The sequence below is a fragment of the Rubrivirga sp. SAORIC476 genome, from assembly GCF_002283555.1.
Taxonomy (GTDB): domain Bacteria; phylum Bacteroidota; class Rhodothermia; order Rhodothermales; family Rubricoccaceae; genus Rubrivirga.
The window spans coordinates 1,828,759-1,885,568 of the sequence record NZ_MVOI01000003.1 but is presented as its reverse complement, the minus strand read 5'-3'; the positions used below and the strand labels follow the sequence as shown (position 1 = coordinate 1,885,568).

The window sequence follows — 56,810 nt, the reverse complement described above, 5'->3', positions numbered from 1 at the left end:
AGCCTGGGCACGGGCATCGGACGGAGTCATGACAGCGATGGTCAGAGGGGGAAACCTACGACCCGCAAGTCCTCCGCCACGCATCCGGCCCCAGGTATACCCTCTAGGAAACAGTCGCCTACGTGGTCGATTCGCTCCTCCGAACGCCTGAAAACGACCGGATTCAGCGCCTCCCGGTGAACGTCGACGAGCACGTCAAAGCCGAGGGTCAGGCGTGTAGTCGGTCCCGACGCACACGCGCAGCGCACCCGGCACGGCCTCGAAGGTGATGGGCACATTCGTCCTCAACTCGCCGTCGACGTTGAACCACATCCCTGGCTGCGAGGCCACACGGAGCCGCGACACCTGATTGTAGACGATGTCGGGGTCGTCGAGGTAGTCGCCGGCGAGGACGCGGGCGGCGAGGCGCACGAGGTCGGCATCGGCGCGGACGACGACCACGTCCAGGAGGCCGTCTTCCGGGTTGGCGCGTGGCGCGACCGGCTTGCCACCGCCCGCCGTCCGAGCGTTGGCCACGACGACGTTGTAGGCCGAGACCCGCTCGTCCGGGCCGTCGTCCCAGGAGATCCGCGTGTCGAAGTCGGCCAGGTTGGGCAGGGCCCTGGCCGCGCCCACGAGGTAGGCCAGCGGCCCCCAGGTGGCCTTCAGCTCCGACGTCATGACCTCGTCGACGGTCCCCGAGAAGCCGCCCGCGCACACGTTAATGGCGAACTCGGTCTCGTCGTCGTCCCCATCATGCGAGATCCGGATGACGTCGATCAGGCGGCGGTCGGCGTGGCGGAGCGCATCGATCGCGTCGAAGGGATGGAGCCCGATGGGCACCCCGAGCGTTCGCGCGAGGTCGTTGCCGGTACCGAGCGGAAGCAGACCGAGCGCAGGGCGCGTCGCGGCCGTCTCTCCGGCGCGCATCAGCCCGTTCGCCGCGAGGTGGACGGTGCCGTCGCCACCCGCGGCCACCACCAGGTCGATCCCCGCGTGCGAGGCCTCGGTCGCCGCATCCATGAGAGCGGCCGGATCGGCACAGTCGACGAAGTCGACGCCGGGCAGCGTGCGGAGCGACTCGAGGTCGGCCTCGGAGGCACTGCCGGCCGAGGCGTTGTAGAGGACGCGCATGAGAAAGGGGAAGGGCGGTGTGTACGCCCGATCCTCCTCGCGGATGCCTCTCGCCGCAGGAGTCTGGCGCCAACTGGTTTGGAGTCAAATGGTTTGGGGTCCATATTGTCCCCTCACCCTCGGCGTCGCCATGTCCCAGACCGTCACCTGGCTTCTCGGCCTGATCGGGCTCCTCGTCCTGACGTTCCTCTGCGTCTCGCTCCATGCCTCCGACATCGAAGCAGAGATGACCCGGCGCGTCGAGGCGGCCTTCGCCGGGGTGCCGGGCGCCACCGCCGAGGTGTCGGGCCGCGACGTGGTCCTGCGCGGGTCGGTGCCGACGACCGAGGCCGCGGCCGAGGCGGCATGGACCGCCTGGCACGTTCCGGGCGTCCGGCGCGTCCACAACGACCTGAACGTGACGGGAGGTGCGGCAGCCGAGGTGGTCTCGGGCGCGGGCGTCTCGCCGTTCACGCTGTCGCAGGCGGCCGGCGCGCTGGTCCTGCGCGGCGTCGTGCCCAACGGGGCCGTGCGGACGTCGCTGCTGGCGCGGGTGCGGGAGGCCTTCCCGGGCCGCGAGGTCCGGGATGAGCTGACCCTCGATGCAGGCGCTCGCGCCGACTGGGAGGCGTCGCTGCTGGCCCTCCTCGGACGCATCCGGGGCGTCAACCGCCCGGCGCTCTCCATCGAGCCGGGCGACGGCGGAGCCGGGGGCGTCGTCGTCCTCAGCGGCGCGGTGCCGACCGAGGCGGACAAAGCCGAGGTCGAGACCGCCGCGCGGGCGGCCGTGGCCGCGCCCTACACGCTCCGCAGCGACCTCATCGTGGAGGACCCCGCCATCGGCGACCAGCTCGAAGTCTCCGGCTCGACCGACGCCGACGTGGTGGCGGCCGAGGAGGCCTTCCGGGAGGCGCTCTCCATCGGCCAGATCGAGTTCGCCAGCGGCACCAATGACCTCACGCCGCAGTCGCGCGAGATCCTCGACCGCGTCGCCGCCGTCCTGACGCGCTTCCCGACGGTGGGCGCCGACGTGCAGGGCCACACGGACGCGCAGGGTGGGGAGGCTGCCAACCAGGCACTCAGCCAGGAACGCGCCGAGGCGGTCGAGGCCTACCTCCTCGCGCAGGGCGTCGCCGACGACGCCCTCACCGCGACCGGCTTCGGCGAGGGCCAGCCGATCGCCTCCAACGACACTGCCGACGGGCGCGCGCGCAACCGGCGCGTCGTCTTCGCTCTCCGCCGTCTCTAGACCCACCTCACCCCATGGGCTACCTCATCTCCCAGATCTTCCTCTGCCTGCTGGCCGCGTTCCTGCTCGGCCTCCTGCTCGGCTGGCTCCTCTGGAGCCGCCGTCGCGAGACGGAGACCGTCGTCACGGACGACCGCGCCCTCGCGACGGCGCGCACGCGCATCCAGGCCCTCGAAGCTGACCTCGCGGACTGCCGCGCCGCGAGCGCCAGCGCGGCTGCACCGGTCGCCGCCGCCTCAGCCTCGGGTGCCGCGACGGGCCTGTTCGGCGCCCCGGCCGAGAAGCCGATCGACGACCTCAAGCGCATCTCTGGCATCGGGCCGAAGATCGAGCGCCAGTTGGCGGGCATCGGCGTGACCACCTTCCGTCAGATCGCGAACTTCACTTCCGACGATGTGGAACGCGTCAACGACGCCATCCAGGTGTTCCAGGGGCGGATCGAGCGCGAGGACTGGATCGCGCAAGCGCGCGACCTGCACCGCGAGGACTACGGCGACGAGGCGTAGCGGGGCGAGGGACGTCGCCCGATCCCGCGTGCCTCCCGCACCTCATCGTGCGTCGCGGACGCGCTGAGCGAAGGCGAACAGGTCGCGCATCCGATCCGGGTCGAGGCCCATCATCGCTGAGGCGCCTTCGCGGTCGGCCTCGACGGCGGTCCCGAGCGACTGGCGGATGCCGGGGTCGCCGCCAGTGAACATCGCCACCAGCTCGTCCCACCGGTCGATGAGGGCGCGGGCGGTAGGGGCGGCCGGGTTGGTGCCCGCGTCCATCTCCCGGCCGACGGCCTCGAAGAGGCGCGGCCACTCGGCCTCGACGGCGCGGATGGCGTCCTCGCCGAAGGACTCACGGCGGTCGGCGAGCTGCTGGAGTTGCCCGGGCGTGTAGTGGCGGTCGAAGGCAGACATGGCGGTGGTGAGAGTGAGGAAGGTGTCGGGAGGGATGGGCGCTCCAGCGGTGGCGCGCTGCTGGAGAAGGCGCCCGAGGTCGCCGAGGCGGTCCGCGAGCGCGTCGAGGCGGCGAGCCTCGGCGGCCAGCGCCTCCCGCTGGCGAGCCACGAGCGCGACCGGGTCGGCGTCGGGCGCGTCGAGCACCTCGCGGATCGCGTCCAGCCCGAGGCCGAGCGCGCGGAGCGCGGTGACGTGGAACAGCCGCTCGGCGTCGGCCGGGCCATAGCGCCGGTGGCCGGCGCCGGTCCGGCGGGGATGGAGCAGGCCGGCCGCCTCGTAGTGGTGCAGCGCGCGAACGCTGACACCGGCCCGCGCGGCCAGCTCACCGACGCGGAGCCCGAGGGCGTCGCCGGAAGGGAGGGAACGGTGAGTCATCGGACCAGGAGGCGGGATGGCGAAGCGTACGGACCTGACGCGGGGGGAGGAGCAAGCGCCGTCGCGTAGCTTCACCGTCTCTCCGCACACTGATCCCGCCGATGTCCTCGTCCCGCCGTTTCGGCTTCGTCCTCCTGACCGTCATGCTCGCCGCCTCCGCCTCCGCTCAGACGCGCCTCGCCTACGATGGGGGCTGGACGGACACCGCCTCGGGCGACGCCATCGTCTCGTTGCCCGAGGGCTACGACGCGGCCCCGGACCGCGACTGGCCGCTGCTTCTGTTTCTCCACGGCGCGGGCGAACGGGGCGACAGCCTCGCCGTGGTGGGCGTCCACGGACCGCTGAAGGAGCGGGCGGCGGGCCGTGACCTCCCCTTCGTGATCGTAGCTCCCCAGGTCCCGACGGGCAGCCGGTGGACGGTCGGGCGCGTGGCGGCGGCGCTGGACGCGGCCATCGCGCAGTACCGCATCGACGAGAGCCGCGTCTACCTGACGGGCCTGTCGATGGGCGGGTTCGGGACGTGGGAGGCCATCATGCGCATGCCGGAGCGGTTCGCGGCGGCGGTCCCGATCTGCGGCGGTGGGCTTCCACTCGGGATCGAGGCCGCCCGCGACGTGCCCGTGTGGGCGTTCCACGGCGCCATGGACCCCGTCGTCCCGATCGAGATGTCGGTCGGCATGGTGCGCACACTCCGGAACGCGGGCGGCGACGTACGCTTCACCGTCTACCCGGACGCCGGGCACGACTCGTGGTCGGAAGCCTATGCCTCCGATGACCTCTACACGTGGCTCCTGAGCCACCACCTCGACGACTGATCATGCGACACCTTCTGCTCCTCGCCCTCCTCCTCGGCGCCTGCGCCGATGCCCCCGATGAGCCCGCGACGGCCGATCCCAGCGCCCCCTCCCCCCTCGTCACGCCCGAGACGGACCAGCCCTCACCCGAGGTCGCCCCACCAGAGGATCTCGCGGCCGCCCCTCCCCTGCTGAGTCTGGAGGACCTCGGCGGGGACTGGGTCTTCTGCTCCGGAGACGGCGCGCTCGACGAGGCGGCCACCGTGGAAGGCGCGGAGATGCGGACCTACCTCCACGACCGCCCGGCCCTCGTGACCTCCGTCGAGGTCAGCGGAGACACGGTCCTCTTCGATGGCAGAACCTACCGGGCAGCACGGGACGGCGAGGCACTGAGGCTGGAGGACGACCTCGGCACGTCGGTGTACGCGCGATCGGCCGAGGCTTGTCCTTGACCGAGCGATCTCAGGCGCGGCCGGCCTTGGGGAGCATCGTCCCCTTCTCAGAAGACTTCGGCTTCGGGGCAGGCGGCGGCGCCCAGCTGGCGAACGACGGCGGTGGCGCGACGGGCCAGGGGGCAGGCGTGATGCGGGGAGGCGTCATAGCGAGTGGGCGACAGACCAGGGATCCGAATATAATGAGGCATGATTAGATGAGATCAAAAATTTTTAATATCAATCTCGTCCTCGCCCGAAGGGTCTCCGCGAGAGATCGGCGTGTTGGAGGCCAGCTTTAGCGTCTGCCGGTCATCGGTCTGCTCCCGGGTCCCGGTCCACCACGAGATGAGGCAGAGTCGCGAGGTCCCACGGCCAAACCAGGCCCTCCGCATTGCCCTCCACTCTCTCGGCCCCCCAGAGGTGTTCCACGAGCCAGAACGCGGGCTCGTAGCTCATCCCGCCCCCGACCGACGTGATGTAGGTACCGTCCACCACCAGCCGCACGTCATCGCGGACGTCCACCTCGGGGAAGCGCTCGGCCATGGCGGCGCGGTCGGCGGGAAAGGTGGTCGCCACGCGGCCGTCGAGGAGGCCCGTCGCCGCGAGCGGGAAGGCACCGTCGCAGACCGTCAGGACCCATTCGGCGGCCTCGGCAGCATGGGGCACGTAGCTCATGTAGGCGTCGTCGTCCAGGTCGCGGTCGAGGCTGCCGTCGGTGCTGGGGATGACGAGGATGTCGGCCCGTGGGGCCGTCGCGAAGCTGTAGTGAGCGTCCACACGGAGCCCCTCGAACGTGGTCACCGGGCCGCCGTCGGGTGACACCACAACCGGCTCGACGTAGTCCAGCGAATCGCGAAAGACGGTGTGGTGGAGCACGTCGTAGGGGGCCATCAGCTCCGAGTTGAACACGCCGTCGGTGACCACGAACGCCGCGAGGCGGACCGTCCCGCCTGCGGCCTCGACCTCGGCGATCCGCGACTCGACGGCGGCAGCGAGGTCCGCGGCGGGGTGCGGGTCCGAGGCACACCCCACGGACGCGATGAGGCCGAGAACGAGTGCGAAGCGGATCCGAGGGGCGCGCATGAGGGCGTACGTGAGGACCTCAAGCTAGAGCGACTCCAGCCGCTGACTCGGGGAGGAGCAAGTCGCCTATCGGCCCGTCCGGACGGGCACGCCGGGGTGAACGGCCGAACGCTCGTGGGCACGCGCCTCGTCCACGGCCCTGGAGAGCGAGGGCGCCAGGGACCGTGCAAACGTCGCCGTCATGTGGTTGTCGTCGCGCCAGGCGACCAGCGTGTCGCCTCGGAGGGCTGCGCACGTCCCCGTCGGGCAGAGGACACGCGTCAGGTCCACGGTCGAGACGTTCTCGAAGGCCGACGCGGCGTCCACCTGGGCCTGGTACACCGCCTGGCCCTGACCGCCGTCGAGGGCGAACGAGCAGTCCAGGCCTGGCCGCTTCTTCCTGCGAGCGAGACAGGAGGGGACGTCGAACCCGGGATGTGGCGTGTCCCGGACGACCAGCACGGAGCCACTGGCCCTGGAGAGCCGAGAGAACGTGCGTGCGGTCCCGGAAGCCCACTCGGCGGGAGGGATGCCGTCGAACGAGGTCCACGCGGAGCTGACGATGACCATCTCCGGGCTCAGCGCGTCGATCCGGTCCATCGCGTTCGAGCGCCAGGCATCGCACTCGACGAAGTCGCGCCCCAGCTTGGCGTTCCACCTCGTCGCATCGATGGCGGGGCAACTGGACTTCATCACGGTCTCGAGCCGCCATCCGTGTGCTGCGGCCACGCGGTCGGCCGCAGCCAGCCACTGGAAAGCGTGACTGTCTCCGTACAGCACGGCCACCCTGGACGAGGTCGTGTCACCGAGGGCGCAGTTCGTCAGGCCCGTCCCCCGGACGTCGGTGATGCAGTAGGTCCCGAGGTCGATGTCGTCGACGGCCCGAGAGTAGAGGGCCTGATCTGGCGACCGCGCAGCGCGGATGGCCTCCGCTCTCCACCCGAAGGCGAGTGCGACGCCACCCGCGGTGAGCGCGACGAGGAGCATCCCCCCTCGTGCTGGACGCCCAGCGAGCCAGCGGTGGTGCCGGACGGGGTTCTCCACAAAGCGGTACGACCCCTCCGCCAGCACGAGCGAGAACGCCAGGAGCCCGAGCCGGACCGGAAGCGAGAGGTGGCCTCCTACACCCTCCACCCACAGCCCGTCGGCGAAGACCAGCACGGGCCAGTGCCAGAGGTACCAGGAGTACGAGAGCCGCCCGGCCTCCCGGAGGGGGCGCCACTCCAGGAAGCGGCTCAGCGCCGTGGTCGGCTGCCCGACCCCTGCCCGGAGCGCCAGGACCGTCCCGACGACCGGGGCCAGCGCGGCCCAGCCGGGAAACGACGTCCGCGCCGTGTACAGCGTGCTGGCGCCGACGATGGCGACGAGCCCCACCCACCCGAGCACGCGAGTCCCGATCTCCGACTCGGCCCCGTGCACCGCGAGAACCCGGACGCGGGGAAGCAGCGCCCCGAGCCCTCCCACGGCGAACTCCCACGCCCGCGGGGGCGAGGCGAAGAAGGCCCAGTGGGTCCGATACGTCCCCATGAGGACGACCGTGAGCGCGAACGTCGCGACGGCGACGGCGCCCATGGTCCAGGCGAGGCGCCGACGGCTCAGCGCGAGCCGCCCCCTGCGGAGCCACGGGACCCCGACCAGACCGACCAGGACGAGGAGGGGCCAGCCGAGGTAAAACTGCTCCTCGACTGCGAGCGACCAGGTGTGCAGCAGAGGGTTCGTCTCTGCATCGGCCGCCAGGTAGTCGGTCGCGCCCGCCGCGAAGTGCATGTTCGAGACATAAGCCGCTGTCGCGAGCGCCGTCCGCGCGATGCCCTGCTGCTCGAGCGGCGAGTAGAAGACGGACGCGAATACCGTCGTGGCGAGGAGCAGGACCGCGGCCGCGGGGAGAAGGCGCCGGGCACGGCGAGCGTAGAACCGAGCGAGGTCGAGCCGACCGGTCCGCTCGACCTCGGCGACCAGAATTCCGGTGATGAGGTAGCCCGAGAGAGCGAAGAACACGTCGACGCCCACGTAGCCTCCAGAGAAGCCAGGCACTCCAGCGTGGTAGAGCACGACGAGGAGGACGGCGATGCCGCGCACCCCCTCGATGTCAGCTCGAAAGGGGGGCCGCTCGCCAGGCGTCCGGAGGGGCTGGAAAGCGAGGGCAGGGCGATGCGACTCCGCGGTCTCGTTGCTCATCTGTCGGAATCTAGCGGGCAGACACAGGGAGGGGTCTCGCCGCCGAAGCCGAGTCCCCGAGCCTTCGTCTGGCGTTCGTTCCGATGCCAAAGCGTGCGGCAACGGCACTCTGCCCGGCGTCCCGCGTATGTCTGCGACTCTCAGGCCGTCTCTCCTGAGCCGCGTCTCCCTCCCCACGACATGTCCGACTGGTTCACCGCCGACCCCACCGCTCTTCTCGCTGTAGCCCTGTCCGCCGTCGCGGTCTTCGCCATCCTGATCGGGCTCGTCCGGCTGGTCGGGTTGCGCAGCTTCTCGAAGATGACGAGCGTCGACTTCGCGATGACGATCGCCACAGGCTCCATCCTGGCGACGGCGGTGCTCTCCGAGTCCCCTTCCCTGCCGCGAGCGGCGGTCGCGCTGGTGAGCCTGTTCGCGATCCAGGTGGTGGTGTCGTGGCTTCGGAAGCACACCTCGTGGGCCGAGCACGTGTTCGACAACGAACCGGTCGTGCTGATGGCCGGGAATCGGATGCTGACCGACAACCTCCGGAAGACGCGCGTTACCGAGAACGACGTGTGGGCCAAGCTCCGCGAGGCGAACGTGCTGGACCCCTCGGAGGTGCGGGCGGTCGTGCTGGAGACGACCGGTGACATCTCCGTGCTCCACGGGGACGCGGCGGGGACCGCGCTCCACCCGTGTCTGCTGCGCGGCGTCCGGGAATCGGACCGCGTCGAACTCGGCGAGGACGATTACACCGTCTGAGATGGGCGACTTCGACCCGGCCGACTGGCTGTTCACGACCTGGGGCACCGTCGGGGACGTGGTGCTGACGGCGGTCGGCATCTACGTGGCGCTGATCGTCTACACCCGCCTCGCCGGGCTGCGGACGTTCTCGAAGCTGTCAGGCTTCGACTTCGCGATGACGGTCGCGATCGGCTCCATCGTAGCGGGCAGCGTCCTGTTCGACGGGCCCTCGCTGCTCCGCGCCGTCGTGGCGCTGACGGTCATCTTTACGCTCCAGATCGGGCTCGCCGTGCTCCGACAGCGGAGCCGGGCCGTCTCGAACGCCGTCGACAACGAGCCGCTGTTGCTGATGACGAAGGACGGCATGGTGCGTGACAACCTCCGCCGCGCCAGGGTCACCGAGGCCGACGTGTGGGCCAAGCTCCGCGAAGCGAATGTCCTCCGCGCCTCCGAGGTCCGGGCGGTGGTGTTCGAGACCACCGGCGACATCTCCGTTCTGCACGGCCCGCCGGACGGCGAGGCGCTGGAGGCCTGCCTGCTCACCGACGTCCGCGACGCGGACCGTGTGGAGACCGTCGACCGCGACAACGCTGCCCGCTACCTGTGACGCCCTATCCCCGCCAGCCGACGGCGGCGGGTCGGGCGCAGCCGGTGCTGCCCGAGGACCGTCGCAGCGGCGACCACGAAGAAGACCAAGAAGAGCGAGAGCAGGGCGAGGACCATGGAGCCAGGAGGTGTCGTGCCCGAGAGACACGCAACCGGCAGCAGCGTTGCTCCGACACAGAACCGCCCACCTCGGCGGCGTAGCCGAGGCGGGCGGAATCGTCCGGGAGGAGCGCCGGGCCTACGACGCCAGGAAGTCCAGCAGGACGCGGTTCACCTCGTCCTTGTGCGTGTGGTTCAGACCGTGCGGACCGCCCTCGACGGTATGCACCGTGCTGCCTTCTACCAGCTCGCTGCCGGTCTTGGCCGACGTCTCGAACGGGACGATCTGGTCGTCGTCGCCGTGGATGAACAGCGTCGGCACGTCGATCCGCGCGGCATCGGCGCGGAAGTCGGTCAGGCCGAAGGCGTCCACGCAGTCGACGGTCGCCTTGGGCTGCGCCATCGCGGCGATGGACCAGTGGTAGTGGAGCACCTGCTCTGAGATCGTGTCGGAGAGCGTGTCGTAGTTGACGAAGTCCTTCCCGAACGATTGCAGGAAGGCCGGGCGGTCCTCTTTCAGGCCTGCCTTCATGTCGTCGAAGGTGCTCTTCGGGACGCCGTTCGGGTTGTCGTCGGTCTTGAGCATGTACGGGAAGACAGAGCTCATGAACACGAGCTTCTTGACCCGGTCGGTGCCGTACGTGCCGACGTAGCGGCCCAGCTCACCGCCGCCCATCGAGAAGCCGACGAGGTTCACGTCGGTCAGGTCGAGCTCGGTGAGCAGGTCGTTGAGGTCGGCCGCGAACGTGTCGTAGTCGTAGCCGGAGGCGGGGAAGGCCGACGACCCGAAGCCACGCCGGTCGTAGGCGATCACGCGGTAGCCCGCCTCCGTGAGGGGCCAGAGCTGCGGCTCGAACATGCGGTGGCTCAGCGGCCACCCGTGGATCAGGACGACCGTCCCGGCCGAGCCCTCGGGGTTGAGGTCCTGGTAGAACAGCTCGGCGGTCGGCGTCGCGGTGGAGGTCTTGACGTTGGGCATGGAAGAGAGGGAGAGAGAGGAGGTCGCGAAGCCAGGGACGACCGGAAGAAAGGAGACGTGTGATACCGGACCGCGCATAGAGGGTTTGAAGCAGGCCCGGCTTTTCCAGGCTCTTCGTGCGAAATGGGGCGATCCCGGATCGGCAACCGGGACTGGCCCGGCGGCGTCTTGGCAGCCCCCTCCGCCCGCCCGATGCCCCCCTTCCCCGCCCCGTTCTTCCGCTGGCGCCCTCACCCGTGGCACGGCCTCGACGCCGGGCCGGATGCCCCGCGCATCGTGACGGCCTACGTCGAGATCACACCGTTCGACTCGGTCAAGTACGAGCTCGACAAGGTCACCGGCTACACCCGCGTCGACCGACCCCAGCGCAGTTCGGCCTTCCCGCCGACGCTCTACGGCTTCATCCCGCGGACCTACTGCGCCGAGCGCGTCGCGGCGCTCTCCGGCCCCGAAGCCACGCGCGGCGACCACGACCCGCTGGACATCTGCGTCGTCTCCGAGCGCCAGATTGAGCGCGCCGACATCACGCTCGACGCCCGCGTCGTCGGCGGCCTCCAGATGATCGACCACGGCGAGGCGGACGACAAGATCGTGGCCGTGCTCCGCAACGACCTCTTCTGGGGCAAGGTGACCGAGATGAGCGAGCTGCCCGAGAAGCTCGTCGAGCGCCTCACGCACTACTTCTCGACCTACAAGCTGGTCCCCGGCGGCAGCGACTCGACGGCCTCAATCGCGCGCACCTACGGCCGCGCCCATGCCGAGGAGGTCATCGAGGCCGCCCGGGCCGACTACCGCGATGAGTTCGAGGGGCCGGAGTAGGTCCCAGACTTCCCACCTCGGCCGGCTTGCGAGCGTCGTCCGGGAGGAGGTAGCGTGCGGCACGCCGGGCTCTCCGGATCCACGCCCCTCCTCCCTCTCCCCTGCCCTGTGCTCGCCCCCCAGACGGACCTCTTCTCGCTCCCCAGCGGCGTTCACTATCTGAATGCGGCGTACATGACGCCGATGCCGAAGACGGTCGAGGAGGCAGGTATCGCAGGCGTCCGCGCCAAGCGCCTGCCGACCGACATCGCGCCGGCGACGTTCTTCTCGACGGCCGACCGCGTCCGGCAACTGGTGGCGAGGTTGATCGGGGACCCCGACGGTGCCGCGCACGTCGCCCTCATCCCGGCCGTGTCGTACGCCATGGCGACGGTCGCGGCGAACCTGCCGGTCGAGACGGGCCAGACGGTGGTGGTGGTCGCTGAGCAGTTCCCGAGCCACATTTACCCGTGGCGGCGGCTCGCGGATGAGAACGGGGCCACCATCGTCACGGTCCAGGCGCCCGGACCGCTGGGCACGCCGGGGCGCACGGCCGACTGGAACGCGCGCCTGCTCGACGCCATCGGCCCCGAGACCGCCCTTGTCGCCATCCCCAACGTCCACTGGGCCGACGGGACCGTGTTCGACCTCGCCGCCGTCGGCGCGCGGTGCCGCGAGACCGGCGCCGCGTTCGTCGTGGACGGCACCCAGTCGGTGGGCGCACTGCCGATCTCGGTCGCCGAGGCGCGACCGGACGCGCTGGCGATGGCGGGCTACAAGTGGTTGCTGGGTCCGTACGGGATGGGCGCGCTGTGGCTCGGCGAGCGCTTCCGCGACGGGCGTCCGCTCGAAGAGAACTGGATCGCCCGCGCGGGCAGCGACCGCTTCGACGGGCTCACGGACTACGAGGACGCCTACGCCGCCGGCGCCGTCCGCTTCGATGTCGGCGAGCGCTCCAACCCGATCCTGCTGCCGATGCTGGCGGCGGGCATCGAGCAGATCCACGCCTGGGGCGCCGACCGGATCCAGGCGACCTGCCGGGCGCTGGCCACCCGCATCGTCGACGGAGCGCGCGACCTCGGCTACGGCGCCGCCGAGGCGGACGAGCGGGCCGGGCACCTGTTCGGGCTCCGCCCACCGAAAGGTGCCTCGATGGAGGCGATCCGCGAAGCGCTGACGGCGCACCACGTGTCGGTATCCGTCCGTGGCGGCGTCCTACGGGTGTCACCGCACGTATACAACGACGCTGACGACGCGGACGCGCTCTTGGCAGCCCTCGCTGACGCCGCGCCCTAGGGCCTCACTTCCAGCCCTCGTGCATCTGGGCGCCGAGCCCGAAGGTGGGCCCCTGGACGACCGACCGTCGCGGCCACACGAACGCCCCACCCTGGACGCGGATCGGGACGAGGACCCGCGCGGTGTCCCCCAGCGCCACCGACGGCCCGGCCTGCCCTGCGACGTGGACGGCCAGCCCGCGCTCCGTCGCCGCGGTGTTGGGCCGCCGGACCTGAGCGTAGCCCACGTGGAGCGTCGCCCGGCCCTGCACCATCCGGTCCTCCCGGGAGGCGGTCGTCACGAACACCCCGGCTGTCGACAGGTGCGTGATGGCGTGCGACGAATCGCGGCCTGCGGCGAACAGGAACCGCGACCCGGAGCCGACCCCGACGCCGAGCCCGTTCTCGAATGTCTTCCGAACGGACAGGCCCGGCGGGATCCCGAGCAGCGGAAAGCCCGCCGCGGCCGGCCCACCGATCACGAGCATGGCGGGCAGGTCCACCCCGATGGAGGCGTCCACTCCGTGTCCGAGCCCCACCCCGACCCAGGCGCCCACGTCAGGGTTGGGACGGTTCTGCATGTCGAACGCGAGCGTGACGCCCGTCACGACCTCGCCGCCCTTGAGCGCCGGGAGGGTCTCCGGCGGGAGACCGGAGCAGGCTGTCAGACTGGCTGCGGTCACGAGGAGAAGCAGGCGCATGAGCACGGAGAGGGGGCTCCCAAAGCTGCGGCTCTCGAAGCGCACGTCCCTGGTGCAGACGCCCCACCTCTCTCTGGGTCGGGCGGACCCCACACCCGATGTCGCGCGTCGGAGCGGCCTACGTCCCTCCCTCCCTCTCCGCACCTCGATGGCCTCCCTCGCTGGCAAGACGATCTTCCTCACCGGCGGCAGCCGCGGCATCGGCCGGGCCATCGCGCTCCGAGCCGCGCGTGATGGCGCCAACATCGCCATCGCGTCCAAGACGGCCGAGCCGCACCCCAAGCTGCCCGGCACCATCCACACGGTCGCCTCCGAGATCGAGGAGGCGGGCGGCCAGGCGCTGGCCCTTCAGGTCGACGCCCGCGACGAGGACCGCGTCGCTGAGGCCATCGCGGAGACCGCCGAGCGGTTCGGCGGCATCGACATCGTGGTCAACAACGCGAGCGCCATCTTCCTCGCGGGCACCGAGGCGACCCCGATGAAGCGGTTCGACCTCATGCAGAGCGTCAACACGCGCGCCACGTTCTGCGTGACGCAGGCCGCCCTGCCCCACCTCCAGGCGAGCGCGAAGGCCGACCGCGATCCCCACATCCTGGTCCTCAGCCCGCCGCTCAACATGGACCCGAAGTGGTTCGGCCCGCACGTCGCCTACACGATCTCGAAGTACGGCATGTCGATGTGCGTCCTCGGCTGGGGCGAGGAGTTGAAAGAGGACGGCATCGCCGCCAACGCGCTCTGGCCGCGCACCACCATCGCGACCGCTGCCGTCCGCTACGCCCTCGGCGGGCAGGCCATGATCGACATGAGCCGCACGCCCGACATCATGGCCGACGCTGCGCACGCGGTCCTGACCATGCCCTCCTCTCGCACGGGCAACTTCTTCCTCGACGACGAGGTCCTCGCCGAGGCGGGCGTCACCGACCTCTCGGGCTACGCCGTCACGCCCGGCGCGACGGAGTTCATGCCGGACCTGTTTCTGTAGCGGGTTCGGGGTTCAGGGTTCGCAAGGACCCACACCCTGCGAACCCTGACCTTGAACCATGAACCCTGCATTTCAGCCCGTCCGCCTCGAAGCCTCCGCCGAGGACCAGACGCTCACCGTCGGCTGGGCCGATGAGCACGTGTCGACGTACTCCTACGAAGGCCTCCGCCGCGCCTGCCCGTGCGCCGAGTGCCGGGGCGGGCACGCGGGAATGGCCGAGCCAGTCGACCCGATCGTGTTCGAACTGCCCTCGCTGATGACGTACGAGATCGAGGAGCTGCGCCCGGCGGGCCACTACGCGCTCCAGATTACCTGGGGCGACGGTCACAGTTCGGGCCTCTTCCGGTGGGAGACGCTGCGAGGGTATGGGTGAGGCCACACGGCCGGGCAACGCATCCGTCGAGGTGGTGTCTCTGACTTTCCCCCCTCTGCCCCGGACAGGTTCGATGGCCTCGACTCACCGTTCTGTCGCCTGCCTGGCACTCGCCCTGGCCGCAGCGGGATGCACGAGCGACGACCGCCTGGCTGCGGAGAGCGCCGCCTCCTGGCCTGTGACGACGCTGGCGTTCGCAGCGCTACGCCATCATGCAGACACCGGGGACTGGCCATCCTCCGCGCAGGCCCTGGCGGCGTATGACTCGACAGGGTGGGCCGGATACGCCGGCCGAGACATCGGCTTTCGGCCCGACGGGCTGCGAGAGCTCGGAGTCGACGTCATCGACGACAGCACCGCCGAGCTGACGTTCGCATTCGACAGCTTGGACGTGGAGCAAGACACCTATGCCCACTACGTGGACGAGGAGACGGACGGGTACGGAGCCGCCGAGTGGATCGCGTACCGGCCGCTCGTGATCCGCGCCACCGGGACCGTCGTGCTCGTCGGCAACGGTCAAGGAGGCCGGGGATCTATCGAGATCACCGAGGCCGAGGTTCGGCTGCCGGACTCTGGTCGTCTCCTTCACCTTCGGGGCCTCCACCGAGACATCGCCACGTTCGTCTCCAACGGTCGACTGTACCTCCACTGACCGGAGTCGGCGCGGCGAGGCTGCGGAGCGCATGTCCAGAGCGGCCGGAAAGGCGCCCTTGTCCGCCTCGGCCCCGAGGCGGGCCTACCCGAGCAGCAGGGGCAGCGCCACCCCCGCCACCCAGAAGCCGACGAACGTCCCCAGCGCCGTCCCCAGCGAGCCTACCAGCACGGCGGGCAGCACGAGGTCGTCGCGGCCCAGGCTCCGCGCCAGCGCCAGCGCCGACGTCCCCCCGCCGACGTTGGCCTGCGACGTGACCGCCGCGATGGCGAGGTCCACCCTGAACACCCGCGCGACCCCGAACACCACGAGGCCGTGGACGGCGACCGCGATGGATGTGAACGCCAGCAGCGTCATTCCCAGGCTGCCCAACCCCCGCAGCGCCACCACGTCGCAGAACGCGCCGACGACCGCCAGGAACAGGTAGACGCCCACCATCCCCAGCAGCCGCGCGCCCTTGAGCCGGGCCGCGATGGGGAACTGGGCGATCACGAGCGCCACCACCGTCAGGATCAGGATCCCCGGAACGGCCATGCCCGCCGCGGCGAGTGCGCCGGCCGCCCACTCGGAGACCCACAGCGCGCCCAGTCCCAGGCCCAGAATCAGCCCGAGGTCGAGTGGATGGAGCGTCTCCGTGTCGTCCTCGATGCCCAGCAACGGCCCCTCCGCCGCAGCCGGCGCATCGGCAGCGGCGGTGCGCGTGGGCCAGAATGGTATCAGCAGGCGCGGGAGCGCCAGTGTCGCCATGATCCAGACCGTCGTCACGATGTTGTCGACGGCCACGGCCCCCGCGAACAGCGGCCCGTCCTCCATGACGCGGTACCCGATGGCGACGGCGTTGAAGTTGAGGCTCCCGCCCGTGTAGGTCCCCGCGAACATCCCCCCGAGCGCGTTGAACGACGGGCCGATGGTCTCCGGCCCCTTCACCACCCACATCCCCACGAGCACGCCCACGGCCGTCGCCGCCGTCCCGATCAGAAACATCCCGACGACGGCCGGACCGGCCCGCAGCACCGCCCGCAGGTCCACCCCCAGCAGCAGCCAGAAGATGCTCAGCGGCGCCAGGATCGAAAAGATGCCGTCGTAGACCGGCACCGGCGCCTCGGCCGTCGAGCCGGTCGGGATCAGTCCCAGGTTGGCGACCACCGCCGTCAGCAGGATCACCAGCAGCGCTGACCCGATGTGTCGCGCGGGAGTCTTCCGCACCAGCCACTCACTCAGGGCGACGAGTCCACACAGGACGGCGGCGACGAACAGGCTGGCGGACACGAGCGAACCGGGAGACGAATGGCCAAGATCGGTCTTCCGGCCGGCTTGGCGACCTCCATTCTCGGTTCCATGACCGCCGGGAGGTACTCGACCGGTCTCGGGACCTGACAGTCGCCTTCCGGGCGAGTTCGGGGCCTACTCCAAGAACTACGGGCGCACGGACACGACGACGAGCCCCGTCCCGGTCTCATTGTCGGCGCGGAGGTCGACCGCGTTGAGGGCCAGCCCGACCGGCCCGCCCACCGCGTACCACGCGCCCACCAGCGGCGCCGTCAGCCAGCTCGCGTTGAGGGCCTGGATGGGCCACTTCACCAGCAGCCGCCACGCCGCCGAGCCCGCCGGGCCGTACGCGTAGGCCGTCTCGACCACCGTCAGCCCCGCCGTCTCCAGCTTCTCGGTCAGTTCCGCGAGCGGGTACCCATCACGGACGTGCTCGCCGATGAAGCTCTCCTCTCCCTCCGCCGTTACGCCGCTCCCTCCCTGGTCGCTCGGCGTGTTGACGATGAACACGCCGCCCGGCTTGAGCGCCGCCAGCACGTTCCGAAACACCGCCCGATCGTCCTCGATGTGCTCCATCACGTCCACCGAGAGTGCGAGGTCGAACGCGTCGGCATACTCCAGCGGCAGGGTCAGGTCGGCCTTCTCGAACGCGACGCGCCCCGCGTACGGCGTCTGCGCCATGAACGCCTGCGCCCGCTCCAGGTAGTCGTCCTTGATGTCGACGGCGGTGACGGTGACGTTCGGGAACGTGTCCAGCAGCCAGTAAGCGTACTGCCCGAAGCCCGTCCCCGCGTCCAGCACGCGGACGGGGCGGTCGCCCATCGCCGCGATCCGCTGGCGAAGGGCCCGCCGGACGTACCACGAACGCAGGAAGACGGTGTCGAGGAGCCGGTAGAAGGCCTTCGTGCGGGTCGGCGTCTTCCAGAAGAAGGCGCCCAGCCGGTCTTTGACGGGGTCGTAGTCCACGGTCGAATGCGAGGAGTCGGCCAGATTACGCCGCCCGCTGCGGGGCGAGGAATCGGCTTCGGTGAAAGGTCTCTACCTTGATGGGCTTCCCTGGCCCGCTGATGACGTCGTACACCCTCCTTCCCCTCGGCGAGTTGGCGCGTGTGACCGTCGAAGGCCAGTTCGATCTCGCCTCCACACAGGCCCTCGTGCTGGACATCGCACGGGATGCCGGTGCAGCCGGGAAAAACCTTCTCGTCGACATCCGAGGGGTTCGGAGCCGGCTGTCCTTCCCCGACGTCTACCGGGTCGTGCAGGTGGTCCTGGAGCACCCCGAGGCGTACAGTGGTCGCATCGCGCTGCTGGACGACTACAACGCGCAGTTCGAGAAGGCGCAGTTCTTCGAGGCCTCGTCCTCGGTGGCTGGGATTCAGGCCAGGACGTTCCTCGAGGAGTCGGAGGCCATCGCCTGGCTCCACGGACCGGCCTAGAGTCTGGCGAGGTCCTCGACGGCCTCGGCGAGAGCCGTCCACGAGGTCGACTGACGGGCCCGGCGGACGCCCTCCTTCAACTTCTCCCCCAGCCCCTCGTCGACGAACCGGACCAGCGCGGCGGCCAGCGCGGCGGGGTCCTCCGGAGGAACGACGAGCCCGGCCTCGCCGTCGGGCACGATCTCGGCCAGCCCGCCGACGTCGGTCGTGATAACCGGCCGCTCGAAGTGAAACGCGATCTGGGCGACCCCACTCTGTGTGGCCGTCACGTACGGCTGCACGACCGCGTCCGCCGCGGAGACGTACAGCCCAACCTGGTCGTCGGGGATGTAATCCGCATCGAGGCGCACGCCCTCCAGCGCGTCGATCTGCGCGCGGAGCGTGGCTTCGTCGGCGTAGAACTCGCCCGCGACCACCAGCACCGCCTCGGGCACGCGGCGGCGGACACCGGCCCAGGCATCGAGCAGCACGTGCAACCCCTTGTAGCGGCGGATGAAGCCGAAGAACAGGAAGACGGGGACGTCTGCTGGCAGCCCGAGGCGGGCGCGGGCGTCGGCCTTCGGCGTCGGGTCCCCGAACGTGTCGTAGGCCGGGTGTGCCCGCTGGCGGATGGGCGCGGTGATGCCGAGCGTCGCCAGGTCCTCGCGTACCTGGTCGCTCAGCACGATCAGCCCGTCACAGGCCGAGAGCCCGTAGCGGCTCAGCGCGCGGTCGCCCGGACGCCGCTCGTGCGGGATCGCGTTGTGGACGACGGCCACGACCCGGATGCCCCGTTTCCAGAGTCGGCGCGCGATGACACCGAACGCAGGGCCCATAAATGGCATCCAGACCTGGAGCACCGCCACCTCGGCGCCCGCGTCGGCGACGTGTCGAGCGGCGCGAAACCATGAGCGCGGGTCGATGGAGTCGATCAGCCGGGGCGCCACCGGGAGATCCGGAGACGGCGGACCGTCCTCGTACTGCGTTGTGCCGGGAAAGAGCGCCTCCGGGTACTGACGCGAGAAGGTGACCGCCGAGACCTCGTGCCCGCGCGCGGCCAGCGCCCGTGCCACCGACGCCTGGAAGTGGGCGATGCCGCCGCGGTACGGCCACGCCGGACCGATCAGAGCGATCCGCGCCACGCGCTACGCCCGCACCCCGGCGGGCTCCGGGGCCGCCTCGGCCGGGAGGATCTCGCCCGTCACGTCGTAGCGGTCCGCCCGCTCCATCTCGGGCCGCACGATCATCTCGCCGAGCAGTCCGGCGAGGAAGGACTGGGCTCCCAGCAGGATCAGCATGACGCCCAGCAGGAGCAGCGGGCGCCCGCCGATGCCCGCGCCGAAGACCAGCTTCTCGACGGTCAGGTACACCAGCACGAGGAAGCCGAGCAGAAAGCCCAACGTGCCCAGTCCCCCGAAAAACACCATCGGCCGGCGCGCGAACCGCGTCAGGAAGACGACCGTGATCAGGTCGAGGAAGCCGCGCAGGTAGCGCTCCAGGCCGAACTTCGTCGTCCCGTGGATGCGCTCGCGGTGGTTGACGACCTGCTCTTCGATGGCCGTGAACCCCTCCCACTTCGCCAGCAGTGGGATGTAGCGGTGCAGCTCACCGTACACACGGACGCTCTCGATCACCTCGCGTCGGTACGCCTTGATGCCTGAGTTGAAGTCGTGCAGCGGGATCCCCGACAGCCAGCGCGTGACCTTGTTGAAGAACTTGGACGGGATGCGCTTCTCCCAGGGATCGTGCCGCTTCCGCTTCCACCCGCTCACGAGGTCCGCCCCGGCGTCGAGGCGGGCGACCATCTCGGGAAGCTCGGCCGGGTCGTCCTGGAGGTCGGCGTCGAGGGTGGCGACGCAGCGGCCGTTGGCCCGACGGAAGCCCGCTGCCAGCGCGGCGCTCTTGCCGTAGTTGCGCCGGAAGCGGACGCCCGCGAAGCGCCGGTCGGCGCTGTGGAGGTCCTGAATCGTCGCCCACGACCCGTCGTCCGAGCCGTCGTCAACGAGCCAGACCTCGAAGGAGAGGCCCGCGCCGTCGAGCGCCGCCCGGATCTGGTCGGCCAGCTCGGGCAGGCTCTCGGCCTCGTTGTAGGCCGGAACGACGATGGACAGGTCGGGGCGCATGGCGAGAGGGATACGAGGCGCGGGATGCGGGACGGGGACGGAGCACTCGGCCCACCCCTCCGTCCCTCTCCATCCCAGATCCCTCTAGGTATCGATGGTCGCGTACTTGGCGTTGCGCTCGATGAACTTGCGCCGAGGCTCGACGGCGTCGCCCATGAGCGTCGAGAACGTCTTGTCGGCCGCCGCGGCATCGTCGATGGTGACGAGCTGCAGCATGCGGAACTCGGGGTCCATGGTGGTGCTCCACAACTGCTCGGGGTTCATCTCGCCGAGCCCCTTGTAGCGCTGCACGCCGACGCCCGCGGCGCCGCCCATGTCCGCGATGGCCTCCTGCAGTTGCTGGTCGGTCCAGGCGTAGACCTCCTTCTTGCCCTTCTTGGCGCGGTAGAGGGGCGGCAGCGCGATGTAGATGTAGCCCGCCTCGAGCAACGGCCGGAGGTAGCGGTAGATGAACGTGAGCAGGAGCGTCCGGATGTGGGCTCCGTCCACGTCGGCGTCCGTCATGAGGACGATCTTGTGGTAGCGGAGCTTCTCGTCGGAGAACTCGTCGGCCCCGGCGGCGATCTGGACACCCAGCGCGGTGACCATGTTCTTGATCTCCTCGTTGTCGAGGATCTTGTCGAGGCGGGCCTTCTCGACGTTCAGGATCTTGCCGCGCAGCGGCAGGATGGCCTGGAAGTGGCGGTCGCGCGCCTGCTTCGCCGAGCCGCCGGCGGAGTCTCCCTCCACCAGGTAGAGCTCCGACTCGCTCGGGTCCTTCGACGCGCAGTCGGCCAGCTTGCCGGGCAGGCCGCCGCCGCCGAACGCCGACTTGCGCTGGACGAGCTCGCGCGCACGGCGCGCCGCCGTCCGCGCCTGCGCGCTCAGGATCACCTTCTGCACGATCGTCTTGGCCTCGCGGGGGTGGTCCTCCAGCCACTCGCCGAGCTTCTGAGCGACGAGGCTCTCGACGGCGCCCTGGACCTCGCCGTTGCCCAGCTTGGTCTTGGTCTGGCCCTCGAACTGCGGCTCCTGGACCTTGACGCTCAGGACGGCTGTGAGGCCTTCCCGGAAGTCGTCGCCGGAGAGGTTGACCTTGGCCTTCTTGAGGAGCTCGTTCTTGTCGGCGTAGCTCTTGAGCGTCCGCGTCAGCGCGCGGCGGAAGCCGGACACGTGCGTGCCGCCCTCGTGCGTGTTGATGTTGTTGACGAACGACAGGACGTTCTCCTGGTAGCCCGTGTTGTAACGCATCGCCAGCTCCACGGGCACGTCGGCGTCCTCGTCCTCGATGTGAATCTCGCCGTCGAAGAGCGACTCGCGCGCCTCGTCGAGATAGGCCACGAACTCGGCCAGGCCGCCCTCCGAGTGGTACGTCTCGGCGCCCAGCGCCTCGTCGTCCTCGCGCTCGTCGGTGAGTGTGATCGTGATGCCCTTGTTGAGGTACGCCAGTTCACGCATGCGTGAGGCCAGCGTGTCGAAGCGGTAGACGCGGTCGAAGAAGATGCTCGCGTCCGGCTTGAAGCGGACCGTCGTTCCGGTCTCCTCGCCCTCGGTCATGTCGCGGACGCGGGTCAGCTCCTCGACCGTGTCGCCCTTCTCGAAGGCCATCTTGAAGACGCCCCCGTCGCGGCGCACCTGGACGTCGAGGCGGTCCGAGAGCGCGTTGACGCAACTCACGCCGACGCCGTGGAGGCCGCCCGACACCTTGTAGGTGTCCTTGTCGAACTTGCCGCCTGCGTGCAGGACCGTCATCACCACCTCGACGGCGGGCTTGCCCTCGGTGGGGTGCATGGCCACGGGGATGCCACGACCGTCGTCCGACACCGAGATCGAGTTGTCCTTGTGGATGACGACCTCGATGTGGTCGCAGTAGCCCGCGAGCGCCTCATCGATCGAGTTGTCCACGACCTCGTACACGAGGTGGTGCAGCCCGCGAACACCGACATCGCCGATGTACATGGCCGGGCGTTTGCGGACGGCCTCCAGCCCTTCGAGCACCTGGATGTTGCCCGCGCCGTAGTCGCCTCGCGCGGGCGCGCCGTCTCCGGCGGACGGCGGAACGGCGAGGGCGTTGGCGGGCGGCGTCGGCGTCTGGCCGTCGGGCGTGGCAGCGTTCTCGTACGGGCGGTCGGTAGCGGACATCGAGCGGGGGAGTCAGGGAGTGGCCGAGGGCCAGATCTATCGCAGCGTCAATCAGCCGAAAATACGGCCGGACGGGCCTCGCAGCCGTGATTTCTCGACTCACGACCGGCCCCACTCAACGCCTCGTCTCCGTGGATATTGACCCACTCGCACCCTGTTCACACCGTCGGGTCAGGCCGCCTCGGCGAGCGCGTCGCGCAGGTCACTCGCACGCGCCACGAAGTCAGCCAGCGCCCGCGCGTACGTGTCGGAGACCGCTCGCTGACGGGCCTCGGAGGCGAGCCGCCGGGTCGTCTCCACCACCTCCTCGTCGACGCCCGGGTACAGGCTGAGCAACTTCTGGTGGATCACGCTCAACGTCCGCCCGAGGTCGTCCAGCAGCGTGCGGTCCTCGAAGGCCTGCGCCAGCGCGGCCGCCTCGCTCTCGGGCGAGCGCACCACCACGCGCAGCCGCAGGCGGACCACCAGCGCACCGAGGTCGGCACGGAGCGCGTCCAGATCGGTGCGGACCGTCCCCTCCGGCTCCTGCGCGGAGGCGTCGCGCCCGGCCCGACGGTCGCCGATCTGGCGGGCCATCTGCAACGCCGACCGCGCCGCGGCCACCAGGGCGACGGCGTGAAAGGCGACAGCGGGGTGCGAGTGATCTCTCATCGGAGGCGGGGCCGGGCACAGGCCCGATGGACCCGTGCTCCGACGGTTACACGTTCAGGTAGCGGAGGAAGGCGGCAGCGCGCTCTTCCAGATCGTCCTCGGCCTCATCGAAGACGGCCGTGACGCGGTAATCGTGGTGGGCCATCACGTGGCGGACGCGCGCCGTGTCGGACACGTTCAGCTTGAGCGTCACCTGGACACGCCCCGCGCCGGGGTCGTCCTCCGTCGACACGGACAGGATGCGGACGCCGTTCTGTTCGATGATCTGGGCCACCTGACCGAGCGAGAAGTTGTCCCGTGCGGCGTCCAGCACCACGATCGCGCCCGGCTCCTCGGTGGCCAGCATGTGGGCGAGTTGCGCGAATACGTCCTGGCGGACGACGAGACCTTCGTAGACGCCCTCCTCGTCCACCACCGGGAGCATGCTCAGGCCGTGCTGGCGGAGCAGGTGGGCCGCGTCGAAGACGTGGGTATCCGGCCGGATGGCGACGGGCTCGCCCGCGACGAGCGCGCCGATCGGTGCCTCAGGGTCCGGGTAGGCGCGGAGAGCCGCCTCGGTCACCACCGAGTCGAGTCGGTCGGTCGGGTCGAGCACCGGCAGGTGCGCGAGATGGGCGGTCGCGAGCTCGACGAGCGCTTCGCCGACGGTGTCCGTCGTGGCGAGCGGGTCGAGCGGGCTGAGGAGGGAAGCAACGGTCATGGAACCGGTGGAGGGGGGACGACCGGGGCGGCAAGCTAGCATGCCCCGGTGTCCAATAGACGGGCAAGAGGCGTACCACACCCCGCGAGCCACCGTCGGTACGCGACCACTCGCCCCCCTCAGGGAGCCATTCAGGTAGATCCCGAACGGTGCGGCCGCCTGACAGCACCTCGCGAGGTCAGGCGTCGGGCTCGTCGGACAGCGTGGCGGGGTCAGCGGCGCCGTCGCCTGCCGTGGTGTCGGAGGGAGTGGTCCAGCGCAGGCTGCCGTAGCCCGCGAGCATCCGGTCGAGGTCCGGCGCATTCTTGGTCGACGCCCGGAAGTGCAGCCGGACGACGGCCACGGGCGGGGCGGTGGCATCGTAGGCGTCCTCGGCGAAGCCGAAGGTCTCCTCCAGCACCTCGGCGACGCTGTGGACGTGCGAGCGTGCCTTGGGCTTCGAGACCGGCAGCAGCGCCACCCGGTCCACGTAGTCGGCTTCGACGAGCGCGAGCGTGCGGGTGCGGAGCTCGTCCAGCCCGATGCCACGCCGGGCCGACACGAAGACGGCGTTGCCGAAGGCCGACTGGAGCTGATCGAGCAGCCCCGCGTCCTCCAGGGCGTCCACCTTGTTGAACACCATCAGCGTCGGCTTGTCCTGCGCCTCCAACTCGGCCAGCGTCTCGTTGACCACGCGGATGTGGTCCTCGGCGTTGGGGTGCGTGACGTCGACCACGTGCAGCAGGACGTCCGCCTCCCGCACCTCGTCGAGGGTGCTCTTGAAGCTTTCCACGAGGGCGTGGGGAAGCTTGCGGATGAAGCCGACCGTGTCGGCCAGAAGCACCGGCTTGTTGGTATCGAGGAGGATCTGGCGCGTCGTCGCGTCGAGGGTGGCGAAGAGGCGGTCCTCAGCGAAGACCCCAGCGTCGGCCAGGGCGTTCATGAGCGTGCTCTTGCCCGCGTTGGTGTAGCCGACGAGCGCGACGCGCGTCTGGTCGAGGCGTCCCTTGCGCTGGGTGGTCCGCTGGCGGTCGATCTTCTCCAGCTGGTCCTTCAGCACCGCGATGCGGTTGCCGATGAGGCGACGGTCGGTCTCGATCTGCGTCTCACCCGGCCCGCGCATCCCGATGCCGCCCTTCTGGCGCTCCAGGTGCGTCCACGCCCGCGTCAGTCGCGAGCGGAGGTACTGGAGCTGCGCCAGTTCGACCTGCGTCTTGGCCTGCGCCGAGCGCGCCCGGCTGGCGAAGATGTCCAGGATGAGCCCGGAGCGATCGACCAGCTTGACGTTGTTGTCCTCCGACTTGAGCGCCTTCTCCAGGTTGCGGACCTGCACCGGCGATAGGTCGTCGTCGAACACGACGAGGTCGGCCTTGTGCTTCTCGACGAGCTGGCGGAGTTCGTCGACCTTGCCCTTGCCGATGAACGTGGCCCCATGGACGCGCGGCAGGTTCTGAGTCAGCCGAGCGATGGTGTCCGCGCCAGCGGTATCGGTCAGGAGTTCGAGCTCGTCGAGGCCATCGCGGAGTTCGGCCGGAGTCGTAGCGGGCGTCTGCACGCCGACGAGGACGGCAGTCTCACGGGAGCGGGAAGTCGGTTGCGTCAAAAGGCGAGGTGTGGAGTCGACAGGATGAACGCACAGACGGAGCGAACGGTGCGGAGGGCCCGTGAAAGCTAGACCGGATCTCGCGGGCCATCGGTCCTCGCGGCCCGACGCTCCCCCCTGGGCTCGCCTGTCCTGTGAATCGTGCAATCACGGGAGGTGGTCCTCGAAGTGGACTCCCGATTCTGAGGCCGTCGGCACCGCTCCCCCGTTTCGCCGCAGGCCCACCGCCAGGGGCTTCGCGCGCACCCTTCCCCAGAAGCGACCGGGAGCCCGCCGACCCTTTCCGCGCCGGGACGACACGCCCCGCCCCGCCTACGTGGTGGCGGGCCTCCCGTCCCACCATCCGTCCCGGTCAATCTGTGGTGGGATGACCGGGCCGACTGGTGAGGGAGCCTCCGCGCTCCCTCGCCACCGTGGGTTCAGGCTGCGACCTCGGGGCGCCGCCGCGTCGTGACGAGCGTCTCGGCGATGAGGCACGCCAGCGCGAGCGCCAGGAAGTAGGTCCAGAGCGGCGTCCCCGCCCGCTCGCCGTCCGAGGCGAGCCCGGCTGCTCCTTCCACGAGGCGGACCGGGCGCCCGGTCGCTGCCTCCAGCCTCCTCACGGCCTCCGCCGGAGCGAGCGCCGCCGGGTCCGACTCGCGCGCGTCTTCGTTGACGGCGACCACGCGCAGCGTGCGGTCGCTCTGCACCACGCGGTACAGACCCGCCCGCGCGACCGCGTCGCCCACGTCCAGCACGACAGCACCCGGCACCGTCCGCTGGAGCGGGGTCAGCGTCACTCCATCGGGGCCGACGAGGCGAAGGGCGGTGCCCGGACCGACGCCCTCCACGCGGATCGTGCCTCCTTCGCGCGCGGTCAACTCGCCCGTGTCAGCGATCGACGACCCGGCAGCAAGGTAGGCCGCAGCGCGGTACAACAGGGGGACGAAGAGCCCCCGCTGGGGCAGGTCGCTCCAGCCGAGGTCGGGCGCGACACCGAACAGCAGCACGCTCCCCTCCCCTCGCCGGACCTCCTGGAGCAGCGGCGCCCCCGTCTGCGTGGCGATGAGCGTCGTCTCGTCGGCCCCGCCGGAACGGTAGCGCGCGACTTTTCGGAGGTCGACTGCTTCGGGCGTCGGTCGGGCCGCGTCGAAAACGCCCGCGAAGAGGGGGTGGTCGAGGTCGAGGTCGGTGGTCGTGCCGAGTACGTCGCCGCCGCTCTCCCCCACCGCGCCGTCGATCCGACCGGCGCCGAGGGCTGCCAGCATGGGATTGAGGGCATCTACGTCGTCGCCGGGGAACGCGAGCACGCCGCCGCCCGCGCCGACGAACGCCGCCAGCCGCCCTGGGTCGCCCACCGAGGCGGGGCCGACGAGCACGACGGCGTCATACTGGTCGAGGTCCGCGCCGGGCAGGGCGCCCTCGGCGATTTCGTTGAGCGCCACGCCCCCCGACTCGGCAGCGACGCCGAGCGCGAGCGCCACGAGATCGGCCCGCTGGCCGTCGCCGCGGACGAGCAGCACGCGCGGCGGCGGCGGCACCCGGAGCGCGAAGAAGCGGGCGTCGTCCCAGGCCGCGGCGTCCGCCTCGATACGGACTTCGCCGCCCAGCCACCCACGCGCGGGAGGCGTGACCGTGAATGGCACGCGGACCGGCTCTCCCGGAACCACGTCCACGGCCGTCTCGGCGACGCGCTGGCCGTCCAGGAGAAGCGCCGCGCCAACCGTCCCGGGCCGCCCCCCGTAGCGCACGACGGTCGCCTCGATCTGCACCGGCCGCCCCGGCTCGACGATCCGGCTTACGACCCGCACGTCCGTCACCGCCGTGTTGACCTGCGCCCTCGCGCCCAACGGCAGCAGCGTCAGGTCGATGCCTTCGGGCAGGGTGGCGCTCGCGGAGTCACTGAACGTAGCCGCCTGGAGGTCGCTCACGATCACGATTTCGCGCCTCAGGTGCTGCGCGCCCTCCAGCACGCTTCCCGCCCGTGCGATCGCCGCCGTGAGCGCCTCGGCCCCCGCCAGTGCGGGCGTGGATTCGATGGCATCGAGGACCGGCCCGGCGGTCGTGTAGGGCACGATGCGCGCCTCCACGGGCCGCGCGACGGGGAGCAGCGTTCGTTCGTCGCCCGCCCCCGTCGCCTCGATGACGGCGACACCGAGGCCGCGCGCCTGGTCGATCAGCGCGCCCTGCGCGTCCCGGAGCGTCATCGACCGGCTGTTGTCGAGCACCAGCACGAGGCTCCGCGCCGTCCCCTCCTCGAACACGCCCGCGTCGGCGGTCCGCGTCGGGCGCGCGAAGGCGAGCACGAGGAAGAGCACCGCCAGCGTCCGCAGTGCTAGCAGGAGCCACTGGCGAATGCGCATTCGCCGCATCGCCGTCGCCTCGATTTGGCGGACGAAGCGCAGCGTCGAGAAGTCGACCCGCTGCGGCCGACGGAAGTTGAACAGGTGCACGACGATCGGGATCGCCGCCGCCGCGAGGCCGACCAGGAGGAGCGGATTCAGAAAGCCCATGGCCGACGAACGTAGCCACACCCGTGAGTCGCGCGCCGTCCCCGACCCTGATCAGTCCGCTTCGGTACCGCGGCCGACCACCTCGCCCTCCGGAAACACGACCCGGGTGCGCGGCAGTGCCTCCGGGTGCGTCTCGCGGAGCCACTTCAGCAGACCCTCCCGGACCTCGCACCGCAGCTCCCACGCGTGGTCCGCGTTGGCCGCCGTCATCAGCGCCCGCATCTCGACGCCGCGCTCGCCGAGGTCGGTCACGTGGAGCCGCCACGTCTCGCCGTCGAAGTGCTCGGACGCCTCCACCAGCCGCCCCACCTCCGCTCGGACGGCGTCCACCGGCACGCTGTAGTCCGTCCGCAGGTAGACCGTCCCGATCACCTGCGACGCCGACCGCGTCCAGTTCTGGAACGGTGTCTCGATGAAGTACGAGATCGGCAGGACCAGCCGCCGGAGATCCCAGATCCGGACCACCACGTACGTCAGCGTGATCTCCTCCACGCGCGCCCACTCGCCCTCGACCACCACCACGTCGTCCACGCGGATGGGCTGCGTGATGGCGATCTGGATGCCCGCGAACAGGTTGCCGAGCACCCGCTGCGCTGCCAGGCCGAGCACGATGCCCGCGATTCCCGCCGACGCCAGCAGGCCCGTCCCCACCCGGCGCACCGACTCGAAGTGGAGCAGGATCACCGCCACGGCCACGACGACGACCAGCACATTCAGCAGTCGCTGAAACAGCCCGATCTGGGTCAGAATGCGGCGCTCGGAGAGGTTGTCGGCCTTGTTCGTGTCCAGCCGCTCCCCGAGCGACTGGCGGACGGCACTCATCGCGCGGATCACCAGCCGCGCCGCCGCGATCACCAGCCCGATCGAGACCGCCGTCGCTAGCGGACCGGCCACCCCACCCGCCTCGGCGGGCAAATGGCCGAGGCTGGCGCGCAGAGCGAGCAGGACCAGCACCCACCGCGCGGAGCGCTCCGTGTGGACCACCAGCAGCCCACGCAAGGGCAGCCGCTCCGGTGCCGTCCGACGGATCCGATGGAGCACACCGTACACCGACGCGTGGACCAGCAGCGCCCCGCCGAGCGCGACGGCCAGTATCACCCCGAAGCCCGGCCAGGGGTCGAGATCGGTGAACAGAGGGGTCTGGAGAGCGAGCGTCATCCGGGTCCAACGCTCGCGCTTCCAGCCCGTTGCGCCGACGCCCCACGGCAGCCCTTCCAGTCACACAGACTCCACCCACGAGAGCGCCCCCGCCAGCCGTAGCCAGCGGGGGCGCCGAGTCGCCGGGCCGAGCCGCGTCTAGCGGACGACCGTGACCTGGCGGGTCTCCACATCGCCACCGCTCATCAAGCGGAGGACGTAGACGCCCGACGCCAGACCGCTCACGTCGAGGTCGACGGTCTGCGGGGCAGTCGCGCTCACCGGGCCCTCGAAGGCCGTCAGCACGCGCTGGCCGAGCACGTTGAAGAGCGCCAGTTCCACCGGGGCAGCCTCGGCTACGGAGAACGTGACTCGCGTACGGCCGGCCGAGGGGTTCGGCTGCGGGGTCCCGAGGGCGAAGGCCCCTGCCTGCGGCTCCTCACCCGTCGAGGTCGAGGTACCGCCGCCTTCGGTCTCGTACGCGCCGCGGTCGTCGGGCGACATCGAACGCGTCATGCCACGCTGGTCGACATCGAACGCCGAGTCGCCCGAGTCGATGGCGGGGCTTCCCTCCATCAGCGCGTGCGTCGGGGTGAAGCCACCGTTCGCTGCGAGCGGCGCCAGCATCGGGTTCTGCCCGTCGGTGTCGGTGTCGTCACCGTTGACGGTGCAGCCGGTTACGTCCCCGATCAGGTTATACCCGTCCGAGTCGAACGTTCCGGAGCAGTCCGGGCCCATCCCGCCGGCCGAGTTGTCTGCGACGATGGTGTTCTGGACCGTGAACATGTCGGTGCTCGCCGAGAACAGGCCGCCGCCATCGTTGTCGGCGCTGTTGAGGGCGACCGTGACGCTGGACAGCGCGATGGAGGCCCCTCCGTTGTCGTAGATGCCCCCACCGTCCGTATCGGACGTGTTGCCCGTGACGGTCGAGTTGCCCATCGTCAGCGAGCCCGCGGCGTTGATCCACAGGCCACCGCCTTCGACCGCGCCGTTGTTGGCGAACGTGCTCATCGACACGTCCACCGCTCCGGCACCGCCAGCGTGGAGGCCGCCCCCGTTGCCCGGTGCGCCCTCGTCGATGACGTTGTTCGCGACGTACACCTGGCGGAGCGAGACGGTCGTCTCGTCATCCGTGCTTCCGTCGTCGAACAGTTCGATGCCCGCGCCGGCGCGGTTGGCCGTGTTGCCGGTGACCTCGGAGAACGCGAGCGTCGCCGAGGCACCGTCGGCGACGAGGACGCCACCGCCTGAGCCCGCCGTGCCGTTGGCCGTGTTGCCGTTGATGAGCGTGTACCGGACCGACGCTATGCCGCCAGTCTCCACGTAGAGACCGCCGCCACCGATGCCCGCCTCGTCACCTGAGGCCTCGTTGCCAGAGAGGACCGTGAAGAACGACCGGTCGCCGTCCTCTGCGTCGTCGTCGTCGTCGTTGTCCCCATCGGCGCCGCCGTTGATCGTCAGCGTCCCGTTCGTCCACAGGCCACCGCCTTCGACGGCCATGTTGTCGGCGATGATGCCACGCGTGATGGTCACGTCGCCGCCTCCGCTGTGGAGGCCGCCGCCGTTCCCGGGCGCGCCGTCCTGGATCCAGTTCTTGTCGAGGCGAACGTCGGTCAGCGAGACCGTACCGCCCGCGTCTTCGATGCCACCACCGGCCCGGTTGGCTCGGTTGCGGCGGATCGAGGTGCCCTGGGCGAGCAGGTCACCAGCCGAGAAGATGCCGCCGCCCGAGCCGGACGTACCGTTGGCGACGTTGCTCTCGATGAGGGCCTCGAACACCTGGATCACGCCCGACGGCGTGGCATAGAGGCCGCCGCCGCCCTGGTCTGCGTCGTTGCCCCGCGCCACGTTGCGCGTGATCGCAGCCGGCGTGACCGTCGGAATCACGATGTCCATGTCCATCGGGTCGGGGATGCCAGCTTCGTCGCCGGTGATCACCAGCGCGCCGCTGGTCCAGAAGGCGCCGCCTTCGATCGCTACGTTCCGGTGGTACTGTCCGCCGGCCACCACGACGGTCCCGCCGCCGCTGTGGACGGCGCCGCCGTTGCCGGGGTTGGCCGCAGCCACGACCCGGTTCTCCTCGAACGTCGACATGACGATGACGACCGTGCCGCCGTCGTCTTCAAGCCCGCCGCCGGCGCGGCGAGCGACGTTCTCGGAAACCGTGCTCGTCATGACCCAGGTCGCGCCGCCGCTCCCGTTGAGAATGGCGCCTCCCGACCCCGAGGTCCCGATCGCGTGGTTGTCGATCGCGGTGATGTTCTGGAGGATGAGCAGGCCGCCGTCGTTGAAGAGGGCACCCCCACCCTGAATCCGGTCCGCGGAGCCGTCGCCCACGGCGATGTTGCCGGTGAACATGGTGTTCGAGACACGCATCGTCTCGCCGCTATTCCAGAAGCCGCCGCCTTCGCGAGCCACGTTCTCCGAGACCATGCCGCCGGTGATGTCGGCCGAACCGTCGGCCGAGAGATGGACCGCCCCGCCGTTGCCCGGGTTCATGCCCGCGTTGTTGGCCGAGAAGTCGACGCCGGCCATCGTCAGGGCCCCGTCGCGGTTCTCGATGCCGCCGCCAGCCCGCTGGGCGCGGTTCGCTGTGAACGTCACATTGACGAGCATGGCGTCGGCGCCGTTGAGGAAGATGGCACCGCCCGAGCCCGAGGTGCCGATGGCACGGTTGTTCGAAAACGTCGCGTCCTCGAGCCGGTCGATCGGGCCGAGCGCGTAGATGGCGCCGCCGCCGTCGGTCGCCGCGTCGCCCGCTGCCCAGTTGTCGTCGAAGGAGACGTCGGAGGCCGAGAACCGAGCGCCCTCGCGCACCAGGACCGCCCCGCCTCGGTCAACGCGACCGCCGCGCGTCAGGGTCATGTTGGACAGAGTGAGGTCGCCGCTGGTGCTCACGTCGAAGATGCGGTACCGGTTGTCTCCATCGAGTGTGATCGTCCCGAGCAACAGGGCGCCGTCGATCGAGATCTGCGACGTGACGACGAAGCCGTCCTGGTTCAGCGTCACGTTCGGCAGCAGCACGCCTCCTCCGAACACGATGGTGTCGGCGCCGTCGCCAGCGGTGCAACCGTCCACGACCGCGTCGGTGTTTGCAGCGGCGATCGCCTCGCGCAGCGAGCAGTCACCGTCGGTGTTCTGCTCGTCGTTGTTGGTGTCGACGGTGATCGTGGCCGCCTGTGCCGCCACCGACCAGCCAACGGAAAGAAGCAGAGTGAGGAGAAGCGTGGCGCGCTGAAGTGCGCCGCCCACGCGAGGTGTAGAGAAGGTCATGGAGAGAGGGTGGTGGGAATGCGAACGATGAAGAGAGATCAGTCGAGGCCAGTGTCCTGACCCAATGAGATGGAGGGGTGCTTCCTTTCTCGCCTCCTTTCCGTTCCACTCTCGTACACATATGAGAGTCTGTCTGACTTCCGCGGTGGGACAACCCAGGACACGTCGCCCGTGGGATCCCCCACGGCTGACACCACGGTTTCACAGGTCGCGGGCATCTTCGGTGGCTGGGCAGCGTTGGCGCCTCTCCAGCGTTTGCACCGACGCTCCGACCCCACCTCCTCCCGATGGCGAAGACGACTCAGGCCCCTACGAGCACGGCCCCGAAGACCAAGACCTCGCGCAAGACGAAGGTCGCCGCCGACACCAAGAACCGATTCGTCGGGCGGGATCTCGTGGTGAAGGGCGCGCGGCAGCACAACCTGAAAGGCATCGACGTCACGATTCCGAAGCGGCAGTTGGTGGTCGTGACCGGACCGTCGGGCTCCGGCAAGTCGTCGCTGGTGTTCGACACGATCTACGCCGAGGGCCAGCGGCGGTACGTCGAGAGCCTGAGCGCCTATGCGCGCCAGTTCCTCGACCGGATGGACAAGCCCGATGTGGACCTGATCACGGGCCTCGCGCCCGCGATCGCTATCGAGCAGCAGACCGGCACCAAGAACCCGCGCTCGACGGTCGCCACGCAGACGGAGGTCTATGACTACCTGCGCCTGCTCATGGCGCGCGTCGGGACCACGATCTCGCCGGTGTCGGGCGAGGTCGTGACGCGCGACTCGCCCCGCTCGGCTGCCGAGGCGGTGCAGGCGGCGCTGCCTGCCAAGACGCGGTTCTACCTCTGCTTCCCCTTCCCGGCGCACAAGGGAGTCAAGAAGACCCAGGAGCTCGACGCGCTCCGCGCCCGCGGCTTCTTCCGCCTCGTCGCCTTGCCGACCGACAAGCAGGCTGCGAAGGGCGCGCAGGCGGAGGTGATCGACCTGAGCGAGATCGCCTCGGACGCCGTGCGGACGCCCGTCGCGCGATTGTACGTCCTGGTCGACCGGCTGGCTACGGACCCCGACAAGGACGCCACCACCAATCGCATCGCAGACTCCGTCGAGCAGGCGTTCGCCGAAGGCGAGGAGCGGGCGGTGGTCATCACGGCCCCGAAGGAAGGCCCGTTCGAGGTGATCCCGTTCTCCGCGCTCTTCGAGCGCGACGGGATGACGTTCGAGGAGCCGACGCCTCAGCTGTTCTCCTTCAACAGCCCCCTCGGCGCCTGCCCGGCCTGCCAGGGCTTCGGACGCGTCCCCGGCGTCGACCCGGACCTCGTCATCCCGAACCCGGAGTTGTCGCTCCGCCAGGGCGCGCTCGCTCCGTTCCGCACAGAGCAGTGGTCCAGTCACCAGCGCGCGCTTGTCCGCATCGCGGGCCAGGAGGGGATCGACCTAGACGTTCCCTACACCCTGCTGCCCAAGGCCCAGAAAGACCTCGTGTGGGCAGGCAAGGGCGAGTACGCCGGGGTGAATGGCTTCTTTGCCTACCTCCAGAAGAAGCAGTACAAGATGCACTATCGCATCTACGCGGCGCGCTTCCGCGGCTATACGCGGTGCCCGGCGTGCGACGGGTTCCGGCTTCGTCCGCAGGCGCTCCATGTCAAGCTGAAGGGCCCCGCCCTGGGCGCCTCGGCGGACGACGCGACCGAGTGGTTCCACATCGGCGAGCTGTCTGAACTGACGACCGCCGACGCCAAGGCCTTCTTCGATGCCGTCGAGTTGTCGGAGCACGACCAAGAGGTCGCCGGACGCCTGCTGACGGAGGTCCGCAAGCGCCTCACGACGCTGGTCGACGTCGGGCTGGACTACCTGACGCTGGACCGCCTCGCGATGACGCTCTCCGGGGGCGAGACCCAGCGGATCAACCTCGCGACCAGCCTCGGATCGAGCCTCGTCGGCAGCCTCTACGTGCTGGATGAGCCGACGATCGGCCTCCACCCACGCGACAACGACCGGTTGATCACGATCCTGGAAGGCCTCCGCGACATCGGCAACACGGTCCTCGTGGTGGAGCACGACGAGCAGATGATGCGCCGGGCAGACCAGATCATCGACATCGGGCCGGGCTCGGGCGCGCTCGGCGGCGAGGTCATGTTTCAGGGATCGTTCGACGCTGCCCTCGACGACCCCAACAGCCTCACTGGCGCCTACCTCTCGCGTCGCAAAACGATTCCTGTCCCTGAGTCCCGCCGCGAGATCGACCCCGAGCGCATGATCACGGTCAAGGGCGCGCGGCAGCACAACCTGAAGCGACTGGACGTGTCCTTCCCGCTCGACGTCATCACCGTCGTCACCGGCGTCTCCGGATCCGGCAAGTCGACCCTGGTCCACTCGACGCTCTACGCCGCGCTCCAGCGGATCAAGGGCAACAGTTTCGAGGGCAAGGTCGGCGCGCACGACGAGATCACAGGTGCGCAACTCGTCGAGACCGTCGAGATGGTCGACCAGTCACCCATCGGAAAGAGCCCGCGTTCCAACCCGGTGACCTACATCAAGGCGTTCGACGCGATCCGTGAGTTGCTCGCCAGCACGCACCAGGCGAAGGTCCGCGGGTACCGTGCGGGGACGTTCTCGTTCAACGTGCCCGGTGGGCGCTGCGAGACGTGCCAGGGCGAAGGCGTCGTGCAGGTCGAGATGCAGTTCCTGGCCGACCTCTACCTGGAATGCGAGGCGTGCCACGGCGCTCGCTTCAAGCAGGACGTGCTGGAGATCCGGTTCAAGGGGAAGAACATCGCTGAGATCCTCGACCTGACGGTCGACGAGGCGGTCGCCTTCTTCAAGGGTCAGAAGCGGGTCGAGAAGAAGCTAAAGACCCTTCAGGAGGTCGGCCTCGGGTACCTCACGCTCGGCCAGCCGTCCAACACGCTCTCTGGCGGCGAAGCCCAGCGCGTCAAGCTGGCGGCGCACCTCAGCAAAACCCACCAGGGCCACACGCTCTATCTGTTCGACGAGCCCACGACCGGCCTCCACTTCGATGACATCCGGAAGCTCCTCGCGGCTTTCAACGCGCTCGTCGAGGCGGGCCATACCGTCGTCCTGATCGAGCACAACCTCGACGTGATCAAGGCCGCCGACTGGCTCATCGACATCGGCCCGGAGGGAGGCCGCCGGGGCGGCTTCGTGGTCGCCGAAGGCACCCCAGAGCAGGTCGCGCTGGTGGAGGCCAGCCACACGGCACCGTTCCTGCGCGAGGCTCTCGCCTAGTGCGCGGGAGCGCGAGTGTGGGTATCTCCTACACCCCACGGCCCTCGGATCACGTGTCCCCTCTGCGCATCGCCCTCTTTACGGGAAACTACAACCATGTCGAGGATGGCGTGTCGAGGACGCTCGGCCGCCTCGTCGGCTACCTGACGGGTCAGGGGCATGAGGTTCTCGTCCTTGGACCGACCATCGACGACCCTCTCGATCAGCCGGGCACCTTCCTGGCTGTGCCCTCCGTCGCCCTTCCTGGACGACCCGAGTACCGGATGAGTACGCGCTTTCCGGCCGACGCGCAGCGGGCGGTCGAGCGATTCGCTCCCCATGTCGTCCACATTGCGACACCAGACATTCTAGGTCACCGGGCGTTGAAATGGGCAGAAACACTCGATATACCGATCGTCACGACCTACCACACGCACTTCGCGTCCTACCTGGACTTTTACCACCTCGGGTGGTCGGAGGGCCTCCTCTGGTCCCGGTTGCGAGGGTTCTACAACCGATGCGAGGAGGTGTATGCCCCGACTCCAGCGATGCGTGATGCCTTGATCGCTCACGGCATCAGGTCCACGATCCGTCTCTGGCCGCGGGGCATCGAGTTGGACCGCTTCCGCCCCGAGGCGCGGTCGGACGTGTGGCGACAGGGGCAGGGCTTCTCAGAGGAAGAAGTGATCGTGTCGTTCGTGAGCCGGCTGGTGAAGGAGAAGGGCCTCGATGTGTTCGCGGAGACGGTCCGGTCTCTTCAGGCAGAGGGACACCCTGTGCGCGCCCTGGTCGTCGGAGAGGGACCAGAGCAAGAGAGTCTTCGTGCGGCTCTGCCCGACGCCGTCTTCGCAGGGCACTTGTCGGGAGACGATCTCACGACAGCGTATGCGTCGTCTGATGTGTTTCTCTTCCCGAGCGAGACCGAGACGTTCGGCAACGTCACCCTGGAGGCGATGGCCTCTGGCCTCGGCGTCGTTGCGGCCGATGCAGCTGGGACGGCCAGCCTCATTGATGACGGACGGACCGGCCTCCTCTGCCCGCCGCGTGACCGCGCCGCTTTCCTCGACGCGACGCGACGCCTCGTGACGGACGCGTCGCTCCGACATCGCCTCGGTGCGGAGGCTCGGATCGCTGCCTCGGCCTACGACTGGTCCGAGGTTCTCGAGCGCATGGTGACCTACTACCGCGGAGTCATCTCTGGTTAGCGGAAGACGTACTTCTTCGGCGGGGCGGCGGGGATTTCCGGTTCGACATCCGGTCAAGAGGCCCATCTGGAGCTTAACCAGGGCGTAATCGGACGATTATATAAAGCCCAGTCTCTTGTGCGCCAACAACTTACCCTCCCCACGGCCGGAATCTCCCCGCCGCGAAGCTCTGGGCTACGCGATGACGACGAACGTTTTGGCTACTTGGAGCACCGTTAGCTCCTGTCGGTCGGCTGCGCGCGCTCAGAGGTCGGGCGGAGCTTGAACGAAGGACGCCGGATCGCCTCGGGGTCGCCGAGGTCGTACTGCCGACGGCGCTTGCGTGTGCGGTCGAGCCAGTGGTTGTCTTCGAGAACCTGGAGCAGAGCCGGGTAGAAGACGAGCGTCGCAGCCAGCGTCCCACCGATGCCGACGACCGCCAGGACTCCGATGGACCGGAGGCCGGGGTGAGACGACAGAAGCAGTCCGCCGAACCCGACGAGGTTGGTGAGCGCGCCCATCGTGACGTGCTCGCCAGTCGACCGGAGGACGCGACGAACCGAGCCTCTTCCCTCTTCTCGGTAGCGGTGCGTCAGGTGGACCCCACCGTCGTTGCCGATCCCGAGCACGGTCGGAAGCACGACGAGGTTGTAGAACGTCAACTGGACCCCGAAGAGCTCCATCATCCCCAGCATCCACGACAGCCCGATCATGAGCGGCATGACCGCCACGAACGTCCACTTCAACGAGCGGAACGAGACGTAGACCAGGAGGAAGACGAGTAGGAAGGTGACACCGACCATGAGCGGGCTCTCCTCCTGCATCAGCCTGAGCATGTCGGCTGCGACGAGCTGGGTGGATGCTGCGTAGTACTCCCCGCCCTCTGGCGTCGAGACCTGGCCGATCAGTTCGGCGAACCGGATCGAGCGTCGGCCATCCGCCATGTTGCCACGCGGGAAGACGATCACGAAGTTGCCGATCTCCCCGCTTCGCGTCGTGAACGGCCGAGTCAGAAATGCCGGGACGCTATCGAGAGGAATGGGCTCAGTCGCCGAGGCCGCCCTCCGGAGGCGGTCGATCTGACCTGTCGTGTCGGCCAGGAGGAACGGGTCGTTGAGCACCTCGCGAATGTCGGCGAGGCGGATCAGCTTGGCAGCGATCCCAGCGCTGTCGGTTGGGAAGCGCTCCTGCAGGCTCTCGACAGCGAGGATGAGCGAGTCTTGCTCCGAGAGGGACTTGACAGCCTCGGTGACCTCCTGAACTGCTTGTGGAGTGTCGAGGAGGAGATACGCAGGGTTGCGCCGCTCGCTCTGACCGAATACCGGCTCCAGGGCCTCGGCGCGTCGGTAGTACTCGTCGTACTCGGGCTCCAGATTCGAGAAGTTGTACTCGAACGAGACCTTCGGGATGGCGATCACGCACGCGACCGTAACCGCCAGGCAGACCACCACGATGGTTCGCGCGAATGGAAAGCGTGGGTCGGTGTCGACCGTGACCGCCTCTCCGCGGAGCTGGAGATCGAGTGCGCCGGTGCGCTCCGCGATGGCCAGGAGCGCGGGCAGGACGGTGAGCATCGAGACGACGGCGAAGAGGATGCCGAGGCCACCGATCAACCCGAACTCGCTGAAGCCGCGGAAGTCGGCCAGCTGCAGCACGAAGAGCGCGCTGGCGGTCGTGAGCGCCGAGACAGCGATGCCCTGGCCGGTGCTCACGAACGTCTCCTCGACAGCCGCGCCCACGCCACGCCCGAGGCCGCGCTCCTCTGCGTAGCGTGCGTAGAAGTGAATCCCATAGTCGATCCCGAGCCCGAAGAGCACGAGCCCGAGCGTCGAGGTCATCAAGTTGAGCGTCCCAAACGCCACCCCTGCGACTCCGCCTGCCCACGACAGACTGATGAGCAATGGAACCGTCAGGAGAAGCGCCGTGACCGGCGTCCGCAACAACTCGCTCCCGACGACACGCCAGACCAACCGCCCGCCGGTCTTGGCCTGGATCGACTTGTAGAGGAAGTACAGCACCACTGCCAGGATCACCGACAGCACACCGGCGCCGAAGGAGTTGCGCACATCGTTGGTGATCGAGCGCACCTCGATGGTCTGACGGAGCAGGCGCCCCGCCGCTGTCACCTCCATGTTCGGATCGTACGACTGCGGGTCGAGTCTCGCGATCGTGCTGTCGAGGTCGGCGTACAGACGCTCGACGAAGGCGAGATCGGTCTGAGATCCGGTCGGGTAGAACTTGACGACGAGCGTCGTGGAGTCAGGGCTGAGGAAGTACTCTGTCAGCGCCAGTTGCGCGAGGTCGGCCCGGAGTTGGTCTCCCTCCCGCTGGCGTTGCGCACGCGCGCTGTCCTGTGCCGCTCCGAAAAGATCCATCCGTAGTGGATCTGTCGCCGACCGGACCTGCTGTGCCTGCTCCCTGAGGAAGCGCTCCAGACGGTCCAGCTCCTCGAAGGTGGCGAAGTAGAGCGCGTTCTCGGACACGAACCGAACATCGCGGCGGAAGTCGACGCGCGTGAAGTACGGATCCCCTCCTGCCGGCTGCGTCATCGCCATCGCAGCGGGCACCAGAGCTTCTGCGAACGCGAGGTTTTTCTCGAACGACGGGCTGTAGATCGCGACGTCCACCGTCGTCTCGGCACCGACGTTCTCCTGCAGCCGGGTGATCGCTTGAACGCTCGTGTACTCGGGCGGCAGGAGCGTGATGATGTTCGAGTCGATCCGGAGATCCATCGCTCGCCAGACCCCCAGCACCGACAGCGCGAGCGCGAGCGCGACCACCAGCAACGGGTGCGCCACGATCCAGCGAGGAATGAACCGGAGACGGTCGAATACCACGGGCGGTCAGAGAGGACGAGCGGAGACTAGGTCAGAAACCAGGGCAGCCCTCTGGTTTCACGTGAAACGTCAGACCGGAATCCCAACAGCGTGGAGTGACCAGCCGATGATCGCTGCGGCGAGAATCAACCACACCACGTTTACCCCTCGCCAGAGCACGAGCACCACAGCACCCACCGCGATCCCCCATGCTGCGGGAGTGGTCAATGCACCCAGAGCAAGCCGAACTGTGACGACGGCCATGAGAGCGACCGATGCTGCATTGACGGCATCGAGCAGGGCTGCCGTGAACGGGTGTTCGCGGAGCTTGGGGACGAGCGGGTGCAAGAGACCCGTAAACACAAACGCCGGAAGGAAGATGGCGGCTGTCGCCACCACAGCACCGGGCACACCCTGGACGAGGTAGCCAACGGCTGTCGAGGTGGTGAGTACCGGGCCTGGCGTGAGCTGCCCGATCGCGATGGCGTCGAGCAACTGGGTCTGCGTGAGCCACCCGAACCGGCCCACCACGTCCGCCTCGAGGTAGGCAACGAGGACGTAGCCACTTCCATAGAGGACAGCGCCGACCTTGAGGAAAAAGAGCCCGAGGGTTCCGAGGGAGGGTGCCGCAGCGGCCGCCCCCTGGAAGAGCACGCCCAGGAGCGGGACCGCACTCACGGACGCCAACGAGGATGGAGGCGCGGTGGGTCGACGCACCATGTAGAGAACCACTCCACCCACCAGTCCTCCCCCGAGGAGGGCCGGGATCTCGCGCACGCCGAGCATGAGCAGAGCCGTGATACCGAGCGCTACCAGCCCCGTCGGCACCGAAGCAATGGCTTTTTTGCCGAGGCGCCAGAGGGCACCCAGAATCACAGCCAGCACGGCGGCCGGGATGGCAGCGAGCACGGGCGCCACATCTGGAATCTCAGCGCTGCGGACATAGAGCCACGCCAGCGCGAGCGTCATCCCCGAAGCGGGCAGAATGAAGGACGCGCCGGCCACGAAGAGACCGAGCCACCCGGCCCGCGAGAAGCCGACGTGCATCGTCATCTCTGTCGAGTTCGGCCCTGGAATCAGATTGGTCGCACCGACGAGATCGAGAAACGACTGCGGGGACATCCACTGCCGCTTCTGGACCACCTCGTCTTCCATCATCGCGATGTGTGCGGCAGGGCCACCGAAGCCCACGACGCCCAGTGTGAAGAAGAGCCGGGCGAGTTCAGCCAACCGGGCACCCAGCGACGAAGACGGAGGCGCGTGCATCTGCAATGGAGCGAGAGCGTAGGTCCCCCTACCCCGCTCCCCATCGCCCCGGTTTCCATGCTCGACGACGGCCCGATCCTCCTCTTTGACGGCGTCTGCACCCTTTGCGATCGGTCCGTCCAGTTCATCCTCGACCACGACTCAGCAGAAGCCTTCCGGTTTGCGTCGCTTCAGTCCAACGTAGGAAGGCGGTTGCTGGAGTCCCACAGTCTCGATCCTGACCGACTCGACTCGGTCGTCCTGGTGAACGGTGCGGACGTGTACGAGCGGTCTGAGGCGGCGTGGCGTATCGCTGCGCGGTTGGACGCGCCCTGGCGATGGGCCGCTGTCGGACGCTGGATCCCCAGGGTCATCCGCGACTGGCTCTACGATGGCGTCGCGGAGAACCGCTACCAGTGGTTTGGGACCCGCGAGGCGTGTCGCATGCCTCGTCCGGGGGAACGGGACCGGTTCTTGGATGCGGATGAACTGGCATCCACCGGCCCTGCGTCGTAGCCTCACGACCCTCTCCCCTCCCCACTGATGGCCCATACCTACGATTCCCTCTCCGTCGGCGACAGCTTCTCCTGGTCGCGTCAGATCACGATGGACGATGTCCGCGCGTTCGCCGATGTTACCGGAGACGACAACCCGATCCACATCGACGAGGCTGCGGGTGCGGCGAGCCGGTTCGGCAAGCCGGTCGTCCACGGGGTCTACCTGCTCGGGATCGCGTCGAAGGTGCTCGGCCGGGACTTCCCCGGTCCAGGCTCCATCGCCGTCTCGCTATCGGCCAAGTTCCTGCGCCCGGTGCCGGTCGGCGAGGAGGTAACCATAGAGGTGAAGGTGGCGGAGAAGATCGAGCGTCACGGTCACGTCAAGGTCCGGATGTACGCCTACTGCAACGGCAAGATGTCGCTCGGGGGTGAGGCTGTCGTCATCCCCCCTCCCGCCGACGAGCAGGACTGACGCAAGAAGGGCCTGGATCGAAGTGATCCAGGCCCTCTGTAGTAGGCTCCGAGGCGGACGGGGTCAGCCGGGCAGCTTCACCGTCGTGCCCGCCGGAATGCGGGTCGTGAGGTCCAGCTGGTTCATGATGGCGATGGACTGCGTCGTCTCGCCGCCCGGAATCGTCCGGCCCTGGAGCAAGGCCTGGAGGGTCGTCGCGCTGTTAACCGTCGTCACTTCCAGTCGCGACGGTTGCCGGTTGAGGTAGCGGCTGTCGGTGAGCCGGTCGAAGCTCCCCGCCGTCGAACGGAAGACGCTCGCGTACTGGCCGAAGGAGCCCGCGGCCGTGAGGCCGAGAATCTGATAGACCTGACCGCCGTACTCGATGAAGGTCGCTGAGAAGCCCGCGGCACCGCTCTGCTGCTGAGCCGTCCCCTCCACTCGGTACGCCGGGTAGCCGTTCACCGAGACCGCACCACTAGAGGAGGCCTGGACGCCCTGCTGCTGGGCGAGGGCGCGACCTGCGGAGGACGCGGAGGTACCCTGCGCGAGCGTCAACTGGATCACAGCCGCTCCGTTGGGCTCACCCATCAAGAAAGCCGACGGCGAGTTCTGCGTCTGCCATCCGTTCGGGTAGGACAGCACGAAGCGGAGCTCCGGGTGGTAGAACCGGTTGCCCTCGGTGAAGCCCTGCCGGGGATCCTCACCGAGCACGATGCCCTGAATCTGAGCGAGGAACGGAGCCGCGTTCACCTCGGTCCCCTGCGGGTCGTACTGAGCCGCGAGCTGCGGAATCGTCTGGGCTCGCTCGCCCGGATCCGGGTGGGTGGAGAGGAAGCTGGGCACGCTCTGCCCCGACTGCTGGCTGAGCCGCTGGAGGGAGACGAAGAAGCGGGCGGCCTCGGACGCATCGTAGTCAGCAAACTCAGCGTAGGCGACGCCCGCCTGATCGGCCTCCCGCTCGGCATCACGGCCGTAGCTAAGCTGGAGAAGCTGGAGGCCGGTCCCACCGTAGTTCAGAATGCCCTCGGCCACCCGGCCGCCGCCGACGACGCCTCCCAGGACAGCAGCCCCGAGAAGACCGAACTGACTGAGCTGGGCTCGGGCAGCCTGCTCAGAGGAGTGCCGGCCGAGCACGTGGCCGATCTCGTGCCCGAGGACCACGGCCAACTGAGCTTCATTCTCCAGGTAAGCGAGGAGCCCCCGAGTCACGTACACGTATCCGCCAGGCAGCGCGAACGCGTTCACCACGGGGGAGTCCAGCACTCGGAAGTAGAACGGCGTGTTCTTGATCTCCTGAGGCGTGTTCGGATCATTGTAGGCACTCGTGCTCAGCACATCCTGCGCGACGCGCTCGACGTAGGCCGTCAAGGATGGATCATCGTAGAGGCCGAACTGAGCCTGGATCTGCTGATCCGCCTCGGTACCCAGTTGGACCTCTTGAGCCCAGGTATAGGCACCGCGCTGCTGCTCGCCGGTGACGTAGTTGACGTTCGTGGTGCCGCACGCCGACAGCATGGCGACCAGCACGAGAGAGAGGGCCGGCCGGAAGGCCAGACGTAAGGGGTTCATCATGAGAGAGGAGCGGTGGGAAGGGGATGCAAAGCTGCGACGACGCCACGTTCCACGTGAAACGCAGCATGCTCGTCGGCCTCGAACGGCACGACACCGTCGAAGGGTTCTGACCGCGCAGCCGTGACGAAGGACTGACCGAGCGTACCCGATACGAGAAGGTCGAGAACGACGCGAGACCGATCGGGATCGAGAGGCCCGAACACGTCGTCGAGCAGAAGAAGGGGCGGCTCGTCGGTGCGCTCCCGGACGTAGAGTGCTTGGGCGACCCGGACGGCCAGGGCGAAGGTCCGATGCTGTCCTTGAGACGCATACGGCCGCAGGTCGAAGCCGTCGATCTGAAACGCGACTTCGTCGAGGTGGGGGCCCACGAGTGTCCGGCCGAGATCGACGCTGCGTCGCCGAGTGCGAGCGAGCGAGCGCCGCATCGCATCAGTGTCATCCGCATCATCAGACCCGCTCGACGGTTGGTACGCCAACGAGGGCACGCCGCCGGGCGAGCCGAGGAGATCGTAGGCGTCCACGAGCAACTCCGCAAACCGATTGAGGAACGAGCGCCGGCGGGCAACGATGCGCCCCCCGAGGGTGGCCAGTTCCTCATCCCACGCGTCCATGGTCCCGGGAGCCTGGGGACGGCCGCGGCGGACCTGCTGCAGGAGCGCGTTCTTCTGCTTGAGCGCCCGTCGGTACTTGAGTACGTCGTCCAGGTAGACCGGGAAGACCTGGCTCAACGTGGCGTCCAGCAGGCGCCGACGCTCGACGGGCCCGCCCGCGGTCAACTCATGATCGGAGGGAGACAGGATGACGACCGGAACGCGTCCGACCAAATCCGCCAGGCGATCCAGAGCAGCACCGTTCGCAAAGGCTCGCTTCCCCTCCCCCGGAACGAACGCGAGGCGGAGCCGGACATCGGGACGATCTTCCCCATCGAACACACCCTCGACGGTGAAGTGAGGAGCACCGCGCTGTAACAGGGTCGCATCCGAGGCGCCGAGAAAGCTCTTCCCCAGACAGAGAGTGCCGAGCGCCTCCAGGACGTTCGTCTTCCCCGCTCCATTCGCCCCGACGAGAAGGTTCACGCGGGGCGCGAAGTCGAGCATCGTCGCGGTGTGCGCGCGGAAGGAGGACAACGAGAGACGACGAAGGCGCACGGACAATCAGGGGCGGCGGAGTCATACCGGTCGCCGTCTGCGATGTTCGCTAATCTCATGTCCCGCACACTGCACACCAGATGGGTTCAGCTTCTCGCATCAGTCTTGTACTTGGACTCCTGGGTGTCCTGGTAGTGACAGCGGACGCTTGGGGGGGGCCACAGGATGAACGGGAGTGCGAAGAACGCCGAGCTTCTCTCTACGAGGACCTCGTCGAGCGACGCAACGACGGGCCCGAGGCACGGCGCGTCCTGATGGACCGCCTCCAGGTGCTGAAGAACCAGTACGGCGAAACGGCTCCGATCTGCCTGGGCAGATTGCAGGAGCACACTGCGTTCCTGTACGTCATGGACGAGCGCTACGCCGAGATGGAGGCATGGATCGCCCGGTACCTGGAGGGGGCGGGCTCCCACACGAGCATCCGATCCAAGATCATGTTGCACAATCATCGGGGGTACGCGCTCCGGCAACTCGGAAGGAGTCTGGAAGGGGCACAGGCGACGTTCCGAGCGGCCAGTTTCGCCGACCAGGCCGAGGCCGTCCACGGCGCCCGCGCGCTGATCACTGCTGGCTACATCGCGCGGTATCTCGGCGAGGAGGGCCCTGCGACCGAGTACTTCGAGTCGGCGCTCCGCCTCATCGCGGACAGTCTGGAGAGCGACCCCGCCTTGTTAGACCAGCAAGGGTCAGCACTGACCAGCCTGTCCATCTTGACCGATCAGCAGATCCAGCGCGCGGGCTCCGATGCCGAGCGCGACTCCCTGATCGACCTGCTGGACCGGCGGACCTCCGCCGCACTGGCGGTGCTGTCTTCGGACGGCCAGCCTGCTGGTCACCGGGCGCACGTCGCCAACCTGAGTGCACTCGTGGCAGCCTGGCGTGGCGACATGGACCTGGCACGAGCCCGCATGCGGTCGTCCCGAAGGCTCGCCGAACGAGCAGGCATCCTGATGCCGCTGGCCCTGTGGAACACCTACATCACCGAGGGGCGGATCGCAGAACTCTCGGGCGATCTGCAGGGCGCCCGCGCGGCGTTCGAACGCGCCCGCCAGGAAGCGATCCGCACAGAGGAGACGCCGAACGAGGCCGATGCCCTGGAATACCTCGGCCGCCTCGACGAGCGGCAGGGCGACTGGGAGGCCGCCGCACTGGCGTACCAGGCAGCCATCGACCGCCGGGAAATCGTGCGCGACCGCCTCGGCCTCGGCGACTGGAGCGCCTCGGCATTCGCTCTGATGCAGACGCCGTACCGCGGTCTCGCTCGGGTGCGGCTTGCCCAGGGTGACGCCGTCGGCGCCTTCCAGGTGCTGGACCGCACCCGAGCGAGATACCTGCAGGATCTCCGGCGCCACCACAGCATCCGCGTTTCGCTCAAGGACGAGTCACGACAGGCCGTCGACAGCGTCGCCAGCTTGCTATCGGCAGCGCGCCTCGACGTGCTCAGCGCCGAGTCCGCTGCCGAGCGAGCGGCTCTGCAGGAGGAGGTGTCCGTGCTCCAGCAACGCATCGCACACCTCACGTCGACCGATGCGTCCCCGGCGGCGAACGAGGCAGTGGACATCGCAGCGCTGCAGCGCATCCTCGCCGATGAGGACCGCACACTGATCTCCTACATGATCGGCGCCGACGAAGGCGTCGCGTTCATCGTTCGGGCAGACACCCTCGTCGCTGTCCCGCTCCCTGCGACGACCCGGCGCGTGCGAGAGCACTTGCGGGCCATCGGGTCTCCCTGGAACGGACGCGCCCCGGACCTGGCGTTCTCCCTCCCCCCCCTCCACGCCCTCTACCGGGATCTGGTGGAGCCCATCCGCATGTGGGTGTCCACGTCGCAGGTCACGATCATCCCGGACGAAGTCCTCACGACCGCCCCGTTTGCCATCTTCCTGACCGCTCCCGGGGAGGACTATGAAAACGCTCCTTACCTGCTGCGTGACTGGGCGATCACGACAGATCTGGCCGCTGCGCTCGTGACATCACCGGCCGACAAGGAGGATCGTGAGATCGACATCCTGGCGATGGGCAGAAGCGTGTTCGGCTCAGAGCGTTCCACGTGGAACGACCCCGGGCTCGCTGACCTTCCCAACGTCCACGAAGAGGTCCGCCGAGTAGGGAGCCACGGACAGACGCGTGTACTGCGAGATGAGCAGGCGACCGAGGTGCAGTTCCAACGGGACGCGGGCCAAGCGCGGATCATCCACCTCGCGTCTCACGCTCAGGCCCGACCAGAACTCCCGCTCTACTCTCGGATCGTGCTCCACGAGGGAGAAGGAGAAGATGGCATCCTCCACCTCTACGAAATCCTGAACACACCACTCCAGGCCGATCTGGTGGTGCTCAGTGGATGCTCGACGGCCGATGGAGGCAGGCAGGATGGTGAGGGACTGGTTGGCCTCCAGTATGGCATGCGCGCAGCAGGATCCGATGCGACGGTCGCGACACTCTGGCCCGTCGCCGACCGAGCGACCGCGAGCCTCATGGAGTCCTTCTACGAGGGACTGGAGTCTGGCCTCGGGAAAGACGAGGCGCTGCAGCAGGCACAACTCACCTACTTGGAGGATCACGAGGGACTGGCCGCCAGCCCGTTCTACTGGGCGGCTCCGGTGCTGTCGGGAAACCCATCGCCGGTCCCGCTCCGCTCGCGGATTCCATGGACATGGCTGGCACTGGGGGCCGTCGGAGTCGCAGGCGGGCTAGCTTGGCGCTTTCGACCGCACCCCGCCAATGCCTGACCGCCCTGCCCTCTTCGACGAACTCCAGACCCTGACGACGGAGACGCGAAACCCACGAACCCTGACCATCGACACGGCGCCGCTGCCAGAGGTCGTCCAGATGCTGCACGAGGAGGACCAGCGCGCCGTAGACGCGGTGACGCCGGAGCTCCCCTACGTCGTGCAGGCCGTCGAGATCATCGAGCACGCGTTCCGAAACGGAGGCCGGTTGTTCTACGCCGGAGCCGGAACGAGCGGCCGCCTCGGTGTGCTGGATGCCGCGGAGTGCCCGCCGACCTTCGGCACGCCGCCGGAACAGGTCCAGGGACTGATCGCCGGTGGACAGGCCGCGATGTTCGTCGCACAGGAAGGCGCCGAGGACCACGAGTCAAACGGCGCGGAGGACATCGACGCCGCGGGCGTCACCGAGCGCGACGTGGTCTGTGGCATCGCCGCGAGCCGCCGGACGCCTTACGTGGTCGGTGCGGTGGCGCGGGCCCGGGAGCTTGGAGCCAAGACGCTGTTCGTGACCTGCAACCCCCGCAGCCGCTTCGACCTCGACGTGGACGTGGCCATCTGCGCCGACGTCGGACCGGAACCGATCATGGGATCGACGCGCATGAAGAGTGGCACAGCGACCAAGCTCATCCTCAACATGCTCTCGACCGCCACCATGGTCCGCCTCGGGAAGGTGTACGAGAACATGATGGTCGACCTCCAGATGACCAATCTCAAGCTGGTCGAGCGGTCGAAGAAAATCGTCATGACGGCCACGGGCGTCGACTACGACACCGCGGCCGAGGTGCTCGACGCAGCCGACGGGCACGTCAAGACCGCTCTCGTCATGGTCCTGGCCGACGTGGACGCCGAGGCGGCCCGGGCTCGGATCGAGGAGGCCGACGGCTTCGTCCGACACGCTATCGCAGGCACCAGGCCAGGGGCGGCGTCGGGGTGACAGACCGAGGGCAGTGGGCGGAGGGAAGTTGATGCCATCCGGCCCACACCGACGGGAAGAACCGGAGATGCCATGGAGTCCGCCCACACAGGGAACTGGCCTCCGCGCCGACGCTTCCCAAGCTGGACATGTGGACTCTGTCTCTCCTGCTCGCCCTCACCTGTTCCGCGGACACGACGGACCGCAGGACGGACGATCTGTATGCTGCCATCACGCAGTACGTCCGGCCAATCGGGCTCGACTGGAGCCGGCGGACGACGCGCATCGCGTGGATCGATATCACCCGCGATGGGCGTGAGGACGCGCTCGTCTACCTGAGTGGCGCCGACTGGTGCGGCTCGGGCGGGTGCACGCTTCTCGTATTCGAGCAGATGGACCCGCGCGATGCCGAGGAGTTCGGACGCTTCCGCCCTTCCGCTGAGATCAGCATGGTCAGCGGACCGATCCGCGTGGTCCGGAGCCGGGGATACTGGAGCGACCTCATCGTCCGCAGCCCCCGAGGGTGGTCCCGACTCCGGTTCGACGGGGAATCCTACCCGATGAGCCCTGCCGACGGCGAGCCAGTGCGGGGGCAGGTTCCGCGTGGCCGCGTCGTCTTCGGTAGCCGCTGACGCAAGACGTTTTCGTTCTTCTCCTGCCCGTCTCCGCTGAGGAGCCGGGCTCGCCGTGTGCTCTGCCCGTGACGCTCTCTGACCTCCGCACTACCCTCGCCGCTCTCCCCTTCTTCGCGCAGGTACGCGAGGAAACCAAAGGGCTCGCGCCCAGCCAATCGCTCCGCATTAAGGGCACGGCAGGCTCGCTTCCCGCCTTCGTACTGGCCGATGTGCTGGAGCAGACCGGCGGCCCGATCGTCGCCCTCCTGGCAGAGAGCGAAAGCGCGGACTACCTCCGCTCGGACTTGGAGCAGGTGCTCGGCTCCGACGACCGCATCCTGTTTCTGCCGCCCACCGGCCACGACCCGTATGACCCCGAGCAGCTTTCGGACACGCTCCCCCTCGTCCAGCGAGCCGACGCGCTCGGCCGCTTGCGCGACGGGTTCGACGGCCTGCTGGTCACCAGCGTCGAAGCGATCTCGGAGTTGGTGCCGCTCCCGGAGACCGTGAGCGACGAGACGCTTACGGTGCGGATCGGGGAAGAAGTTGCCCCCGAAGACCTGATGGACCGGCTCACTGGACAGAGCTTCGAGTTGGTCGAGTTCGTCAGCGAGCCCGGCGAGCTCGCGCTGCGTGGCGGCATCCTGGACGTGTACCCGTTCGCCGGAGGCTACCCCATCCGCCTCGAGTTCTTCGGCGACGAGGTCGACCAGATCCGTGAGTTCGACCCGCAGACACAGCGCTCGGTGAGCCGCCTCGAGACAGCCCGCCTGGTTCCAAACCTGGGCGCCGAGCGCTACACCGAGGGCGGGCACGTGACGGCGCTCGACTACCTCCCCACCTCCACCCCACTCGCGCTCTTCGACAGCCAGCGGCTGGTCGAGTCGGCACAGGAGCGGTTCGAGACAGCCTCTGCTGCGTACGTCCAGCGCGTGGCCGAGGCGGACGCGGAGGACGACCCGCCACACGCACCGGAGGAACGCTACCTCACCGGCGACACGCTGTCGGCGCTCATCGACGCGCGCCCGACCCTCCTCTTCGGCACCTTCTCGGGCGAAGGCGACCTCACCGCTGAGCTCAAGGCCACGCCACAGCCCTCGTACAATGGCGACCTGAAGCGCCTCCGCGCGGACCTCGGGAGCCGCATGAGCACGCAGTTCGTGGTCCTGTGCGACAGTGGCTCGCAGAAGAATCGGCTGTGGGAGTTGCTCGGAGGCGACCTCGAGACCGGCAAGCCCCCTCCGGCCGATCTCATCGTCGAGAGCCTCCATGAGGGGTTCGAGATCCCAGAGGCATCCCTCGCCGTCTACACCGACCACCAGCTGTTCGACCGCTATCACCGGCCGACGGCACGCAAGCGCAAGAAGGCCCGCGGTGGTCTGTCGCTCCGTGAGGTCAAGTCGCTCCGCCCCGGCGACTTCGTCGTCCATGTGGACTATGGCATCGGCAAGTTCGCTGGCCTCCAGACGATCACCGTCCGCGAGCAGACGCAGGAGGCGGTGCGGCTCATCTTCCAGGGCAACGACGAGCTGTTCGTCAACGTCACGGCGCTGCACAAGCTGCACAAGTACACCGGCAAGGAGGGCCACCAGCCCAAGCTGACCAAGCTGGGGACCGGTGCGTGGGACCGCCTCAAGGCGCGGACCAAGAAACGAGTCAAGGACATCGCTCGCGACCTGATCCAGATCTACGCCAAGCGCCGCGCCTCGCAGGGCTACGCCTTCAAGGCCGACACCATCTGGCAACGCGAGTTGGAGGCCAGCTTCGCCTTCGAGGAGACGCCCGACCAGGCGACCGCAATCGACGCCATCAAGGAGGACATGCAGCAGGCGATCCCGATGGACCGGCTCGTCTGTGGGGATGTCGGCTTCGGCAAGACCGAGGTGGCCATCCGGGCTGCGTTCAAGGCCATCCAGGACGGAAAGCAGGTGGCCGTGGTGGTCCCCACCACGGTGCTCGCGCGACAGCACACCGAGACGTTCATCAAGCGGATGGGCCGCTTCCCCATTCACATCGCTCAGCTTTCGCGCTTCGTCGACAAGGCGGCGCAGAAGGAGGTGATCGCCGGCCTCGCCGATGGCACAGTGGACGTGGTCATCGGAACCCAGCGCGTGCTCTCGAAGGATGTCGCCTTCAAGGACCTTGGCCTCCTCATCGTCGATGAGGAGCAACGCTTCGGCGTCGGCGCCAAGGAGAAGCTCCGCAAGCTGCGGCCCAACGTCGACACCCTCACGCTCACCGCGACGCCCATCCCGCGGACGCTCCAGTTCTCGCTCCTCGGCGCTCGAGACCTGTCCCTCATCCAGACCCCGCCCGCCAACCGGCAGCCGGTCATCACCGAGATCCACACCTTCGACCGCGACCTCATCCGAGACGCCATCCTCTACGAGGTCCACCGCGGCGGGCAGGTGTTCTTCATCCACAACCGCGTCCAGACGATCGACGAGATGGCCGCTATGGTCCGCGCCCTCGCGCCCGACGTGCGCATCCGGGCTGCCCACGGGCAAATGCCACCGGCGACGCTGGAGAAGACCATGATGGACTTCATGGACCACAAGTTCGATGTCCTGGTGAGCACCACCATCGTGGAGTCCGGCTTGGACGTCTCCAACGCCAACACCATCATCGTCAACCACGCCGAGCGGCACGGACTGGCCGATCTGCACCAGCTCCGCGGACGCGTCGGACGAAACGACCAGAAAGCGTTCTGCTACCTCCTCGTCCCGAGTGTCCACTCGTTGACGAAAGAAGCCCGGCAGCGCCTCCAGGCGGTCGAGGAGTTCTCCGACCTGGGGTCGGGCTTCAACCTCTCGATGCGCGACCTCGACATCCGCGGCGCCGGCAACATGCTCGGTGCCGAGCAATCCGGCTTCATCGAGGACGTGGGCTTCGAGACCTACCACAAGATCCTCGACGAAGCCGTCCAGGAGCTTCGCCACGAGGAGTTCGCCGACGTCTTCGCCGACCAGGACACTGCCCCTCCCCCACCCGAGCCGACCGTGGACGTGGAGGACGACGTGTTCATCCCGACGACCTACGTCTCCAACCCCGTCGAGCGCCTCAACCTCTATCGGCGCCTTTCAGATCTCGACACCACGGAAGAGATCGATGCCTTCCGCGCCGAGCTGACCGACCGGTTCGGTCCCGCGCCGCATGAGATCGATACGCTGCTCCGGCTCGCTGCGATGCGTCCGCAGGCGATGCGTCTCCGCCTCCCTCGCGTCGTGTGGATGAATCAGCGGCTCTTCCTGACCATTCCCGAACCCGCCGACGACCCCTACTTCCACACGCGCATCTTCCACGCGCTGCTGGAGGCTCTCAACACGTCCGGCACGCGCTACGTGATGAAGGAGAGTCGCAGCGGCAAGCTGCGCGCCATCCTCCAAGACATCCCGTCCCTCGAAGCCGCCCAGGCTCACCTCGGCACGCTGGTAGAGACGACCGAGGCGCTCATCGATTCTGAAGCGACAGAGGCGTAGGGACAGCGCCTCTGGCGAGCGTCACAGACGATGGGTCCGCTTCGACCGGATCCATGCGTCCAGGGAGAGCTTCCCAGCGCCGGACACCGCCAGCGCGACCGCGCCCACCAGGAACAGGAAGGCCTTCTCCCCTTCCCCGAGGTCACCGCCGTGGCGGACGAAGAAGGCGACGGCCATCGTCACCGACACGAACACCGCCGCTGGTCGCGTCGCCAGCCCGACCGCGAGCAACAGCCCCCCGAGGAACTCGCTCAGTGCTGCCGCCCACGCGAACAGAACCGGCAGCGGGAAGCCCATCGCCGCCGTGCCCTCGATGAACCCGTCGGACGGTGGCAGCTTGCCCAGTCCATGGGCGAGCGCCAGCGTCAGCCCGATGCCGAGCCGGAGGACGAGGAGGCCCAGATCAGTGGGCCGAGACGTGTCGCCGGAGCCGAACAGGAGAGAATGCAGCATGAGTCAGAAGCGGGAGAGGCACACTCTACGACCACGACCGAGACAGGATCGCAGGCTGCGTCATCTCAAGTCCGCCCTGACCCTACCCGATGGCCTCGCTGGTGAGAGTCGCGGCCATAAGGAGTCCTGAGGTGGACTCCCCGGACAGAACTCTGGCCCATCGCGCATGACCTGGACCCACGGAATGTGTAGACCATTTCAGAGCGCACTCACGCGAGTTCGCTCAGACTCACGACGCCGCGCCGCTCAGATTGCGGATACTGCGCTCAGCCCTTCCGCCCCCCCATGGCCGACCTCACCTCCAAGCAGCGCGCCCACCTCCGCGGCCTCGCCCACGCCCTCAAGCCCCTCGCCCACATCGGCAAGGAAGGCGTTACCGACGCCGCCGTCCGGGCCCTCCAGCAGACGTTCGACACCCACGAACTGGTCAAGGTGCGTGTGTTGGAGGCCGCGCCCGAGAGCGCGAAGGACACCGCCCACGCGCTGGCAGGCCGGGTCCAGAACGCCACCGTCGTCCAGGTCGTGGGACGAAACGCGACCCTCTACCGCGCCGACCCGGAGGACCCGACCATCCGGCTCCCGTAGTCCCGCCGAGACTACACCGAGGCCGCCCGAGTCACCGCCTCCACGACGCGCGTATGCACGTCGGGGTGAAACGGGCTCGGCACCAGTTCGTCGGCCGGGGCGAGGGCGCTGATGGCCTCCGCCGCCGCGATCTTCATGCGGCTCGTGATGGCCGGAGCGCCCACGTCGAGCGCGGCCTTGAACAGACCCGGGAACGCGAGCGCGTTGTTGACGCTGCGACCGTCGGCGGAGAACGCCGCGCCCGCGGCCAGCGCCGCCTCGGGCGTGATCTCAGGGTTGGGGTTCGAAAGCGCGAGCACGATCTGACCCGGGCGGATCAGTGCAGGCGTGATGAGCCCCACCACGCCAGTGGTCGCAATCAGCACGTCGGCCTCGGCCGCGGCGTCTTCGAGCGAGGCGGTCCGCCCCCCGCGCGCTTCGAGACGCTGCCGCGCGTCCTCCCCCGGATCCACGCCGATGACGCGGAAGCCCGCTTCCAGAAGCAGCGTCGCGATGGCGAGTCCGGCGGCTCCGAGGCCCACCTGGGCACACGTCAGGTCTCGGTCTCCCTCGCGGCCCGTGTGGCGGAGCGCGCTCAGTACGGCCGCCAGGAGGACAGTAGCCGTGCCGTGCTGGTCGTCGTGCATGACCGGCTGAGGCAACCGCCGGATCAACTCCTCCTCGATCCAGAAACAGTCCGGCGTCTGGATGTCCTCCAGATGGATCCCCCCGAAGCTCGGCGCCACGCGTACCACCGTTTCGACGAACGCCTCCGGGTCCTCCTCGTCGATCACGATGGGCACGGCGCTCAGCCCTACGAACCGATCGTAGAGCACCGCCTTGCCCTCCATCACCGGCAGGCTCGCCAGCGCACCGATGTTGCCCAGCCCGAGCACCCGCGTGCCGTTGGTAAAGATGCCCACCGTGTGACCCACCGCCGTGAACTCCCGCGCTCGACCGGGGTCGGCCTCAATGGCACGGCAGACGCGCGCGACGCCTGGCGTGTAGATGTACCGCAGGTCCTCGAGCCGCTCCACCTCGGTGGTGCTCACCACCCGGATCTTGCCCCCCACGTGGCGCTCGAAGACCAGATCCTTGACGTCCAGGACCTCCGTGTCGGTTTGCTCCCGGATCGCAGCCAGCACCTCAGCCAGGTGCGACTCGTCGAACACCGACAGCGTCACGTCCCGCAGGAAGTGGTCTCGCCCGATGTACCGCGTCTCGATGTCGCCCACGAGCGCACCGAGGTCGCCGACGAGACCGAGCAGACGACCGATCATCCCCGGCCGCTGGGGGTTGCGGACCGTCAGGACAACGTCGTACTCCGGGAGTGCGGAGCGGAGCGGCGGGTGAGAGTCAGGCATGCAGGCAAGCTATCCCGCCCCCACCTGGGCGGACAGGGATCGATCCGTCTTCACCGGACACGCCCCGTCGACTACTCAGATGCGACTCACGAGGTCATACGTGCCCCTTCCAACGCGCTCGATGCGGCCCCGCTTTACCATCTTGCTCAGCACACGCCCCGCGTAGTCCTTCGTCGTACCCGCCAACTCAGCGAGGCGGTCGCGGTGGACGGCGCCCGGCGTGCGCGCGAGGTGAAACAAGAGAGTCTGGGCGACGGAGGACGGCGTGAAGGACATGTCGAAGAGAGAACAGGGGAGCGGAACGGGCCGCCCCGACCGGGCTGCACTGCGTGATCCGCTAGTGGGTTGTACCGGCGACGTCCGTCAGCGTTTCGGATGCCGTCTCCCCCGGTGTCTCAGTGATCGGTGCGAGGCTCCTCCAGCACGATGCCTAGCGGAATCTCTGCCCTCACAGCGTCGCGCGCCGAGGACTTCAGCCGCTCGTACAGGATGCCGTAGTCGCGAAGGGAGATCTCGTCCCACTCCGCCAGGTACGCTGCCTTGAGAGTGTCGAGGTGCTGGATGTAGATCTCGTAGGGCAGGCCACGCTCCGTTCCGAATCTCACAGACCCACTCGGCTGCCGTCGAATGTGGGACCGGACCGAGCGTGAGACGGACGAGGAATCGGACACGACGCCGTCGAGTCGCATCGTCCCATCTGCGGAAACGCGAACGTCGAGTGTGGCGCCGGTCGGTCCCTGCTCGTCAGGCGTCCGGTGCCGGAGTTCGTTCGCCGCCTGGGCCTGGGCCTCCAAGACGGCGAGCAAGACGCCGAGCACCCCCACGAGGCGCCAGGAGAGATCGCCCAGCAGGCGACCGCGCGTCCTCACGATGTCCTCGGTGGTCTCCAGATCCACGGGACGCATCACACGTTGAAGCGGAACAGCATCACGTCCCCATCGGCGACCACGTACTCCTTGCCCTCGCTGCGCATCGCGCCCGCCTCGCGGGCTGCCGTCTCGCTGCCGAGGCGGTCGTAGTCGGCGAACTTGATGGTCTCGGCGCGGATGAAACCCTTCTCGAAGTCGGTGTGGATGACGCCCGCCGCCTGCGGCGCCTTCGTGCCCCGAGAGATCTGCCACGCCCGCGACTCCTTGGGCCCGGCCGTGAAGTAGGTGATCAGGCCGAGCAGCGCGTAGGCCGCCTGCGCCAACCGATCGAGGCCGGACTCCGTGACGCCCGCCGACTCCAGGAAGTCGGCCCGGTCCTCGTCGTCGAGTTCCACCAGTTGAGCCTCGAACTCGGCCGAGATGAGCACCACGCCCGCGCCCTCTGCCTCGGCGCGCTCGCGGACCTTCTCGACGTACGCGTTGCCGTCCGGCAGATCCCCCTCACCGACGTTAGCGACGTACAGCACCGGCTTGGCGGAGAGCAGGAACTGCTCGCGGAGGAGGACGGCCTCCTGGTCCGACACCTCCAACGTGCGGGCCGGAAGCCCATCGCCAAGGTGCTCTTCCAGACGTGCGAGGAAGTCGGCCTCGGCCTTGGCCCCCTTGTCGCCCGTCTTGACCGACTTGGCGACGCGCAGGAGGCGCTTGCTGACCGTGTCGAGATCCTTCAGCAGCAGTTCGGTCTCGATGGTCTCGATGTCCCGGAGCGGGTCCACCGAGCCCTCCACGTGCACCACGTTCGGGTCCTCGAAACACCGGACGACATGGGCGATCGCGTCTGTCTCTCGGATGTTGGCCAAAAACTGGTTGCCCAGCCCTTCCCCCTTCGAGGCGCCCGCCACCAGGCCCGCGATGTCGACGAACTCGATCACAGCGGGCAGCGTCTGCGCCGACCCGGCCAGCTCTGCTAGGCGGTCCAGCCGGGCGTCCGGCACCGGCACCACCCCGACGTTCGGCTCGATGGTGCAGAACGGATAGTTGGCTGCCTCGGCGCCCGCCTCGGAGAGCGCGTTGAAGAGGGTACTCTTGCCCACATTGGGGAGCCCGACGATGCCGACGCGGAGAGCCATGGGGTCTCGGATTGGATGAGCCGCGAGTCTACCGAACCGCGCTCCGGGGCGGGCGGAGTGGGGGCGAAGAACGATTTGGAGGACACGTCAGCGCAGCCCCACACGGCGGTGCGCGCCGGTAGCTTCCCGGCATGCGCCGTCTCCTCTCCCTGCTCGCCCTCCTGCTGGCGTTGCCCGCGCTCGGGCAGGCGGGGCCCGACCCGCTCGGCAGCCGACCGCGCGTCTACGTGGGCGGTGGGTTCGGACCAGGAATCGGGGTGGTGGCGGAGGGCACCACGCCCGCGTTCACCGTCTTCACCCGCGAAGTCGCGCTCTATGCCGACTACGTGCCGCGGGTGACCGGCGGCAGCGGGCGCCTGCTCACGGCCGTCGGCGTCGGCGGCGCCGTTCGCGTCTTCCGAGTCATTGACGTGGTTCAGAACCGCGACCCGGGCTCAGTAGACCTGGACCTTGGCGTCCGCATCGGACCATCGTTCTACA

General features: G+C 68.7%; 50 protein-coding genes (2 of these 50 only partly in view). 22 read left to right on the top strand and 28 right to left on the bottom strand.

Annotated elements, in window-relative coordinates; translation table 11 throughout:
* Both B1759_RS09700 and B1759_RS09695 read right to left on the bottom strand, forming a co-directional pair.
* A protein-coding gene (locus B1759_RS09700) for a 2TM domain-containing protein (protein WP_158225197.1) crosses the window boundary here: on the bottom strand, positions 1–30 show its 5' end (the start). Its footprint begins 495 nt before the window's first position; the window shows 30 of its 525 coding nt (coding positions 1–30); the start codon lies at positions 28–30; its stop codon lies beyond the left edge, outside the window.
* A 165-nt stretch (positions 31–195) separates the two neighbouring features.
* Positions 196–1,113 carry a diacylglycerol kinase family protein gene (locus tag B1759_RS09695; protein ID WP_095514803.1) on the bottom strand — a complete coding sequence of 306 codons (918 nt, stop codon included), beginning with the start codon at positions 1,111–1,113 and terminating at the stop codon, positions 196–198.
* Positions 1,114–1,243: 130 nt separating this feature from the next.
* Between B1759_RS09695 and B1759_RS09690 the strand changes: the two genes are divergently transcribed.
* A complete protein-coding gene (locus B1759_RS09690; RefSeq protein ID WP_158225196.1) occupies positions 1,244–2,341 on the top strand; it encodes an OmpA family protein in 1,098 nt (365 codons plus the stop codon).
* 14 nt (positions 2,342–2,355) lie between these two features.
* A complete protein-coding gene (locus B1759_RS09685; RefSeq protein ID WP_095514801.1) occupies positions 2,356–2,847 on the top strand; it encodes a hypothetical protein in 492 nt (163 codons plus the stop codon).
* Between the two features lie 42 nt (positions 2,848–2,889).
* Here the strand turns inward: B1759_RS09685 and B1759_RS09680 are convergent, their stop codons facing one another.
* Positions 2,890–3,663, bottom strand: a complete 774-nt coding sequence (locus B1759_RS09680; protein ID WP_095514800.1) for a MerR family transcriptional regulator — start codon at positions 3,661–3,663, stop codon at positions 2,890–2,892.
* Positions 3,664–3,764: 101 nt separating this feature from the next.
* On the opposite strand from B1759_RS09680, the gene B1759_RS09675 reads away from it, so the two are divergent.
* Positions 3,765–4,478 (top strand): prolyl oligopeptidase family serine peptidase, encoded by a 714-nt coding sequence (locus tag B1759_RS09675; protein ID WP_198948809.1) that lies wholly within the window; start codon positions 3,765–3,767, stop codon positions 4,476–4,478.
* A 2-nt stretch (positions 4,479–4,480) separates the two neighbouring features.
* Entirely contained in the window at positions 4,481–4,909 is a 429-nt protein-coding gene (locus tag B1759_RS09670; protein WP_095514799.1) for a hypothetical protein, read from the top strand.
* Positions 4,910–5,200: 291 nt separating this feature from the next.
* Here B1759_RS09670 and B1759_RS09665 read toward each other — a convergent pair whose 3' ends face one another.
* Positions 5,201–5,974 carry a DJ-1/PfpI family protein gene (locus B1759_RS09665; RefSeq protein ID WP_095514798.1) on the bottom strand — a complete coding sequence of 258 codons (774 nt, stop codon included), beginning with the start codon at positions 5,972–5,974 and terminating at the stop codon, positions 5,201–5,203.
* 66 nt (positions 5,975–6,040) lie between these two features.
* A complete protein-coding gene (locus tag B1759_RS09660; RefSeq protein WP_095514797.1) occupies positions 6,041–8,131 on the bottom strand; it encodes an acyltransferase family protein in 2,091 nt (696 codons plus the stop codon).
* Between the two features lie 180 nt (positions 8,132–8,311).
* Here B1759_RS09660 and B1759_RS09655 point away from each other — a divergent pair, with 180 nt between their 5' ends.
* Together B1759_RS09655 and B1759_RS09650 are read left to right on the top strand one after the other, a co-directional pair.
* Positions 8,312–8,875, top strand: coding sequence for a DUF421 domain-containing protein (locus tag B1759_RS09655; protein ID WP_095514796.1), 564 nt, complete (start codon positions 8,312–8,314; stop codon positions 8,873–8,875).
* Position 8,876: 1 nt separating this feature from the next.
* Positions 8,877–9,464: a DUF421 domain-containing protein gene (locus B1759_RS09650; protein ID WP_095514795.1), complete on the top strand. Its 588-nt coding sequence runs from the start codon at positions 8,877–8,879 to the stop codon at positions 9,462–9,464.
* Here the strand turns inward: B1759_RS09650 and B1759_RS20355 are convergent.
* Both B1759_RS20355 and B1759_RS09645 read right to left on the bottom strand, forming a co-directional pair.
* On the bottom strand, positions 9,455–9,580 hold the full coding sequence (locus B1759_RS20355) for a hypothetical protein (RefSeq protein ID WP_255380492.1): 126 nt from the start codon (positions 9,578–9,580) through the stop codon (positions 9,455–9,457). The two genes, B1759_RS09650 and B1759_RS20355, sit on opposite strands and share 10 nt — an antisense overlap.
* A 121-nt stretch (positions 9,581–9,701) precedes the next feature.
* Positions 9,702–10,541 (bottom strand): alpha/beta fold hydrolase, encoded by an 840-nt coding sequence (locus B1759_RS09645; RefSeq protein WP_095514794.1) that lies wholly within the window; start codon positions 10,539–10,541, stop codon positions 9,702–9,704.
* Between the two features lie 192 nt (positions 10,542–10,733).
* On the opposite strand from B1759_RS09645, the gene B1759_RS09640 reads away from it, so the two are divergent.
* A complete protein-coding gene (locus tag B1759_RS09640) occupies positions 10,734–11,360 on the top strand; it encodes an inorganic pyrophosphatase (RefSeq protein WP_095515100.1) in 627 nt (208 codons plus the stop codon).
* Positions 11,361–11,468: 108 nt separating this feature from the next.
* Positions 11,469–12,635, top strand: a complete 1,167-nt coding sequence (locus B1759_RS09635; RefSeq protein ID WP_198948808.1) for an aminotransferase class V-fold PLP-dependent enzyme — start codon at positions 11,469–11,471, stop codon at positions 12,633–12,635.
* A gap of 4 nt (positions 12,636–12,639) precedes the next feature.
* Here B1759_RS09635 and B1759_RS09630 read toward each other — a convergent pair whose 3' ends face one another.
* On the bottom strand, positions 12,640–13,314 hold the full coding sequence (locus B1759_RS09630) for a hypothetical protein (RefSeq protein WP_095514793.1): 675 nt from the start codon (positions 13,312–13,314) through the stop codon (positions 12,640–12,642).
* Between the two features lie 148 nt (positions 13,315–13,462).
* On the opposite strand from B1759_RS09630, the gene B1759_RS09625 reads away from it, so the two are divergent.
* The 3 genes from B1759_RS09625 (at position 13,463) to B1759_RS09615 (ending at position 15,321) form a co-directional block, all read left to right on the top strand.
* Positions 13,463–14,296: an NAD(P)-dependent oxidoreductase gene (locus tag B1759_RS09625; protein WP_095514792.1), complete on the top strand. Its 834-nt coding sequence runs from the start codon at positions 13,463–13,465 to the stop codon at positions 14,294–14,296.
* Between the two features lie 58 nt (positions 14,297–14,354).
* A complete protein-coding gene (locus B1759_RS09620) occupies positions 14,355–14,669 on the top strand; it encodes a DUF971 domain-containing protein (RefSeq protein WP_095514791.1) in 315 nt (104 codons plus the stop codon).
* Between the two features lie 73 nt (positions 14,670–14,742).
* On the top strand, positions 14,743–15,321 hold the full coding sequence (locus tag B1759_RS09615) for a hypothetical protein (RefSeq protein ID WP_095514790.1): 579 nt from the start codon (positions 14,743–14,745) through the stop codon (positions 15,319–15,321).
* Between the two features lie 84 nt (positions 15,322–15,405).
* Here the strand turns inward: B1759_RS09615 and B1759_RS09610 are convergent, their stop codons facing one another.
* Both B1759_RS09610 and B1759_RS09605 read right to left on the bottom strand, forming a co-directional pair.
* The gene (locus B1759_RS09610; RefSeq protein WP_095514789.1) at positions 15,406–16,590 is read right to left on the bottom strand and encodes a DUF819 domain-containing protein; all 1,185 of its coding nucleotides are present in this window, start codon (positions 16,588–16,590) and stop codon (positions 15,406–15,408) included.
* Between the two features lie 147 nt (positions 16,591–16,737).
* Positions 16,738–17,556, bottom strand: coding sequence for a bifunctional 2-polyprenyl-6-hydroxyphenol methylase/3-demethylubiquinol 3-O-methyltransferase UbiG (locus B1759_RS09605; protein WP_095514788.1), 819 nt, complete (start codon positions 17,554–17,556; stop codon positions 16,738–16,740).
* A 101-nt stretch (positions 17,557–17,657) separates the two neighbouring features.
* Here B1759_RS09605 and B1759_RS09600 point away from each other — a divergent pair, with 101 nt between their 5' ends.
* Positions 17,658–18,026, top strand: coding sequence for a hypothetical protein (locus B1759_RS09600; protein WP_143537331.1), 369 nt, complete (start codon positions 17,658–17,660; stop codon positions 18,024–18,026).
* On the opposite strand, the gene B1759_RS09595 is transcribed toward B1759_RS09600, so the two are convergent.
* From B1759_RS09595 to B1759_RS09555, 9 genes are all read right to left on the bottom strand, one after another.
* Positions 18,023–19,147, bottom strand: a complete 1,125-nt coding sequence (locus B1759_RS09595; protein WP_095514786.1) for a glycosyltransferase — start codon at positions 19,145–19,147, stop codon at positions 18,023–18,025. The genes B1759_RS09600 and B1759_RS09595 overlap by 4 nt on opposite strands.
* Positions 19,148–19,150: 3 nt before the next feature.
* Positions 19,151–20,128, bottom strand: a complete 978-nt coding sequence (locus B1759_RS09590; RefSeq protein ID WP_095514785.1) for a glycosyltransferase family 2 protein — start codon at positions 20,126–20,128, stop codon at positions 19,151–19,153.
* A gap of 84 nt (positions 20,129–20,212) precedes the next feature.
* The gene (gyrB, locus tag B1759_RS09585) at positions 20,213–22,249 is read right to left on the bottom strand and encodes a DNA topoisomerase (ATP-hydrolyzing) subunit B (protein WP_095514784.1); all 2,037 of its coding nucleotides are present in this window, start codon (positions 22,247–22,249) and stop codon (positions 20,213–20,215) included.
* Positions 22,250–22,420: 171 nt separating this feature from the next.
* Complete coding sequence (locus B1759_RS09580; RefSeq protein ID WP_095514783.1) at positions 22,421–22,900, bottom strand: hypothetical protein; 480 nt, start codon at positions 22,898–22,900, stop codon at positions 22,421–22,423.
* A 46-nt stretch (positions 22,901–22,946) separates the two neighbouring features.
* Positions 22,947–23,600, bottom strand: a complete 654-nt coding sequence (locus tag B1759_RS19260) for a CBS domain-containing protein (protein WP_143537330.1) — start codon at positions 23,598–23,600, stop codon at positions 22,947–22,949.
* Positions 23,601–23,778: 178 nt separating this feature from the next.
* Positions 23,779–25,182 carry a GTPase HflX gene (gene hflX / locus B1759_RS09570; RefSeq protein WP_095514781.1) on the bottom strand — a complete coding sequence of 468 codons (1,404 nt, stop codon included), beginning with the start codon at positions 25,180–25,182 and terminating at the stop codon, positions 23,779–23,781.
* Between the two features lie 419 nt (positions 25,183–25,601).
* A complete protein-coding gene (locus B1759_RS09565) occupies positions 25,602–27,674 on the bottom strand; it encodes a BatA and WFA domain-containing protein (protein WP_095514780.1) in 2,073 nt (690 codons plus the stop codon).
* A gap of 51 nt (positions 27,675–27,725) precedes the next feature.
* Positions 27,726–28,832, bottom strand: coding sequence for a mechanosensitive ion channel family protein (locus tag B1759_RS09560; RefSeq protein ID WP_095514779.1), 1,107 nt, complete (start codon positions 28,830–28,832; stop codon positions 27,726–27,728).
* A gap of 138 nt (positions 28,833–28,970) precedes the next feature.
* Positions 28,971–32,084, bottom strand: a complete 3,114-nt coding sequence (locus tag B1759_RS09555) for a choice-of-anchor Q domain-containing protein (RefSeq protein WP_143537329.1) — start codon at positions 32,082–32,084, stop codon at positions 28,971–28,973.
* A gap of 287 nt (positions 32,085–32,371) precedes the next feature.
* Between B1759_RS09555 and uvrA the strand changes: the two genes are divergently transcribed.
* Together uvrA and B1759_RS09545 are read left to right on the top strand one after the other, a co-directional pair.
* On the top strand, positions 32,372–35,320 hold the full coding sequence (uvrA, locus tag B1759_RS09550; RefSeq protein WP_095514777.1) for an excinuclease ABC subunit UvrA: 2,949 nt from the start codon (positions 32,372–32,374) through the stop codon (positions 35,318–35,320).
* A 53-nt stretch (positions 35,321–35,373) separates the two neighbouring features.
* Entirely contained in the window at positions 35,374–36,504 is a 1,131-nt protein-coding gene (locus B1759_RS09545; RefSeq protein ID WP_158225195.1) for a glycosyltransferase family 1 protein, read from the top strand.
* Between the two features lie 215 nt (positions 36,505–36,719).
* On the opposite strand, the gene B1759_RS09540 is transcribed toward B1759_RS09545, so the two are convergent.
* Together B1759_RS09540 and chrA are read right to left on the bottom strand one after the other, a co-directional pair.
* Positions 36,720–39,320, bottom strand: coding sequence for an RND family transporter (locus tag B1759_RS09540; protein WP_095514775.1), 2,601 nt, complete (start codon positions 39,318–39,320; stop codon positions 36,720–36,722).
* A 69-nt stretch (positions 39,321–39,389) separates the two neighbouring features.
* Complete coding sequence (chrA, locus tag B1759_RS09535; RefSeq protein WP_198948806.1) at positions 39,390–40,529, bottom strand: chromate efflux transporter; 1,140 nt, start codon at positions 40,527–40,529, stop codon at positions 39,390–39,392.
* A 93-nt stretch (positions 40,530–40,622) separates the two neighbouring features.
* On the opposite strand from chrA, the gene B1759_RS09530 reads away from it, so the two are divergent.
* Both B1759_RS09530 and B1759_RS09525 read left to right on the top strand, forming a co-directional pair.
* Entirely contained in the window at positions 40,623–41,060 is a 438-nt protein-coding gene (locus B1759_RS09530) for a thiol-disulfide oxidoreductase DCC family protein (RefSeq protein ID WP_095514773.1), read from the top strand.
* A 27-nt stretch (positions 41,061–41,087) separates the two neighbouring features.
* A complete protein-coding gene (locus B1759_RS09525) occupies positions 41,088–41,513 on the top strand; it encodes a MaoC family dehydratase (protein WP_095514772.1) in 426 nt (141 codons plus the stop codon).
* 63 nt (positions 41,514–41,576) lie between these two features.
* Here B1759_RS09525 and B1759_RS09520 read toward each other — a convergent pair whose 3' ends face one another.
* Together B1759_RS09520 and B1759_RS09515 are read right to left on the bottom strand one after the other, a co-directional pair.
* Positions 41,577–43,067: a M48 family metalloprotease gene (locus B1759_RS09520; RefSeq protein WP_095514771.1), complete on the bottom strand. Its 1,491-nt coding sequence runs from the start codon at positions 43,065–43,067 to the stop codon at positions 41,577–41,579.
* Complete coding sequence (locus B1759_RS09515) at positions 43,064–44,215, bottom strand: DNA replication/repair protein RecF (protein WP_095514770.1); 1,152 nt, start codon at positions 44,213–44,215, stop codon at positions 43,064–43,066. The genes B1759_RS09520 and B1759_RS09515 overlap by 4 nt, the downstream gene beginning before the upstream one ends.
* A gap of 254 nt (positions 44,216–44,469) precedes the next feature.
* On the opposite strand from B1759_RS09515, the gene B1759_RS09510 reads away from it, so the two are divergent.
* From B1759_RS09510 to mfd, 4 genes are all read left to right on the top strand, one after another.
* Entirely contained in the window at positions 44,470–46,944 is a 2,475-nt protein-coding gene (locus tag B1759_RS09510; protein WP_158225193.1) for a CHAT domain-containing protein, read from the top strand.
* Entirely contained in the window at positions 46,937–47,878 is a 942-nt protein-coding gene (gene murQ / locus B1759_RS09505) for an N-acetylmuramic acid 6-phosphate etherase (protein WP_095514768.1), read from the top strand. Before B1759_RS09510 ends, murQ begins: the two co-directional genes overlap by 8 nt.
* A gap of 128 nt (positions 47,879–48,006) precedes the next feature.
* Positions 48,007–48,489: a hypothetical protein gene (locus tag B1759_RS09500; protein ID WP_095514767.1), complete on the top strand. Its 483-nt coding sequence runs from the start codon at positions 48,007–48,009 to the stop codon at positions 48,487–48,489.
* Positions 48,490–48,557: 68 nt separating this feature from the next.
* Entirely contained in the window at positions 48,558–51,950 is a 3,393-nt protein-coding gene (mfd, locus tag B1759_RS09495) for a transcription-repair coupling factor (RefSeq protein ID WP_095514766.1), read from the top strand.
* Between the two features lie 21 nt (positions 51,951–51,971).
* Here the strand turns inward: mfd and B1759_RS09490 are convergent, their stop codons facing one another.
* The gene (locus tag B1759_RS09490) at positions 51,972–52,403 is read right to left on the bottom strand and encodes a DoxX family protein (protein ID WP_095514765.1); all 432 of its coding nucleotides are present in this window, start codon (positions 52,401–52,403) and stop codon (positions 51,972–51,974) included.
* 285 nt (positions 52,404–52,688) lie between these two features.
* On the opposite strand from B1759_RS09490, the gene B1759_RS09485 reads away from it, so the two are divergent.
* A complete protein-coding gene (locus B1759_RS09485) occupies positions 52,689–52,988 on the top strand; it encodes a YhbY family RNA-binding protein (RefSeq protein ID WP_095514764.1) in 300 nt (99 codons plus the stop codon).
* Between the two features lie 11 nt (positions 52,989–52,999).
* Here the strand turns inward: B1759_RS09485 and B1759_RS09480 are convergent, their stop codons facing one another.
* The 4 genes from B1759_RS09480 to ychF all read right to left on the bottom strand — a co-directional run bounded on the left by B1759_RS09480 (position 53,000) and on the right by ychF (position 56,330).
* Positions 53,000–54,331 (bottom strand): NAD-dependent malic enzyme, encoded by a 1,332-nt coding sequence (locus B1759_RS09480; protein ID WP_095514763.1) that lies wholly within the window; start codon positions 54,329–54,331, stop codon positions 53,000–53,002.
* Between the two features lie 75 nt (positions 54,332–54,406).
* On the bottom strand, positions 54,407–54,607 hold the full coding sequence (locus tag B1759_RS09475) for a type IV toxin-antitoxin system AbiEi family antitoxin domain-containing protein (RefSeq protein ID WP_095514762.1): 201 nt from the start codon (positions 54,605–54,607) through the stop codon (positions 54,407–54,409).
* A 119-nt stretch (positions 54,608–54,726) separates the two neighbouring features.
* Positions 54,727–55,236, bottom strand: a complete 510-nt coding sequence (locus B1759_RS09470; protein ID WP_095514761.1) for a hypothetical protein — start codon at positions 55,234–55,236, stop codon at positions 54,727–54,729.
* Positions 55,236–56,330: a redox-regulated ATPase YchF gene (gene ychF, locus B1759_RS09465; RefSeq protein WP_095514760.1), complete on the bottom strand. Its 1,095-nt coding sequence runs from the start codon at positions 56,328–56,330 to the stop codon at positions 55,236–55,238. The genes B1759_RS09470 and ychF overlap by 1 nt, the downstream gene beginning before the upstream one ends.
* A 131-nt stretch (positions 56,331–56,461) precedes the next feature.
* On the opposite strand from ychF, the gene B1759_RS09460 reads away from it, so the two are divergent.
* Positions 56,462–56,810 carry the 5' portion of a hypothetical protein gene (locus tag B1759_RS09460; protein ID WP_095514759.1) on the top strand. It continues 170 nt past the right edge of the window, so the window shows 349 of its 519 coding nt (coding positions 1–349); its start codon is at positions 56,462–56,464; its stop codon lies beyond the right edge, outside the window.

What these genes read in the sequence shown, in the direction of transcription:
- B1759_RS09695 (WP_095514803.1), bottom strand. Translation starts at nt 1,113, where the DNA reads ATGCGCGTCCTCTACAACGCCTCGGCCGGCAGTGCCTCCGAGGCCGAC.
- B1759_RS09690 (WP_158225196.1), top strand. Translation starts at nt 1,244, where the DNA reads ATGTCCCAGACCGTCACCTGGCTTCTCGGCCTGATCGGGCTCCTCGTC.
- B1759_RS09685 (WP_095514801.1), top strand. Translation starts at nt 2,356, where the DNA reads ATGGGCTACCTCATCTCCCAGATCTTCCTCTGCCTGCTGGCCGCGTTC.
- B1759_RS09680 (WP_095514800.1), bottom strand. Translation starts at nt 3,663, where the DNA reads ATGACTCACCGTTCCCTCCCTTCCGGCGACGCCCTCGGGCTCCGCGTC.
- B1759_RS09675 (WP_198948809.1), top strand. Translation starts at nt 3,765, where the DNA reads ATGTCCTCGTCCCGCCGTTTCGGCTTCGTCCTCCTGACCGTCATGCTC.
- B1759_RS09670 (WP_095514799.1), top strand. Translation starts at nt 4,481, where the DNA reads ATGCGACACCTTCTGCTCCTCGCCCTCCTCCTCGGCGCCTGCGCCGAT.
- B1759_RS09665 (WP_095514798.1), bottom strand. Translation starts at nt 5,974, where the DNA reads ATGCGCGCCCCTCGGATCCGCTTCGCACTCGTTCTCGGCCTCATCGCG.
- B1759_RS09660 (WP_095514797.1), bottom strand. Translation starts at nt 8,131, where the DNA reads ATGAGCAACGAGACCGCGGAGTCGCATCGCCCTGCCCTCGCTTTCCAG.
- B1759_RS09655 (WP_095514796.1), top strand. Translation starts at nt 8,312, where the DNA reads ATGTCCGACTGGTTCACCGCCGACCCCACCGCTCTTCTCGCTGTAGCC.
- B1759_RS09650 (WP_095514795.1), top strand. Translation starts at nt 8,877, where the DNA reads ATGGGCGACTTCGACCCGGCCGACTGGCTGTTCACGACCTGGGGCACC.
- B1759_RS20355 (WP_255380492.1), bottom strand. Translation starts at nt 9,580, where the DNA reads ATGGTCCTCGCCCTGCTCTCGCTCTTCTTGGTCTTCTTCGTGGTCGCC.
- B1759_RS09645 (WP_095514794.1), bottom strand. Translation starts at nt 10,541, where the DNA reads ATGCCCAACGTCAAGACCTCCACCGCGACGCCGACCGCCGAGCTGTTC.
- B1759_RS09640 (WP_095515100.1), top strand. Translation starts at nt 10,734, where the DNA reads ATGCCCCCCTTCCCCGCCCCGTTCTTCCGCTGGCGCCCTCACCCGTGG.
- B1759_RS09630 (WP_095514793.1), bottom strand. Translation starts at nt 13,314, where the DNA reads ATGCGCCTGCTTCTCCTCGTGACCGCAGCCAGTCTGACAGCCTGCTCC.
- B1759_RS09625 (WP_095514792.1), top strand. Translation starts at nt 13,463, where the DNA reads ATGGCCTCCCTCGCTGGCAAGACGATCTTCCTCACCGGCGGCAGCCGC.
- B1759_RS09620 (WP_095514791.1), top strand. Translation starts at nt 14,355, where the DNA reads ATGAACCCTGCATTTCAGCCCGTCCGCCTCGAAGCCTCCGCCGAGGAC.
- B1759_RS09615 (WP_095514790.1), top strand. Translation starts at nt 14,743, where the DNA reads ATGGCCTCGACTCACCGTTCTGTCGCCTGCCTGGCACTCGCCCTGGCC.
- B1759_RS09600 (WP_143537331.1), top strand. Translation starts at nt 17,658, where the DNA reads ATGACGTCGTACACCCTCCTTCCCCTCGGCGAGTTGGCGCGTGTGACC.
- B1759_RS09590 (WP_095514785.1), bottom strand. Translation starts at nt 20,128, where the DNA reads ATGCGCCCCGACCTGTCCATCGTCGTTCCGGCCTACAACGAGGCCGAG.
- gyrB (WP_095514784.1), bottom strand. Translation starts at nt 22,249, where the DNA reads ATGTCCGCTACCGACCGCCCGTACGAGAACGCTGCCACGCCCGACGGC.
- B1759_RS09580 (WP_095514783.1), bottom strand. Translation starts at nt 22,900, where the DNA reads ATGAGAGATCACTCGCACCCCGCTGTCGCCTTTCACGCCGTCGCCCTG.
- B1759_RS19260 (WP_143537330.1), bottom strand. Translation starts at nt 23,600, where the DNA reads ATGACCGTTGCTTCCCTCCTCAGCCCGCTCGACCCGCTCGCCACGACG.
- B1759_RS09565 (WP_095514780.1), bottom strand. Translation starts at nt 27,674, where the DNA reads ATGGGCTTTCTGAATCCGCTCCTCCTGGTCGGCCTCGCGGCGGCGGCG.
- B1759_RS09560 (WP_095514779.1), bottom strand. Translation starts at nt 28,832, where the DNA reads ATGACGCTCGCTCTCCAGACCCCTCTGTTCACCGATCTCGACCCCTGG.
- B1759_RS09555 (WP_143537329.1), bottom strand. Translation starts at nt 32,084, where the DNA reads ATGACCTTCTCTACACCTCGCGTGGGCGGCGCACTTCAGCGCGCCACG.
- uvrA (WP_095514777.1), top strand. Translation starts at nt 32,372, where the DNA reads ATGGCGAAGACGACTCAGGCCCCTACGAGCACGGCCCCGAAGACCAAG.
- B1759_RS09530 (WP_095514773.1), top strand. Translation starts at nt 40,623, where the DNA reads ATGCTCGACGACGGCCCGATCCTCCTCTTTGACGGCGTCTGCACCCTT.
- B1759_RS09525 (WP_095514772.1), top strand. Translation starts at nt 41,088, where the DNA reads ATGGCCCATACCTACGATTCCCTCTCCGTCGGCGACAGCTTCTCCTGG.
- B1759_RS09520 (WP_095514771.1), bottom strand. Translation starts at nt 43,067, where the DNA reads ATGATGAACCCCTTACGTCTGGCCTTCCGGCCGGCCCTCTCTCTCGTG.
- B1759_RS09510 (WP_158225193.1), top strand. Translation starts at nt 44,470, where the DNA reads ATGGACCGCCTCCAGGTGCTGAAGAACCAGTACGGCGAAACGGCTCCG.
- murQ (WP_095514768.1), top strand. Translation starts at nt 46,937, where the DNA reads ATGCCTGACCGCCCTGCCCTCTTCGACGAACTCCAGACCCTGACGACG.
- B1759_RS09500 (WP_095514767.1), top strand. Translation starts at nt 48,007, where the DNA reads ATGTGGACTCTGTCTCTCCTGCTCGCCCTCACCTGTTCCGCGGACACG.
- B1759_RS09490 (WP_095514765.1), bottom strand. Translation starts at nt 52,403, where the DNA reads ATGCTGCATTCTCTCCTGTTCGGCTCCGGCGACACGTCTCGGCCCACT.
- B1759_RS09485 (WP_095514764.1), top strand. Translation starts at nt 52,689, where the DNA reads ATGGCCGACCTCACCTCCAAGCAGCGCGCCCACCTCCGCGGCCTCGCC.
- B1759_RS09480 (WP_095514763.1), bottom strand. Translation starts at nt 54,331, where the DNA reads ATGCCTGACTCTCACCCGCCGCTCCGCTCCGCACTCCCGGAGTACGAC.
- B1759_RS09475 (WP_095514762.1), bottom strand. Translation starts at nt 54,607, where the DNA reads ATGTCCTTCACGCCGTCCTCCGTCGCCCAGACTCTCTTGTTTCACCTC.
- B1759_RS09470 (WP_095514761.1), bottom strand. Translation starts at nt 55,236, where the DNA reads ATGCGTCCCGTGGATCTGGAGACCACCGAGGACATCGTGAGGACGCGC.
- ychF (WP_095514760.1), bottom strand. Translation starts at nt 56,330, where the DNA reads ATGGCTCTCCGCGTCGGCATCGTCGGGCTCCCCAATGTGGGCAAGAGT.